The organism is Cryobacterium arcticum, assembly GCF_003185895.1.
In the GTDB taxonomy this organism is placed as follows: Bacteria; Actinomycetota; Actinomycetes; order Actinomycetales; family Microbacteriaceae; genus Cryobacterium; species Cryobacterium arcticum.
In genome coordinates this window covers 1,020,051-1,076,227 of record NZ_QHLY01000012.1, presented here as the reverse complement: position 1 = coordinate 1,076,227, position 56,177 = coordinate 1,020,051, and the positions used below count along the sequence as shown (strand labels likewise).

Here is a 56,177-nt window from a genome sequence, read left to right as displayed (position 1 = left end):
GGCACCATGTACGAGCGAAACATCGACATCGTCGTTCCCGACGACCTCGGTGAAGCACTCGTTGCCGTAAAAGCCGGCTCCACGCTCGAGGCCGATCTGCGACTGGAATGCATCCACGAAGGCATCCTGGTGACCGCGGATGTGACCGGAAAAGCCGCCGGAGAGTGCGGAAGATGCCTGATTGACATCGAATTGCCTGTCCGAGTTCATTTTGTCGAGCTTTTCGCGTACGATCTAGACGAAGCTTATGAGTGTGCGGTTCAAGATGACCACGTGGATCTTGAACCACTAATCAGGGATGCAGTGGTGTTGTCACTGCCGTTCCAGCCGGTTTGCCGGCGGGATTGCCCAGGTCTCGACCCAGAGACCGGGGAGCGGCGTGCCACTTCCCCTGAACTTGAACCGAGTGACGTGCAGGATCCCCGCTGGTCCGCACTATTGGAATTCCAAGCTTCCGAAAGCATCAGCACGGATGACGACATCCATGCTGTACCGGATAGAGAAGAGAAGTAGTCATGGCAGTCCCGAAGCGCAAGCAATCACGCTCCAACACCCGTTCACGCCGTTCCTGCTGGAAGGCCGAAGCCCCCACCCTGGTGAAGACCATGGAAAACGGCAAGGTCGTCTACAGCCTCCCGCACCGCGCGAAGGTCGTCACGGATGCTGCTGGCACCGCACTGTTCATGGAGTACAAGGGCCGCAAGGTCGCTGACGTTTAGTCAGAGAATGGTGCGCCGCTGTGTCGAAGTCTGACGCCGGTTCCCGTCACACAGGGACTCCTGCAGCCCGCGCTGCAGGAGTTTCTGCTGTGCGCGGTGCCTTGCCGACCACCAAGACGGGACAGGGCTCTGCCCCGTCACTGTCGCGCCTGCAGGAGATCCTCGGTCTGCAGATCGACACCGGCCTGCTTGAGCTTGCGCTGACGCACCGTTCATTCGCTTACGAAAACGGCGGCCTGCCCACGAACGAACGCCTGGAATTCCTGGGCGATTCGATCCTCGGCCAAGCCGTGACCGTGATGCTCTACCGCGAGTACCCGTTGTTGAGCGAGGGCGACCTGGCCAAGCGCCGGGCCAGCCTGGTCTCCAGCGCCGCCCTCGCCGAAATCGCCCGGGGTATCGGCCTGGGCGAATTCGTGCGCCTCGGCAAGGGGGAGACCCTCACCGGCGGCCGCGACAAGTCGTCGATCCTCGCCGACACAGTCGAAGCCCTGATCGGTGCCGTCTACCTCGACACCGGCGGGGTCGCCGCCACCGGCTTCGTGCTGCGCTTGCTGCAGCCGCTGCTGACCGATCCCGGTCATTTCGGCATCTCGATGGATCCCAAGACGAGCCTGCAGGAAGCCGCCGCCCGGTTGGGTGCCGGGGTGCCGGTCTACGCCGTCGCCGAAAGCGGCCCAGACCACTCGAAGGTCTTCGTCGCGACAGTGACCGTGGGCACGAGCGTGACCGCCACGGGTGAGGGCACCAGCAAGAAGCACGCCGAGATGGCCGCCGCCCTCGACGCGTGGACCCAGCTGCGCACCCGCCGCTGACCGCTCACCCGTAGCCGCCCGCACCCCAAGGAGCGCCGTGCCCGAACTGCCCGAGGTCGAGGTGGTGCGTGCCGGGCTGGAACCTGCCGTCTCCGGGGCGCTCATCACCGGTGTCGAGGTCTTCGATGACCGCTCGCTCCGCCGGCACGACCTGGCGCTCGGCGGCTTTGAGCAGCTGCTTCGCGCCGCCCGCATCGACGCGGCCGTGCGCCGGGGCAAGTTCCTCTGGCTTCCGTTGCAGGTGCGCGCGGATGCGCCCGCCGACGCCTCGCCCGACCGGGCCATCGTGGCGCACTTGGGCATGAGCGGCCAGGTGCTGCTGCGCAGCCCCGGTGAGCCGGCCGAGAAGCTGCTGCGCATCCGTCTCAACCTCGAACACCCCGTACACGGCGAGTTGGCGCTGCACTTCGTGGACCAGCGCATCTTCGGCAGCATGGCCGTCGATCGTCTGCAGCCCACCGCTGACGGTCATCCCGCCGGGTTCTCCGGGCCCGGCATGGCGCCGGGCACGCCGCCCGCCGACGGCGCCGGCACGCCGGCCTGGGCCGGCCTGATCCCCAGCCAGGTGGCGCACATCGGCCGCGACCCGCTCGACCCGTGGTTCTCCGCTCCCGAGTTCTATCGTCTGCTGCGCCGGAGCCGGTCCGGAATCAAGCGGGTGCTCCTCGACCAGAAAGTGGTCAGCGGTATCGGCAACATCTACGCCGACGAGGCCCTGTACGAGGCCCGGGTGCACTTCGACCAGCCGGCCGCGTCCCTCTCGACGGCGACCGCCCGCCGCCTGCTGACCGCCGTCACGGCGATCCTCCTGCGCGCCCTGGCCGAGGGTGGCACAAGTTTCGACGCCCAGTACGTGAACGTGAACGGCCAGTCCGGCTACTTCTCGCACAGCCTGAACGCATACGGCCAGCACGGCCGGCCGTGCCCTCGCTGCGGCACCGAGCTGGTCCGGGCCAAGTTCATGAACCGGTCGTCGCACTACTGCCCGCGTTGCCAGCGGCTGCGCTGACCCGCCGCCAGGCGCCCTCGTACCCCATCGGCACGAAGCCCAGGGCCTCGTTCACATCGAGCATGTATCGGTTCTCCTCTGCGTTGAACGTGGTGACCACGGTCTGTTCCGGATGCTGTAACGCCAACTGCCGCAGGTTGGCGGCCTTCACGAGCATGCCCAGGCGGTGGCCGCGGTGTTCCTTGAGCACGAGGGTGTCCTCCTGGCTGACGGCCCGGCTCGGGTCCGCCGGCACCGATAGCTCGGTGAAACCCGCGAGCCGCCCGCTCGGCCGGTGCATCGCGGCGGCCACGAGCGCGATCCGCGGGCCCCGCGCGCTCGCCTCCTGCTCGGCCACCAGGCGTTCGACGCTCCACACGTCTTCCGGTTCTTCCAGACCTGCGGTGGGCGCATCCGTCGACATGCGGGTGTAGAGCAGCGCGAGGTCCTCCAGCCACCGCTGGGGAGTGCGACCGGTCCAGACGAGCGCGGTGTAGTCGGAACCGGCCGCGGCCTGCGCGTCGGCGAGGGTTCGGTCGAGGGCGTGGACATCCAGCGGCAGCGGCAGGCGGCTGCCGCGTTCCACCTGCTCCAGGCTGTACCCGTGACCGAGCAGAAAACGCACCTCCGGGTTCCACCGGGGCACCGAGCCGAAACCGCTCCTTGCGACCAGGCGCCGGCCGGGCGCATCAGGTGACACCGCGTAGACGATCCGGTTGCTGCGCCCCTCGGCGTCTGCCCTGGACTCCAGCAGCTGCGTCAGCGCTGTGCCGATGCCGTTCCGACGCCACTCCGGCAGCACCTCCACGGTGAACCACGCGAATGGGCTCGATGGGTCGGCCAAGGTCTCGTACAGGGCTCTGGCGACGATCCGGCCGTGCACCTTGGCCACGAAGAGGTGCCGGGGAGAGTGCTCGAGGGTGAGCCAACTGGGAAAGACCTCAACGGCTGTGAACCCGAGCACATCGGTGCCATAGGCATCAGTTTCGATGGTGTTGCGCACCAGCACGGCGGCTTCGAAATCCGCCCAGCCCGGTGCGCCCGGTTCCGCCGGAACGGCTACCTCGTCGATGCTGAACACCGGGCTCTCCATGTCCGCAGAGCATAGACCCAGCCCGAGGGGAACGACAGGCTCCCCGGGTGAGGAAACCGGGCCGGTCGCGGCCCGTCCAGCGGGCCGTTCCCAGTAAACGACCGGGAGTCCGGTACCGTGGGTACCAGTACGTTGTGGTCCACGAATGCGGGAAGGACGGGCGCGTTGTACCTGAAGAGTCTCACCCTCAAGGGTTTCAAGTCCTTCGCACAATCGACGACCTTCGCTTTCGAACCCGGTGTCACCTGTGTGGTCGGCCCGAACGGCTCCGGCAAGTCCAATGTGGTCGACGCGCTCGCCTGGGTCATGGGGGAGCAAGGGGTCAAGACCCTGCGTGGCGGCAAGATGGAAGACGTCATCTTCGCCGGCACCTCTACCCGAGGCCCGCTCGGCCGTGCCGAGGTGACCCTCTCCATCGACAACAGTGACGGCGCCCTGCCGATCGAGTATGCCGAGGTGACCATCTCCCGCACCCTGTTCCGCAACGGGGCCAGCGAATACGCCATCAACGGCCGCACCTGCCGGCTCCTCGATGTGCAGGAACTCCTCAGCGACTCCGGGCTCGGCCGGGAGATGCACGTCATCGTGGGCCAGGGCCAGCTGGATGCCGTGCTGCGCGCGAGCCCCGAGGACCGCCGGGGCTTCATCGAAGAGGCCGCCGGCATCCTCAAGCACCGCCGCCGCAAGGAGAAGACGGTGCGCAAGCTCGAGGCGATGCAGGCGAACCTCACCCGCCTCAGCGACCTCGCTGGGGAGATCCGCCGCCAGCTCAAACCACTCGGCCAGCAGGCCCAAGTGGCCAGGGAAGCCCAGCAGATCGCCGCGACGGTGCGCGACGCCCGCGCCCGGCTGCTCGCCGACGATGTCGTCACACTCCGCGGCGCGCTGGACACCCACGGGCGCACCGAGAGCGAACGGCACTCTGAGCGCATCGTCCTGCAGGAACAGCTCGACCACAACCAGGTGCGGGTGCGGCGGTTGGAAGAAGCGCAGGTCGGTGACGCCGTCGACCTGGCCCGACGCACGGCCTTCGGGCTGGAATCCGCCCAGGAACGGTTGCGCAGCCTGTACACCCTCGCCAACCAGCGCTTGGCGTTGCTGGGTTCGCAAGCCGAACCCGCCGAGCGCTCCTCGAGCGTCTCTCCGCAGCGGGTGGCCGACGCCGCGGCCGAGGTGACCCGCCTGCGAGCCGGCATCACTGCCGCCGAAGAGGCCTGGGCCACAGCCCGAACCGGCACGGCCGCCGTGCGGCGCGATCTGGATGCCGTCGACGAGGAGATCTCCGCCCAGTCGGCGCTCGTCTCCCGCCACGACCTGCAGGTGTCCCAGCTGGCCGGCCAGTCCGACGCCGCCGCCTCCCGACTCGCCGCGGTGCGGGGCGAAGTGCTGCGGCAGCAGAACGCCCTCGATGCCGCCCGCGACAGACTCGCCACCGCCCGCGCGCAGCTGGACGCGCTCGATTCCGACGACGACGGCGACGACCCCGACGTCGACCTCGACGAGGTGCTCGAACTGGCACAGGCCGAGGTCACTCGTGCCGAGAGCGAGATCGACCGGCTGCGTGAACTGCTGCACGACCAAGAGCGTGAACGTGACGCCCTGGCCGCCCGCACCGGCGCCCTCAGCCTCGCCCTCGGCCAGAAGGACGGCTCCTCCGCCCTGATCGATGCCAGGCTGACCGGCATCAGCGGGCTCGTCGCAGAACGGATGCGGGTGCAGCCCGGCTTCGAACGCGCCATTGCCGCCGCGCTGGGGTCGCTCGCCGACGCCGTCGCCGCAGACGACAGAGGCGCCGCCGTCAGTGCGCTCGAACACGCGGGCCTGCACCACCTCGGCCGGGTCGAACTCGTGCTCACCGGGGCAACGGAACGGCCAGCAGCGCTAGGCGGGGCCGAGACCGCCCCTCCCGGTGCGGTTGCCGCGGCCACCGTGGTCGACGCGCCGGCCGGCATCCTGGGCCTGCTCGCCGACACCGTCATCGTCGACGACCTCGAGACTGCCGTCGCGGTGGCGGATGCGCTCCTGACCGGCGCGGCCCGCCCGGTCACCGTGATCACCCGGGCCGGCGACGTGCTCACCGAGCACGCCCTGCGCGGCGGATCCGGCGCCGCACCCAGCAAACTCGAACTCGTCACCGAGCGAGACACGGCGGAGAATCGACTGGGCGAGGTGACATCGCAGATCACCCGGCTCTCCGGCGACCTCGGCGAACAGCGCACGATGCTCGCCACCGCCAAACAGCAGGCGACGACAGCCTCCGCGGCACTCCGGGAGCGCACCAGCCGCGAGACGGCCAAGTCGGACCGACGCAACCGGTTGACCGTGCAGGCGGATGCGGCGGCCGCGGAGTTCGACCGCCTGTCCGCCGCAGCGGACGCCGCCGCCGCCGGAGTCGCCGAGGCCGAGAGCGCCGCAGAGCGCAGCCGTGCGGCGCTGGACACGCAACGTTCCCAACCGCGCCCGATCCTCGACGTCAGCGCCAGGGACCTCCTGGCTGCCGAACTGGACCGGGCACGGGAGCGCGAGATCGAAGCCCGGCTGCAGGTTGACACCGCCCGGGAGCGCCTGCGCAGCGGAGAGGCACGGGTTGCCTCACTCACCCGGCAGTTGGAAACCGACCGGGCAGAGGCCGACGCTGCCGCCCGCCGGGCGGTCATCCGGCGCCGCCAGGTGGATGCCGCCTCCGGTGTGGCCGACGCCTTGCCACCCGTGCTGGCCTCCGTGGACAGCGCCGTCGCCGACGCCCGCCAGCGGCTGGCCGCCGCCGAGGCGGAACGCGCCAGCCAGAACGACGAACTCAGCGGCCTGCGCCGCGCAGAGAGCGGCCTGCGCACCCGGCTGCAGGCCGTCACCGAGAACGTGCACGGGCTCGAGCTGCAGATTTACGAGAAGAAACTGCAGTTGTCGGCGTTGCTCGAACGCGCCGCGAACGAGCTGGGCCTCGTCGAGGACGTGCTCGTGGCCGAGTACGGTCCAGAGCAGCCGTTGCTCGCGGCCGACGGTGACGACCCCGAGCCCTATGACCGGGCGGAGCAGCAGTTGCGGTTGGCGGCAGCGGAGCGCAAGTATGCCAGGCTCGGCCGGATCAATCCGCTCGCCCTGGAGGAGTTCGCCGCCCTGGAGCAGCGGCATGCGTTCCTGACCGAGCAGCTCACCGACCTCACCACCACCAGGGCTGACCTGCTCACGATCATCGACGACATCGACGTCAAGATGGGCGCCATCTTCGCCAGCGCCTTCGATGACACCCAGGCCGCATTCGCCGAGGTGTTCCCGGTGCTCTTTCCGGGCGGCAGCGGCAGCATCTCGCTCACCGACCCCGACCACATGCTCACGACGGGTATCGAGGTGTCGGTGAAGCCGGCCGGCAAGAAGATCGAACGGCTGTCGCTGCTGTCCGGCGGGGAACGCTCCCTGGCCGCGGTGGCCCTGTTGATCGCGATCTTCAAAGCGAGGCCGAGCCCGTTCTACATCATGGACGAGGTGGAGGCCGCGCTCGACGACGCCAACCTGGGCCGGTTGCTGACCATCTTCGAAGACCTGCGCACCACCAGCCAGCTCATCGTGATCACCCACCAGAAACGCACCATGGAGATCGCCGACGCGCTCTATGGTGTGTCGATGCGCCAGGACGGCGTGTCGGCGGTGGTGGGCCAGCGCATCGTGCGTGAGGACGAACAGGCGTCCTGACCGCACGGGCCGGCGGGCGCGGAGTCTCAGGTCTGGTCGTCGTTCCCGGCCGGCAGCGGATGGTTGCTGCGGAACAGGTTTCCCGGGTCGACCCTGCGCTTGATTTCGGCCAGCCTCTGCAGGGCGGCGGGTTCGAACGCGTGGCTGAGATCCTGCCCGGTGGTGAGTAGCGAGGGCACGCTGCGCTGAATGCTGACGGCCTGGAGGGTGTCTTCCAGCGGCTGGAAGAGCAGGTGGGAATCGGCCTCAGACGGGGCAGGAGCGCCGGGCGGCAGGACCGCCGCGGCGAAGAGCAGGAAGCCCGCGTCCAGGTGTCCGACGACCCCGTCTGCGCCGTGACCGGCATCACCGATCAACCCGCCGAGTGGCCGCAGCTGAATCAGGGTGAGACCGGCGTAGCTCGCCGTGTGAAACGCCCCGACCAGTGCAGCGATGGTCGCCGAGTCCAGTTCGGTGACCGCTGTGCCCCAGTCCAGCGCGGCGGATGGCTCCTGGGGCTCCGCCGACACATCGCCCAGTTCACCGATCGGGAACGGTCGGGTGAAGTTCGCGATCACCGGCGCGATCGACAGCAGGGGCGCGAGGAGGGCCTCGCCGGCCTCCGCCGACCCCACGAACACGGCGTCGACCTGGGTGAAACTCCTCCCACGCAGCATCTCCGGGACCTGTTCCACGTCGGGCATATTGATCAGCCCCAGGAACAGGCTGAGCTCGGGCGGCGCATCCAGCAGCACCTCCACGGCGGCCTCGAGCACCACCTCAGCCGACTCGGCGGGGAACAGCAGCTTGCCGCCGAACAGCTCGGCGGCGGGGTAGAGGTCGATCTCCAGCGTTGTGACCACCCCGAACAGGCCGGCGGCGCCGCGCAGAGCCCAGAGCAGGTCGGCATCGCTCTCGCGGGTCACGCGACGCAGCACGCCGGACGCGTCGACGAGCTCGACGGCACGGATGGAGTGGGCGGCGAGGCCCTTCCACCGGCTGAACCAGGAATGCCCGCCCGAGAGCAGGTAACCGGCCACGCTGACGTCGGGATTGGTGCCGGCGAGGGCGATCAGGCCGCTGCCGTTCAGACGGTTCAGCAGCGTTCCCCAGGGAACCCCGGCGCCCACCCGGGCGAATCTGCCCACGACGTTCACAGTGATCTCGTCGAAGGCGCTCGTGCGCACCAGGATCTGCCCGGTCAGGCCATCGCTCGGGCTGTGCCCCCTGGGTTGCGCGGTGACGCCCAACCCACCGGCTGCGGCCGTAGCGATGATCTGTCGCAGGTCTCGCACCGAGCGTGGAAAGGCGACGGCGCTGGGCTGCTGGTCCACGGCCAGGTTCCAGGCGGTGCGGGCGTCGTCCCAGCCGACGTCGCCGGGAAGCACAACCGTGCCCTCGAGCTGGCCGGCCAGTGCGGCCAAGGTCGGACGGGCACCGGTGGCAGGGCCGGTGGATGCAGTGCCTGTGGAGGCAGCGCCGGACGACGAGGAGTCTGGGGTGGGGGACATCGGGCATCCTTTCGACGGGTAGCTCGCCTGGCAGGCTGCGCCGCGAACGACGCGCCGGACGACGCGCCGCGGACGCTGCGGCGTCACCCGCGAAGATACCCAGCGCCCCAGCCAACCGCCACCCCGCAGGGGCCAAACCAGGAACACCGGGCGAACAGGGGGTACCGCTCTAGCGTGCGGGTGCGCGCGGCAGTGCTCTGCCGACTAGCCTTGGACCATGGCAGAACGCACCCCGTGGTCCCTTTCCGGCGCTTTGCGCGGAATGTTCGCGAAGAAGACGATCGACGCAGACACCTGGGACGACCTCGAGGACGCGCTGATCACTGCCGATTTCGGTCCCGATGTCACCGACGCGATCGTCAAGGACCTGCGGGCGAAGGTGTCGCGGTACAACACCACAGACCCCAAGGACCTGCAGCGGATGCTCCGCGAGGGCATCGAGGAACGCCTGTCGGTGCTCGACTCCACCCTCAACCTCAGCGCCCGGCCCGCCGTGGTGCTGGTGGTCGGCGTGAACGGGGTGGGCAAGACCACCACGATCGGCAAGTTCGCCAAGTTCCTGCGCGTCTACGACCGCAGCGTTCTGATCGGTGCTGCAGACACCTTCCGGGCCGCGGCCGTCGAGCAGCTCGCCACCTGGGCCGACCGGGCCGGCGCCCAGATCGTGAAACCGCAGGCCCAGGGCCAGGACCCGGCATCCGTCGCTTTCCAAACCGTGGAACGCGCGATCAACACCGGCACCGAGATCGTGATCATCGATACCGCCGGCCGGCTGCAGACCAAGGGCGGGCTCATGGACGAGCTCACCAAGATCCGACGGGTGATCGAGAAGCAGACCCCGATCTCCGAGGTGCTGCTCGTGCTCGACGCCACCACCGGCCAGAACGGCCTCGCCCAGGCCGAGGCCTTCATCCAGCACGCCGGGGTGACCGGCCTTGTCCTGACCAAACTCGACGGCTCGGCCAAGGGCGGATTCGTGCTGGCTGTGCAGGAGAAGACCGGTATCCCCATCAAACTCGTCGGGCAGGGTGAGGGCATCAACGACCTCACCGGGTTCACCCCGCACGTCTTCGCGCAGAACCTCGTCGGATAGGACGCACTCATGACCATCGAACACGACTTCTTCGGAATCCTCGGCAGCGACGACGACAGCGGCGAGGTGTACTGGTCCGACACCGCCGAGCTCGGCGACCAGAACGTCGAGATCGACGTGAGTTCGCCCGAGGAAGACACCGTCACCGTCGAGGCCCTCGACATCGTGGCCGCCATGATCAACGCCCTCGAGGACCTCGACTCGCAGGCTCGGGAGTCCCTCGTGGCCGACCTGAGCGCCGAGGTGTCAGTGACCAGCCAATTCATCACGGCCCAGTTCGAAGAACTCGACGAAGAAGTTCTCGAGGACGCCCTGATCTGGGACTCCGGTGACAAGCAGATCGACTTCCTGCGCTCCATCCAACTGCAGCGCATCGGCTTCCACCCGCACCACATCGGCAACGACCAGCACTTCGCCGTGCTCGACTATTCGATCAGCCCCAATGACACCGATGCCCTCCTCGTCGTCACCCTCGACGTGCACGGTGACACCATCGCGCTGTCCATCGAGGGCTGAACGTTCCGCGTTGACGCCGAAGGCCCCCCGGAAATCCGGGGGGCCTTCGTGGTGGTGCGGGTCTTCTGATCAGCCCAGGTGCATGGCCGGCTCGGTGCCGAGCAGGTCCTGCTTCTTCGGGCGCACCATGAAGAACGACACCGGCGACGCGAGGAACACGCCGACGGCGGCCCAGAAGAACGCCGCCTGGTAGCCATCGACGAAAGCTTCCAGCTGGGCGACCGGGGTGCCGTCACCGGCGGCGAGCGATGCCGCCACGGCGGAGGTGTACAGCACCGTGAACACGGCGGAGCCGATCGACCCGCCGATCTGTTGCACTGCGGTGACCGCGGCGCTGGCGGCGCCGGCGTCGTGTGCGTCGATGCCGCTGAGCGCGACGTTCTGCAGCGGCACGAAGATCATGGCCAGGCCGAGGCCCATCAGGATCAGGCCGGGGAGGACCTCGACGACATAGCTGCCGTCGACGGTGATGCGCGACAGGTAGAGCAGGCCGGCAGCGACCACGATCGGGCCGACGGTCATCGGGATGCGCACACCGACGCGAGGCAGGAACTTCGAGAGCGTCGTGGCGCCGACGATGATCATCGCCGTCATCGGCAGCGAGGCCAGCCCGGATTGCAGGGGCGAGAAGCCCAGCACGATCTGCAGGTGGAAGGTGAGGAAGAGCAGGCCGCCGAGGAGCGCCGCGCCCGTGAGCGTGCCGGTGATGAATGCGCCACCGCGCACCTTGTTCGCCAGGATGCGCAACGGCAGCAGGGGGTGGTTCGAGCGACCCTCGACGAGCACGAAGAGCGCCAGCAACACGACGCCCAGCGGGATGAAGACCAGCACCTGCCAGGAAGACCAGCCGTTCTCGGCCTGCGCGAAGCCGAAGACGAGGGAGCCGAGGCCCAGCGCGACCAGGATGGCGCCCGGCACGTCGTAGCGGGTGTTTCCGTGCGCCTTGCTCTCCTTGATGATCGGGATCGCGGCAGCAATGGCCACGATGGCGATCGGCACGTTCACGAGCAGGCACCAGCGCCAGCTGGCGTATTCGGTGAGCACGCCGCCGAGCACCAGGCCGACCGCGGCGCCACCACCGGCGATCGCGCCGTACACCGAGAACGCTTTGATCCGGTCCTTGCCGCTGGGGAAGTTCACGGTGAGCAGCGCGAGTGACGCCGGCGCGAGAAGCGCGGCGAACAGGCCCTGCAGGCCGCGCGCGGCCAGGAGCTCCCAGGTGCTCTGGGCGATGCCGCCGAGCACCGATGCGACGGCGAAGCCGCCCATACCCACGATGAACGAGCGCTTGCGGCCCCAGTAGTCGGCGATCCGTCCGCCGAGCAACAGGAGCGCTCCGAAGACGAGCGCGTACAGGGTGACGACCCAGGTGCGATCGCCGTCGCTCATGCCGAGGTCGGTCTGTGCGTGGGGGAGGGCGATGTTGACGATGGTGCCGTCGAGCACGACGGTGAGCTGGGCGAGAGCCACGATGGCCAGGAGCCACCAGCGACGAGGATCGGTCGCGGACTGCGCCGGGGGAGTAGACGATGCGGATGTTGGGGTGGAAACCGGGGGGACGCCGGTCGCGCTCGATTGTGACATTCGAGCACTCTACCAAACGAACTAGTTCGTTTTGATACACTGGCAGCATGAAAACCGAGGCACACCGCACCGGGCAGCGGGGGGACGAGACCGAGCCCACCCGCCAACGCATCCTCCTGGCCGCGCGCAAGGAGTTCGCCGCCTTCGGGCTCGCCGGCGCTCGGATCGACCGCATCGCTCGCGACGCGTCAGCCAGCAAGGAGCGGCTCTACGCCTATTACCGCAAGAAGGAAGAGCTCTTCAGCGCGGTTCTCGAACTCAACCTGCTCGAATTCGCCCATGCCGTCGAACCGGGCGACGACGCTGGGCTGCCCGAGTTCGCCGGTGCCCTGTACGACCACCAGGTGCAGTTTCCCGAACACCTGCGCATGATCGATTGGGCGCGCCTGGAAGGCGAGGAGATGGTGGCACCGTCGATCGAGATCGTCGAGGAGTTCCACTCCGAGCAGGCCCGGCGCATCGTCGCCATGCAGAGCGCCGGGGCGGTGGACCCGGCGTGGGACCCTGAGCATCTGTCGGCACTGATCTTCGGACTCGTCACCTGCTGGCTGCATGAACCGTCGTCGGCCCTGGTACCGCACGCCGTCCCGGCTGCCGCGGCGATCTCTGCCCGGCGTGCGAGCGTGGTGCGCGCCGTGCAGCGCTTGATCGAGCCTTCACCCTGACTCAGGTGACGTGAGTGAGCGTGGCTACTGGATGGTGCCCTTGGTGGGGTCGCCGAGCGGCACGTTCTCCAGAACGCTCACGTCGGTGGGGCCGCTCACGTGGTCGGCGAGCAGCGCGTTGAGTTCGGTGATCGGGGCGCCGGCGGCGTGGGCAGCCAAGTCCGCCTGGCTGGTCCAGCGCTCGACCATGATGACCTGGTCAGCGTCGTGGTGCAGCGCGTAGAGCTCGCATCCGGACTCTTCATGCACCTTCGGTGACACGGCCGCGAAGGCCTCGATGACGTTCTGGATGTGGCCTTCCAGCGGGGTGATGACGGCGACGACGACAACTGACATGACTGCTCCCTAAGCTTCAACGCGAGTCTCCACCGTAGCTGTCGGGGCATGATTCCGGCATGTGGGCCAGAGGCGCATTGGATCCGGTTAAACTAGGACCACAATGGCTACTTTTGGAAACCTCTCAGATCGCCTCGCCGAGACGTTTAAAAATCTCCGCACCAAGGGCAAGCTCAGCGCTGCGGATGTCGACGGCACCGTCCGCGAGATTCGTCGCGCGCTCCTCGACGCCGACGTGGCGCTCGAGGTCGTCAAGGACTTCACCGGCAAGGTGCGTGAGCGTGCCCTCGGTGATGAGGTCAGCAAGGCTCTGAACCCGGCCCAGCAGGTCGTGCAGATCGTGAACGAGGAACTCATTCAGATCCTCGGCGGCCAGCAGCGCCGGCTGGAGTTCGCGAAGAAACCGCCGACGGTCATCATGCTGGCCGGCTTGCAGGGTGCCGGTAAGACGACCCTCGCCGGCAAGCTGGCCAAGTGGCTTGCCAAGGACGGCCACACCCCGATCCTGGTCGCCGCCGACCTGCAGCGCCCGAACGCCGTCACCCAGCTCGAGGTCGTCGCGGCCCAGGCCGGTGTCGCTGTCTACGCTCCGGAGCCCGGCAACGGTGTCGGCAACCCGGTCAAGGTCGCCCGCGACGGTGTCAAGTACGCCCAGCAGAAGCTGCACGACGTTGTCATCGTCGACACCGCCGGCCGTCTCGGCGTCGACGCCGACATGATGAAGCAGGCCGCGGACATCCGTAAGGCCATCGATCCCGACGAAGTGCTCTTCGTGATCGACGCCATGATCGGCCAGGATGCCGTGGCGACGGCCCGGGCCTTCCAGGAGGGCGTGGACTTCACCGGTGTTGTGCTCTCCAAGCTCGACGGTGACGCCCGCGGTGGTGCGGCCCTGTCGGTCGCCTCGATCACCGGGCGCCCGATCATGTTCGCCTCCACGGGTGAGAGCCTCGACGACTTCGAACCGTTCCACCCCGACCGCATGGCCAGCCGCATCCTCGACCTCGGTGACATCCTCACCCTGATCGAGCAGGCGCAGGGCGCGTTCGATGAGGACGAAGCCCGCAAGATGGCCGAGAAGTTCTCGACCGACAGCTTCACCCTCGACGACTTCCTCGGCCAGATGCAGCAGCTGCGCAACATGGGCTCGATCAAGAAGATGATGGGCATGCTGCCCGGCGCCGGCGCCATGAAGCAGCAGCTCGACAACTTCGACGAGCGCGAGATCGTGCGCACCGAGGCCATCATCCAGTCGATGACCAAGGCGGAGCGGGTCACCCCGAAGCTCCTCAATGGCTCCCGTCGGTTGCGGATCGCGCGCGGTTCAGGCTCGAGTGTCACCGAGGTGAACCAGCTGGTGCAGCGCTTCGAGCAGGCCGCGAAGATGATGAAGACCGTGGCCAAGGGCGGCATGCCCAACATCCCCGGAATGGGCCCGATGCCCGGCGGCATGGGCGGCAAGCGTCCGCAGGTGCAGCAGAAGAAGAAGGGCTCGAAGTCGGGCAACCCGGCCAAGCGTGCGGCGGAGAACGCCGCACTTGCCGCCGGTGAGAAGGTTGGCGGAGCACCCGCCGCCGGCGGGTCCGGCTTCGGTCTCGGCGGGGGAGCGAAGGCCCCGGCCGGGGGCCCGACGCCCGAGGAGATGGCCGCGCTGCAGAAGATGCTCGGCCGGTAGCGGTGGCCACGGCGTCCAGTGTTGCTGGGGCGTGACGTTGAGGCTGCGGGCTGGCCGTAGGATTCTGCAATGACCACTCTCCAGCCACGCCCGGTGCGCCTCGGCGTACAGATCGCTCCCCAGCACGCTGACTACACCTCGATCCGCAACACTGTCGCGGCCGTCGAAGCCCTTGGCGTGGATATCGCCTTCAACTGGGATCACTTCTACCCGCTGTCGGGCGACCCGGCGGGCCTGCACTTCGAGTCCTGGACGCTGCTCTCGGCGTGGGCGGAGCAAACCAGCGTGCTCGAGATGGGCGCGCTGGTGAACTGCAACAGCTACCGCAACGCCGACCTGCAGGCCGACATGGCGCGCACCATCGACCACATCAGCGGCGGCCGGTTCATCTTCGGCACCGGTTCCGGATGGTTCGAGCGTGACTACGACGAGTACGGCTACGAATTCGGCACTGTCGGTACCCGTCTCGATGCGTTGGCCGAGAGCCTGCCCCGGATCGAAGCCAGGTGGGCCAAGCTCAACCCCGCACCGGTGCGCGACATCCCCGTGCTCATCGGCGGCGCCGGCGAGAAGAAGACCCTGCGCATCGTGGCCGAGCATGCCGACATCTGGCACTCCTTCTCCACCCCGGAGGTGCTCACGCACAAGCTCGGCGTGCTGGGCACCTGGTGCGACACCGTGGGCCGCGACATCAACGAGATCGAGATCTCCACCGAACTGCGCGGCAAGACCACGGAAGAGGCCGACGAACTCTACGAGCTCGGCACCACCCTCTTCACCCTGGGCATCTCCGGCCCCGCCTACGACCTGGCCCCGGTCGAGGACTGGGTGGCCTGGCGAGACGCCAAGAACGCGTAACCCCCTCCCGCGAGCCGTGAGTAAAGCCCCAGGAATCCGAGATTTCTGGGGCTTAGCTCACGGCTCGCGAGGTGCCAGGCCGTGCTTGAGCTCGCTGCTGAGGGCGGCGACCACCGCGGGAAGGCTGCCGTCGTTCGCCGCCGCCACGGCCAGCTGACGCTGGTAGCTCGCACCGGCGTCGAGGATCAGGTGCAGCTGCAGCAATTCGGGCAGGCAGCCCAAGCGCTCGGCGGTGGGGGTGAGCACCTCCACCAGGCGGCGCACCTCATCGGTGACCATCCGCTCAGTACCGGTGGAGTTCACGATGATCTCGGCCGCGAGCCCGTAGCGGGCGGCCCGCCACTTGTTCTCCCGCACAAACCACGGCTGCATGGTGGGAACGGGGCGGCCCTCGTCGATCTCGGTCGACATCCAGTCCACCAGGCATTGGATGAGCGCGGCAATCGCGCCGAGTTCCTCCACGGTCGAGACGCCGTCGCAGGCGCGGATCTCGATGGTTCCCCAGCGCGGCGACGGGCGGATGTCCCACCGCACCTCGGTGGCGTCCTCGATGATCCCGGTCACGGTGAGGTCTTCGACGTAGCCCTCCCACGCGGCCCAGTCCTCGAGCCGCCACGGCAGTCCGGCCGTGGGCAGCTGCTGGAACATCTGAGCGCGGTTGGAGGCGTAGCCGGTGTTGACGCCGGCCCAGAACGGACTGGACGCACTCAGGGCCTGCAGGTGCGGCACGAAGCTGAGCATGCCGTTCAAGATGGGGATGACCTTGTCGCGGTCTTCGATGCCCACGTGCACATGGATGCCCCAGATCATCATGTTGCGCCCCCACCACTGGGTGCGGTCGATGAGCTTGTGGTAGCGCTCCTTGTCGGTGACCTGCTGGTCGAACCACTGCCCGAACGGATGCGATCCGGCACAGATCGGCTCGACACCGCGGGGCTCGGTGATGGCCCGCACCTCGGCGACCTGCCCGGCCACATCGGCGACTGCCCCCGCCACTGTGTGGTGCACACCGGAGACCAGCTCCACGGTGTTGAGCAACAGTTCGCCGGTGATGTGCGGGTGCGGAGCGCCATCCGGGCCACGAAGGGCGTCAAGGACTTCGTCCGCGATCGACACGAGGTCGCCGGTCTCGCGGTCGACGAGGGCGAGTTCCCACTCGATCCCGATGGTCGACCGCTCCGAGGATGCGAATTCGAGTCCCACTGTGTGCCCCTCCGCAAGTTGACTGCCCCGGGCGGGGCGATATGGCCCAATCCTGACAGCTAATGCACCCGGCCGCGGCCCGGCACGCTCCACCACGACGCAACAAGTCGCCGGCGGCCCACCGGTCCGTGGTCCGGAGTGAAGAGCCCGGCGCGATAAACTGGGGCTGTCGAATCTCGATTATCACAAAGTGGTCGATGTCTGACACAATGATTAGTCGAGTTCTGTTGTGCCCGACCCTCTAATCCGGCGCAACACGAACCTTATTGAGCTTTTGCCGAGTGTGCCCCCACGCTCACGGCTGTCAGTTCGCCAAACATCTAATACACAGGAGAATTGTGGCTGTCAAAATCCGTCTGAAGCGCATGGGCAAGATTCGTGCGCCGTACTACCGCATCGTTGTCGCCGACTCGCGCACCAAGCGCGATGGTCGTGTCATCGAAGAGATCGGCATCTACCACCCCACGCAGGAGCCCTCCGTCATCGAGGTCAAGTCCGAGCGTGCCCAGTACTGGCTCTCCGTCGGCGCACAGCCGACCGAGCAGGTTGCGGCACTCCTCAAGCTGACCGGCGACTGGGGCATCTTCAAGGGCGACAAGAACGCCGTCTCCACCGTCAAGATCAAGGAGCCGAAGGCTGCCTTCGTCGCCGACGAGAAGAAGAAGCCGGTTCTGAAGCCCAAGGCTGAGAAGCCCGCGGCCAAGGTCGAAACCGAAGAGGTCGCCGCTGAGGCCACCGAAGAGGACAAGGCGTAATCTTGCTCGCTCCCGCGCTTGAGCACCTCGTCAAGGGAATCGTTGATCACCCGGACGACGTGCACGTTGTAGCCCAGAACTCACCCCGTGGCGAGGTGCTCGAGGTTCGTGTGAACCCCGAAGACCTCGGTCGGGTGATCGGCCGCGCAGGTCGCACCGCCAAGGCGCTGCGCACTCTCGTGGCCGCTCTGGCCGACGGCAAGCGCGTGCGGGTCGACGTTGTCGACACCGACTTCTGATCGGGCAGTGATTAGCCCCTCATGAGCGACGACAGCACGATCCCGGCCACCCAACTGCGGGTGGGGCGCCTCACCAAGGCCCATGGCCTCAAGGGCGCCATCAAGCTGGAGCTGTACACGGACGACCCGGGACGACGTTTCGTCCCGGGCGCCGTGTTCACCCTCCAGGTGCCGACCAGCTCACCCTGGCACGGCAAGACCATCGAACTCGTCGAGCTGCGCTGGTACAACCAGCACGCCGTCGGGTTCTTCAAGGGCGTGCCCGACCGCGAGGCCGCCGAGACCCTGGCCAAGGCGATCCTCTGGATCGACCAGGACTCCGCCGAGCAGACCGACGAAGAAGACGCCTGGTACGACCACCAGCTCGTCGGCCTGGCCGTCGTGCGCGACGGCGTGCAGATCGGCACCCTCACCCGGCTCGAGCACCTGCCGGCCCAAGACCTCCTGATCGTGAAGACCGCCGCCGGCGAGGTCATGATTCCCTTCGTCAAGGCGATCGTTCCCAGTGTCGACGTCAAGGCCGGCGTCATCACCATCACCCCGCCCCCCGGACTGCTCGAAGAGCTGCCGGAAGAGCCGGACGACGAACCTGTCACCGACGCCGCCGATGCCGCGCAGGCCGAAGAACCAGCTTCACCGACCGACCCCGAAGTTTCACCAGAACCGGCAGCGACGCCGACTCCCGACGCCCAGGACGCATAGACGCGCCTCGGCCACATCACGGGGAGAGGCGCGCCGCGCCACACCTACTTCACGTTCGTATAGATCGCGGCCGTTGATGAGGAGTACCGTCGCATGTCCTATGTGAAACCCGACCAGTTGATCGATTCGCTCGTACACTCCGGGGTCGTCAAGTCCAACCTTCCCGCCCGGCAGATGTTTCTGCGCGGAATGCTGTCGGGCGCGATCCTCGGAGCGGCCACGACGCTGGCGCTCACGGCGGCGGCCCAGACCGGCCTGCCGATCGTGGGCGCGTTGGTCTTCCCGGTCGGATTCTGCGTGATCCTGATGCTCGGCCTCGAGCTCGTCACCGGCAGCTTCGCGCTCATCCCGCTGGCGGTGCTCGAAGGCCGCACCACGATCGCCAAGGCGGCCAAGAACTTCGGCATCGTGATCCCGGCCCACCTCGTGGGCGCCGGTCTCTACGCCCTGCTCTACACCGGTGCGATCACGTATCTCGGTACCGACACCACCGACCCGATGATCCAGGCCATCATCCACATGGCCGAACACAAGGTGCTTCCGTATGAAGCGGTCGGCGCCGGCGGCATCCTGGTCGTCGTGGTCAAGGCCATGCTCTGTAACTGGATGGTCGCGCTCGGCACGATCATGTTCTACACGTCCACCTCCGCCGCGGGCAAGATCCTCGGCATGTGGCTGCCGGTGCTCACCTTCTTCGGCCTCGGTCTCGAGCACGCCGTGGTGAACATGTTCGTCATCCCGGCCGGCATGCTGCTCGGCGCCGATATCAGCTTCGGCGAATGGTGGGGCTGGAACACCGGCCCCGTGCTGATCGGCAACTTCCTCGGCGCGGTTCTGTTCACCGCTCTGCCCCTCTACTTCTCGCACCGCAATACCGTCAACCGTGCAGCAGCCCTGCACGACGACGATGAGGCCGCGAGCACGCCGGAGCTCGCCGGCGCTCACTCGTAGACTTAGCCGTTATGCGCATCGACATCGTCAGTATCTTTCCGGAGTTCTTCGGTGTGCTGGACATCTCCCTTCTCGGCCGGGCCCGTCAGGCCGGTCTGATCGACCTTTCCGTGCACAACCTGCGCGACTTCACCCACGACAGGCACAACACCGTCGACGACACGCCGTACGGCGGCGGAGCCGGCATGGTGATGAAGCCGGAGCCGTGGGGTGAGGCGCTGGACAGCATCCTCGCAGCGTCACCGGTTGGCGAGGCCGGAACAACGGATGCGGCGGCCGATGGCGGGCCGGTGCTGATCTTCCCGTCCCCGGCCGGTGACCAGTTCACCCAGGCGATGGCCCGCGAACTCGCGGCCGAACCGCACCTGGTCTTCGGCTGCGGGCGCTACGAGGGCATCGACCAGCGGGTCGTCGACCACTTCGCCACCCGCGGCCGGGTGCGCCTGGTGAGCCTGGGCGACTACGTGCTCAACGGGGGAGAGGTCGCCGTGATGGCCATGATCGAAGCCATCGGGCGGCTCATCCCCGGCGTCGTCGGCAACCCGGAGAGCCTCGTGGAAGAGTCCCACGAAGACGGCCTGCTGGAGTACCCGAGCTACACCAAGCCGGCCAGCTGGCGGGAGCTCGACGTTCCGCCCGTGCTTCTCAGCGGCAATCACGGCGCGATCGCCACCTGGCGCCGCGAGCAGCAGATCGAGCGCACCCGGCGGGTGCGGCCCGACCTGCTGCCTCCCGAAGCTGCGGATGCCGCCCTTCTGCCCCCAGCGAACTCAAAGTCTCGGCGCGGCACACGCGGGTAATCTGGGGAACGTGATTCTTCGCAAGGCCTTCTACTACTGGCAGTTCGCTGCCGTCGTCGTGCTGCCGATTTGGCTCATGGTCGCCGCCTCGATTTTCAAGACGACGGCCTGGCAGGTGCTCGGCGCCACGTTCGGGGCCCTCGCTATCGGCTTCGGGCTGCTGGTGGTGAGCCTGCTCTTCATCGCCCGCAAGGAAGTTCGGCTCGAGAAAGCCGTGTCCTGGGCGGATGTGGGTGTGCTGACCGTGTGGCACGCGCTGATCGTACTGATGGGCATCTACTCGGTGACCGCCCCGTGGATCTCAGTGCTCGTCGTGCTGGTCGGCCTGGCCGCATTCTGGTTCGCCGTCTGGGAGCTGTTCGACGCGGCGCGGAAGCGCGTTCGCGAGGCCATGGTCTACCTCGACGAGACCGCCAGATTCGGCACCGTTCCGGCCGGCCCGTCGCCGTTCCCGACCATGACGAACCCGTCGGCGACCCGCTCTGAGCGTCCGACTGCGGCCTCGGTCGATCCGTCGGTGATCATCATCCAGGAAAAGCCCTCCGAGAACTGAGTCACCTCTCGGCGTCCTTTTGCTCTGGGACCCACTTTCGTGGCAGAATAAGCGTTTGTGCCACCGCTAGCCTCTGCCACAGGGGAGCTGCATCGATATTGGCACGCACACACTCACTTGGTCGCCACCGGTTCGCTATCTGCGAGCAGGCGGGGCGCCACTAAAAAGTGCTCGACCTGTGGCGGGTACAGAGAGCGAAGAACATGCATATTCTCGACCAGGTTGACGCGCCTTCACTGCGTTCAGACGTCCCGGAGTTCCGCGCCGGCGACACCGTCAAGGTTCACGTGAACATCGTTGAAGGTGCACGCTCCCGTGTGCAGGTCTTCCAGGGCGTCGTTATCGGCCGCTCCGGCGAAGGCGTTCGCGAGACCTTCTGCGTGCGCAAGGTCAGCTTCCAGGTCGGCGTCGAGCGTACCTTCCCGGTGCACTCCCCGGTGATCGACCACATCGAGGTCGTCACCCGCGGTGACGTGCGTCGCGCGAAGCTGTACTACCTCCGCGGTCTCCGTGGCAAGAAGGCCAAGATCAAGGAAAAGCGCGACTAAGACACTCCGCATCCGGCGAAGCGGTCAGGTTCAACCCTGAGCGTTTTCGCAGGTCGCTGGATTTCCCCCTGAGCTCCTCCCCGCTAAACTGGGCGAGGAGCTCAGGCGGTTAAATGACAGACAACACTCTGCCCTCGCGATCGCATCGCCTGGAACCAGATTCGCCGCGCAAAAAGCGCGGCATCGCGATCTTCATTCGCGACCTTCTCATCATCTTCGTGGTGGCGTTGCTCATCTCGTTCCTGATCAAGACGTTTCTGGTGCGCTCGTTCTACATCCCCTCCGGGTCGATGGAAAGCACGCTGCTGGTCAACGACCGCATCATCGTGAACCAGCTCGAGCCCGGCCTCATCCCCATCTCCCGCGGCGACGTCGTCGTCTTCCGCGATCCGGGCGGATGGCTGCCGCCGCAGGTGCCCATCGAGCAGAACCCGATCGTGGCCGCCCTGGATTGGACACTGTCCGTGGTCGGGCTGTCCGCACCCGACAGCAACGACCACTTGATCAAACGTGTCATCGGCCTGCCGGGCGACCACGTCGTTTGCTGCAACACCCTGGGTCAGATGAGCGTCAACGACGTTCCCCTCGTGGAGCCCTACGTGCTCTTGCCGGTCGGGCAGACCAGCGTTTCCAAGGACGCATTCGACGTTGTCGTGCCGGCAGACTCGCTCTGGGTGATGGGTGACAACCGATACGACTCGCTCGATTCCCGCTACCACCCCACCACTCCGGGCAAGGGCTTCGTGCCGATGGACAACGTCGTGGGCCGCGCCATGCTGATCAGCTGGCCGGTGTCCCGCTGGGGCTGGCTGGATGACTACCCCGAGGTGTTCCGCGGGGTCGAGGAAACCGAGAAATGACCCGCTTGCGATGATGGCTGTTGTTGAGCCCACCCTCGCGGTGGAACTGGAGATGCTCGCCGCCGGTGCCAGTTGTGTGATCGGCTGCGACGAGGTGGGTCGTGGCGCCCTCGCCGGTCCCGTCGCCGTCGGAGTCGCCGTGATCACCGCCGACGTCGGAGCGTTCCCGGTGGGCCTGCGGGATTCGAAGCTGCTCAGCGAACCGCGCCGCGAACTGCTCGCACCCCTGGCCGCCGCCTGGGTACGTCACAGCGCCGTGGGCCTCGCCTCCGCCCAGGAGGTCGACACCGTGGGCATCATCGCCGCCCTCGGCCTGGCCGGAAAACGGGCGCTCGCGCACCTGCATGCGGACGGTGTGGACATCGTCGGTGGGGTCGTCTTGCTGGACGGCAACGACGACTGGCTGAACAAGGCGCTCAGCACGCCGTTGTCTGTCGTCACCCGGATCAAGGCCGATCAGGACTGCGCATCGGTGTCGGCGGCATCCGTGATCGCAAAGGTGCACAGGGACCGGCTGATGATCGCCGCCGACCTGAGCTACCCCGGCTACGGCTGGAAGGGCAACAAGGGGTACGGCAGCGCCGAGCACATGAACGCGATCGGTACGCTCGGGGCGAGCGAGCACCACCGGCTGACCTGGCTCAAAAATTAGGTCGAGCTTCAGCGCGTAGGATTGGCTCACCATGGAAGAAGAAGAATTCGAGGACTACGACCGCGAGGTCGAGTTGGCCCTATACCGCGAGTACCGAGATGTAGTGGGGCAGTTCCAGTACGTCGTCGAGACCGAGCGCCGCTTCTACCTGGCGAACGAGGTCGAGTTGGTGCGCCGCGACACTGAGCACGATTTCTACTTCGAACTGACCATGAAGGACGTCTGGGTGTGGGATGTCTACCGCTCCGACCGTTTCGTGAAGTCGGTGCGAGTGCTCACGTTCAAGGACGTCAACGTGGAGGAGCTCGCGTCGAAGGACTTCGAACTGCCCAAGGAACTCGCGCTCGACGAGTAGCCCGGCGCTCTCGCCGCACGGCTGCTAGCGTGTGCGGATGACAGCTCGCAACCGTCCTTCCCGCACCGGCACCGCAGCAGCGGAGACCGGAACGGCAGTCTCGAACGCCGCGCGCCACCGTATGGTTCCCGCCGGCGCTACGGATGCCGGCGCGCGGGTGGCCGCGGCCCTCGACCTGGCGCCGCTCATCGACGGGCACAACGACTGGGCCTGGGAATGCCGGCTCAACCGGGACTATTCGGTCGACGGGCTCGACGGGGCGTTGGCCAGTGACACCGACATCGACCGGTTGCGCGCGGGCCGGGTGGGCGGCCAATTCTGGTCGGTGTTCGTCGAAGACACCCTGGCCGGCGCCGACGCCGTGCAGGGCACCCTGGAACAGATCGACTGGGTCTACCGGCTGGCCGCGCGCTATCCGGACACCTTCGTGATCGCCCGCAGCGCGGCGGATGTCGAGGCCGCTCGGGCAAGCGGTCGCATCGCGTCGCTGCTCGGCGCCGAGGGCGCGCACTCGGTGAACGACTCGCCCGCGGTGCTGCGCATGCTCGCCCGGCTGGGCGTGCGCTACCTCACCCTGACCCACGTTCACAACACCAGCTGGGCCGACTCCGGCACCGACGAACCCGTGCACGGTGGCCTCACCGAACGTGGGGTGGAGTACATCCGCGAACTCAACCGCCTGGGCATGCTCGTGGACCTGTCGCACGTATCGCCGGCGACCGCGCACGCGGCCCTCGACGTGACCACGGCCCCGGTGATCTTCAGCCACAGCTCCTGCGCCAGCGTGACCGCGCACCCGCGGAACGTGCCGGACAACGTTCTCGCCCGTCTCGCCGACAACGATGGCGTGGTGATGGTGACGTTCGTGCCGCAGTTCATCTCGGCGGAGTACGCCGTCTGGTTCGCCGGTGACAAGTCGACGCCCGCACCCCGGGTGACCCTGACCCACGTCGCCGACCACGTGGAGCGGGCGCGGGAGATTGCCGGCATCCGCCACATCGGCCTGGGCGGCGACTTCGACGGCACCGATGATTTTCCCGAACTGCTCGAGGGCGTCGACGGTTACCCGGCATTGTTGCTCGAACTGGCCGAACGCGGCTGGAGCACCGCTGAACTGGCGGCGCTGGCCGGCGCCAACGTGCTGCGTGTGCTGCGCCAGACGGATGCCGCCTTCGCCGGCGACGATTCCGCTCTCACCCGGCTCACCCGCTGACGGTGAGTCGCGGCCTCACGCGGCGAGCCGGTGGGCGATTTGTGCAGTTCGCTCTCAGGGAATTGCACTCGATTCGTGATGATCGGCCCGCTCCGATTCCGACACTTTCGGCGTAGCATTCGTCGTAGGTTTCATCTGAAGGAGTGGATCGCAATGAAGCGTTCCGGTGCACTAATCCTCAGCGCCTTGATGGGTGCAATATTTCTCACCTCCGGCGGTACAGCGGCGACGGCCGCCCCCTACTGCGGCATCACCTGGGGGTCTTTGCCCGACAGCCAGAGCATTCTGTCTCCCGAAGCGGCGGTATCCAATGCGCGCGCGGGCGAACACGAGTGCTTCGATCGTTTTGTCGTCGACGTGACTGGCGACATTCGGGGCTTCGACGTCCGGTACGTTCCGGCGGTCGTCCAGGTCGGATCGGGTCAACCCGTGCCGCTCCGTGGCCCCGCCGATCTGCGGGTCATCACGTTTGCGAACCCCTACGACACGCACGGAACTGTCACATACGACCCCGCGGTTGACAGCGAAGCGGTCAACGTCACCGGCTTCGACACTTTTCGCCAGGTCGCATTCGCGGGCGGCTTCGAGGGTCAGAGCACATTCGGGCTCGGCGTTCGGGCTCGGCTGCCATTCCGCACGTTCATCCTGGACGGCCCCGGCGACGGGAGTCGGCTCGTGGTCGACGTCGCGCATAAGTGGTGAGCGGACACCCTCAGCGGCCGACTCGGGTCAGGGGGTGCGTGGTGTGCAGATGACCACGGGGATGTCCCGGCTGGTCTTTCGCTGGTAGGCCGCGTACCCCGGGTTCGCCCGCACGATCGCGGGCCAGAGCGCCGCCTTCTCCGCCTCGGTGGCGGTGCGGGCACGCATCGGCCGGGTGACCCCGTTCTCGGTCAGCTCAACGTCGGGCTGGGCCACCAGGTTCAGGTACCAGAACGGATGCCGGTCGTCGCCGCCCTTGGACGCGATCACCACCACCCGGTCGGGCTCGTGGATCGGCGCCGTGAGCATGGTCGACCGGCGCTGCCCGGACGTGCGGCCGATGGTGTGCAATTCCACCACCGGCATGGGCCCGATCTTCCAGCCGAGACGGCCGCGGGAGAGCGCCAGCACGGCTCGGTGCACCCCGTTCATGGCGCGCATCGACAGGTCGGTCAGCCGGTTGGAGATCATGACCACAGCCTACGACCGTGTCGGTTGACACCCGCCCGGGGGGTGAGTACCGTCCCCAGCGACCATGCTCGCAACCCGATGAACGGAGCTCCCATGTCTGACGATCCAGTTTTCCTCTACCTCGGTGTGTACTCCGATGCCGCAACGGCCGAATCCGACCTCGACGTCGTGCGTGACCTGCACGCCCGCAAGGTGATCGGCACCTACGACGCCGCCGTGGCCATCAAGGAGGCCGACGGTACCGTGCAGGTGCGCCGCAAGACCAGCACCCACACCGGGTGGACCGGTGTCGCGGCCGGCGCCGTCGTCGGCCTGCTCTTCCCACCGTCGATCATCGGCACGGCGATTGTCGGCGGCGCAGCCGGCGGGGTGATCGGCCATTTCTGGCGGGGTCTGGACCGCAAGGACGTCAAAGAGCTCGGCGAGATGCTCGACTCCGGGGAGGCCGCCCTCATCGTGGTGGGCAAGGACAAGCTCGAAGACGAGCTGGCCAAGGCCGGTCTGGTCGCGCAGAAGCACCTGCAGAAGGAGCTCAAGATGGATGCGAAGCAACTCGACAAGGAGCTCGCGCAGGCGTCGAAGGACATGCAGAACCAGGCGCGCACCGACACCTACTGAGTACGTTCTCGAGCGCCACGGACCCGCTCCTCCACAGGGGCGGGTTTGTCGTGGGCCCGCACACCTTGCCCGCACCCCGGTCGCGCGCTCCGGCGGGATTGCACGCTCGTCGTGGAGGTGCTCGTGGCACGCAAGGACGAAGTGGGACGGCGCGGCGAAGACTGCGCCGCGGAGTACCTGGTGCGGTGCGGCTACACGCTGATCGAACGCAACTGGCGGTGCAGCCAGGGCGAGATCGACCTGATCGTGGCCAGGGGCGGCGACGTGGTGTTCGTGGAGGTGAAGACCAGGTCGGGAACCGGCTACGGGCATCCATTTGAAGCGATCACCGTGGCCAAGCTCGCCAGGTTGCGGCGGCTGGCCGGGGCGTGGTGTGAGCAATCCGTGCTCTCCGCCCGGCACATCCGCATCGACGCCATCGCCGTGATCGCCCGGCCGGGTCAGGAGCCGCTGGTCGAGCATCTCGAGGGCATCTTCTGATGGGCCTCGCCCGCACTCACTCCGTGGCCCTGATCGGGCTCGCCGGGTCGATCGTCGAGGTGGAGGCGGACATCTCCAACCAACTGCCGGGCATGCGGGTGATCGGCCTGCCCGATGCCGCCCTCGCCGAGGCCGCCGAGCGGGTGCGGGCGGCGGCCAAGAACTCCGGCACCGCCCTGAACTCGCACAAGCTCACCGTGAACCTCTCGCCGGCGGCGCTCCGCAAGCACGGCTCCGGCTTCGACCTCGCCATCGCGCTGGCCTGCCTCGCCGCCGACAACATTGTCAAGGCCGGTTCGGTGGCGGCGGTCGTGCACATCGGCGAGCTCGCCCTCGACGGCCGGCTCCGACCCACTCCCGGCATGCTGCCGGCCGTGATCGCGGCCGCCAGGTTCGGCTTCGAGACCGTGATGGTTCCGGCCGGCAACGCCGAGGAGGCAGCGCTGGTGCCGGGCATCCGGGTGGTCGGTGTCGCCTCGCTGCGGGATGCCCTGATCTGGCACGGTGCCGTCCTGCAGCCCGTCGACGTCGACGTGCTCCACGCGACGGTGGAGGAAGACCGCGCCGACGAGAGCCTCGACCTGCTCGACGTCGTCGGCAACGACGAGGCGATCCTGGCCCTGCAGGTCGCGGCAGCGGGCGGGCACCACGTGTTCATGCTCGGTCCGCCCGGCGCCGGCAAGACCATGCTCGCCGCGCGGCTGCCGGGTTTGCTGCCCGACCTGGGCACGGCCGCCTCATTGGAAGTCAGTTCCATCCGCTCGCTCAGCGGCCGACCGGTGGGCCGCTCGCTCGTCAGCCGTCCGCCGCTGGAGGCGCCGCACCACACCATCACGGCAGCGGCCATGGTCGGCGGCGGCAGCGGCCAGATCCGGCCGGGTGCCGCGGTGCGGGCCTCGCACGGCGTCCTCTTCCTGGACGAGGCTCCAGAGTTCGGTGCCGCCGTTCTGGATGTGCTGCGCCAACCACTGGAATCGGGACAGATCAGCATTCACCGGGCGAACGCCGTGGCCCATTTTCCGGCCCGGTTCCAACTCGTCTTGGCGGCGAATCCCTGCCCGTGCGGCCAGTATGGCGTGGGCGACCAGGAATGCACCTGCCCGCCGAATGCGCGCCGGCGGTACCTGGCGCGCCTGTCTGGGCCGCTGCTGGACCGCATCGACATCCAGCTCGGCGTGACCCGGGTGACCGCTGCCGAGGTGAGGCTCGCGGCCGCCGAAGGCCGGTTGTCGACCGCGGTTGCCCGTGACCGGGTGCTCGCCGCGCGCGCTGCTGCGGCCGAGCGACTGGCCGGCACACCGTGGACGCTCAACTCCGAGGTGCAGGGCAGTTGGCTGCGTGGCCGGACCACCCGGTTAGCTGCGCCGGTGACAGCGATGCTCGACCGGGCCCTCGAACGCGGCGGCATCACCATGCGCGGGTACGACCGCATCCTGCGGGTGGCGTGGTCGATCGCCGACCTGACCGGCGTCGCCCAGCCGGGACCAGACGAGGTGGGGCAGGCACTGTACCTGCGGAAGGGACTGGCATCATGACCATGTTCGGACTCGACGACACCGTGGTGCGCACGCTCACCGCGGCGGTTCGTGGCGGCGCGAACCCGCCCGGAGACGCGGCGGCAGAGGCGTTGCCGGCGCAGGAGGTGTTCGCCCGCGCTGCCTGGACCAGCATCGCCGAACCCGGCGACGGTGTGGCCGGCGCCGTGGTGGGGATCCTGGGTGCCGCGGCCGCGCTGTCCGCCGTGGTGGAATCCTGGCCGGCCGACCGCCTCGCCGGCGAACTTGCCGCCACCGTCGACGAGAACGGCGCGGGCGATGCCGCCGGACTGCGCCACGAACTCGAACAGGCTTTGGCACGCTGGCGGCCCCGGTTGTCCGCGGCCGACGTCATCAGGTCGCTCGAGCAGGCCCGGCGTACCGGCACGGAACTGCTGCTGCCCGGTGACCCGCTCTGGCCGGCCGGTGTGGGAGACCTCAGCCGGCACGCCCCACTCGCGCTGTGGTGGCGAGGTCAGCGGCAGGCTCTCACTGCACTCCAGCACTCGATTGCCCTGGTGGGAGCACGCGCTGCGACGGGCTACGGCGAACACGTGGCGATGGAAGCCGCCGCCGGCCTGGTCGACCGGGGTCTGGCCATCGTCTCCGGTGCCGCGTACGGAATCGACGGCATGGTGCACAGGTCGGCGCTGGCCAGCGACGGTATGACGGTCGCATTCCTGGCCGGGGGAGTCGACAGGTTCTATCCCAGCGGCCACGATGCGCTGCTCACCCGCATCGTGGAGGCGGGGGCGGTGGTGTCGGAGCTTCCCTGCGGTGCCCCGCCGACTAAATGGAGATTTTTGCAGCGAAACAGGTTGATCGCCGCATCGAGCGGGGCCACGGTGGTGCTCGAGGCGGGCTGGCGCTCGGGTTCGCTGAACACCGCGGGGCACGCGGCCGCCCTGGGCCGGCCGCTGGGCGCGGTGCCAGGGCCGGTGACCTCACCCACCTCTGCGGGCTGCCACCGGCTGCTGCGCGACTACGACGCCATCTGCGTGACGACGGCCGCCGAGATGGCCGAACTCCTCGGCGTCGGGGTGGACCTCGAGCTCGACCTGCCCGGCGCCGACGGGCGGGTGGCCGGCGGAAACGCGCCCGCTGGGAGCATCGGGGGAGCGACAGTGCGAGAGCGCACGAGCGACCAGGTGCGAGTGTTCGACGCGCTGAGCGTGCGGGCGGCGCGCGTGCCGGCCGACATCGCGCGCCGCTCCGGGCTCTCCACGGCGACGGTTCTCGGTGTGCTCGGCACCCTCGACCTCGAGGGGGCGGTGCGGGAACGGGCCACCGGCTGGGTGCGGGTGACCTGAGGGGCGTCGCGGGCTCCTTCGCGGGCCGGGCACTGTCCAGTGTTGCGTCCCCTCTCGCGGCTGTGCGTGCGGGCGTCGGGGTGCTGTCGGCGGGAGGCCCTAGGGTGATTCTGACGGAGCGCCACAGCGAGTGTGTCGACAGAGCCCGTCCGGATCAGCGGGAGGTCGGTCATGACCACGAGGAAACCAGTGCAGATGGGCCAGTACCCGGCTGCGACGCATCTGATCGCGCACCTCAGCGACACCCACTTCCTTGGCACAGCGCCCGACGGCACCGGCCGGCTGCTCTACGACGCCGTCGACACCGACAGCACCGTGCACCGGGCGATGGCCCAGCTCGAAGAGTCCGGGCTCGTGTTCGACGCCCTGGTCTTCACCGGCGACATCGCCGACCGCGGCGAACCGGATGCGTACCGTCGGGTCCGCGACATCGTCGAGGCCGCCGCCGACCGCATGGGTGCGGCCCTGGTGTGGGTGATGGGCAACCACGACGAGCGCGCCGCCTTCCGTACGGAGCTGCTGCGCGAGCACGCCGAGACGGGCCCGATCGACAGAGTGACCGAGGTCAACGGCCTCCGGCTCATCTCCTTGGACACGAGCGTGCCGGGCTACCACCACGGCGACGTGACCGGCGATCAGCTGGCCTGGTTACGCGACGTGCTGAGCACGCCCGCCGAACACGGCTCCATGCTGGCGCTGCACCATCCACCCGTGCCGACCGCACTGCCGCTGATGACCATCCTGGAACTGCGCGAGCAGGAAGCACTGGCCGACGTTCTTACCGGCAGCGATGTGCGCGCGATCCTCGGCGGCCACCTGCACTACGCCACAACCGGCCTGTTCGCCGGGATCCCGGTGTCAGTCGCCGCGGCCACCTGTTACACCATCGATGTCGCGGCGCCCCCGCGCCAGCTCACCGGCGTGGATGGCGGCCAATCGCTCAACCTGGTGCACGTCTATGCCGACCAGGTCGTGCACTCCACGGTGCCGCTCCGCACGGTGCCGCTCCGAGGATTCGACGTGGTCACCCGATTCGACCCGGCCTACCTCGACCAGATCGAGCGGCTCAGCCCCGACGATCGCCTGGACGCCTTCTCGCGGCAACGCCCGCCCGCAGAAGTGTGACCACGATTCCAGCGAGCACGAGCCCGGCGAGCACAATTCCGGTGAGCACGGTCTCGGCGAGCATGTTCCTGGCGAGCACGGGCCGCACGGCGCAAGGCCGCACCGCTCCGGCAGGGAGGCCGCGTCGCTACCCGGGTTCCGCCGCCGCGGGGGAGATGCTGGAGTGATGAACCTCGACCCGGCGATTGACGGCTTCGCGGGATACCTGGCGACCGAACGCGGATTCGCCGACAACACCGTGCGCGCGTACTGCGCCGACCTCTCCGGACTGGCCGGCTTCGCCGAGGACCGCGGGGTGCAGAGCGTCGACGGCCTCACCCTGGAACTTCTGCGGGACTGGCTCTGGGTGGGTACGGAGGCCGGGCTGGCCCGGGCCACCATCGCCCGCCGCTCCGCCTCCGCCCGGGGCTTCACCGCCTGGCTCACCCGGCAGGGCACGCTGCCCAGCGACCCCGCGGTGCGACTGCGCTCACCCAAACCCGGCAGGACCCTACCGAGGGTGATCAACCGCAGCCAGATGCAGGAGCTGCTCGACCGGCTCGAGGCCGCGGCGTCAGCCGGCGAACCCGGCGCGGTTCGCGACCTGGCCATTATCGAACTGCTCTACGCCTCGGCTCTGCGGGTGTCAGAACTCGTCGGTCTCGACACGACCGACGTGGACCTCGACCGGCTCACCGTGCGCGTCACCGGCAAGGGTGACAAGGAACGCGTCGTGCCGTTCGGCGTTCCCGCTCACCGGGCCATCGTGCGGTACCTGCGCACGGCGCGGCCGGTTCTGGCATCCGCACCGGCCGCGTCCGCCGACCACACGGAGTCGCCGCGGATGCTGCCGCCCGCCCGGGCGGACCTCTCCGCACTGTTCCTCGGCAGCCACCGTCAACGGCTGGGCGTGCGGGCCGTGTACCGCACCGTGGCCGCGCTGATCGACTCGCTGCCAGGGACGGGTCCGGCCGGACCACACGCCCTGCGCCACACCGCGGCGACGCACCTTCTGGACGGCGGCGCCGACCTGCGAGCGGTGCAGGAGATGCTCGGACACGCGAGCCTCGGCACCACCCAGATCTACACCCACGTCTCGGCGGAACGCCTGCAGCAGAGCTACCGGCTGGCCCACCCTCGCGCCTGAATCGGAGCCAGGGCCACCCGCTCCGGCGCCAGGGGCAGCAGCACCGCACGTTCCACCCCGCCGAAGAACAGCATGGGCGAGATGTATTGGCCGTGCCGGCGCACCCCGAGATGCACACAGGAGCCTGAGCAGTGCGCACCTGTCGCAACCACGCCCACCACCTGTCCGGCGATCACCCGTTCGCCCTCGACCACCGTCGCGGTGACCGGCTCCATGCTGGAGAGGAGGTCCTCGCCGTGCCGGATTGACAGCACCGGCCGGTCGACCACCACGCCGACGAACGACACCACGCCGGCTGCCGGGGAGCGCACGGGCATGCCCGGCTGGGCCACGAGGTCGACGCCGCGGTGGCCGGCCGCGTAGGCGGTGGCGGGGGCTTCGAACGGCCGCAGCGGGTGACCGATTGTGCCCACCGGCCAGATCCAGGCCGGTTCGGCAGCCAGGGCCGGCCCACGGTGAGCAGCTGCCGGCGGCGAACTCGACGCCGACGTCGCAGAACCCGCGAAAAGCACCGCCGCACCCACCGCGGCCATGACCAGCACCCGGAGCAGCCGCGTCCGCAATGGGCGCGACGCCGAACGGGACGGCCGGAGGCGTCGCAGCACTCCGATCCGGGCTGCCGGATGGGGGAGAGGGCGGGTGCGACTGGGGTCCATGCGCCCATCGTGCGGGGTGCCGGATGGTGCGGCGCGACCCGCTCGCGGACCCGTGCACTCCGGGGCAATGGTGGCGGGTGGGGAGGACGGGCTCGACCGAGGCGGGGGAGCCCGGGCTGGTCAGCGACAGGGGCTTCCCGGGTGCTAGAGTTCTCTGAGCAGCGCTTTGTGCGCTGACTACGCGTGCCCACTCGGCCAACACACCCACTCGGTCCCGACTTCGTAAGAAGACGGGCGGGCTGTGCGCCGGGCACCAGGAGTAGTGGTCATCCGATCACGACACAAACCGATGGGCGTTTTCTGCTGTGCAGATTCGTCAGATAAGGAGTACGGCTCATGGCCGTCGTAACCATTCGCCAGCTGCTCGACAGCGGCGTGCACTTCGGGCACCAGACCCGCCGTTGGAACCCGAAGATGAAGCGATTCATCTTCACCGAGCGTTCCGGCATCTACATCATCGACCTGCAGCAGTCGCTCGGGTTCGTTGACAAGGCCTATGACTTCGTCAAGGAGACCGTCGCCCACGGCGGCACCATCCTCTTCGTCGGCACCAAGAAGCAGGCGCAGGAATCGATCTCGGAGCAGGCGACGCGAGTCGGCCAGCCCTACGTCAACCAGCGCTGGCTCGGTGGCCTCCTCACCAACTTCCAGACCGTCTCCAAGCGTCTGGCCCGCATGAAAGAGCTTGAAGAGCTCGACTTCGAGGACACCGCCAAGAGCGGTTTCACCAAGAAGGAAATGCTCATCAAGAAGCGCGAGCTCGTCAAGCTGCACAAGAGCCTCGGCGGAATCCGCAACCTGACCAAGACGCCGTCCGCGCTCTGGGTTGTCGACACCAACAAGGAGCACCTCGCTATCGACGAGGCGCGCAAGCTCGGCATCCCCGTCATCGCGATCCTCGACACCAACTGCGACCCCGACGACGTTCAGTACCCGATCCCGGGCAACGACGACGCTATCCGCTCCGTGGGCCTCTTGACCCGCATCATCGCCGACGCAGCAGCCGAGGGCCTCATCCAGCGTCACCAGAAGCCGGAAGAGGGCGCCGAAGTCGAGCCCCTCGCCGCCTGGGAAGCCGAGCTGCTCGCAGCTCCGGCCGAGACCACGCCCGAGCAGTCCTCTGCTGACACCGAGAAGGTTGCCGACGAGACCGTCGCCACCGAGCAGGTTGCAGAAGAAGCACCCGCAGCGGCCGAGGCCGCAACCGAAGAGGTTGCAGTCGACGCTCCCGTAGCCGACACCAAGTAAGGACAACAGGTATGGCAAACTTCAACCTCGAATCCGTCAAGATCCTGCGCGAGCGCCTCGGCACTGGCATGGTCGACACCAAGAACGCGCTCGTCGAAGCCGATGGCGACATCGAGCGCGCGGTCGAGATCCTGCGTCTCAAGGGTGCAAAGGGCAACGCCAAGCGCGCTGACCGCTCCACCTCCGAGGGCCTCGTCGCTGCCAAGATCGTCGGCAACACCGCCTACCTGCTGGAGCTCGCCTGCGAGACCGACTTCGTCGCCAAGGGTGACAAGTTCGGCGCTCTCTCCGAGAAGGTTCTGGACGCGGTCTCCGCTGCCGGCGCCACCACCGTCGCCGAGGCGCTTGCCGCTCCGGCCGACGGCCAGACCGTGGGTGAGCTCATCAGCGGCGAAGCCGCGATCATCGGTGAGAAGTTCGAACTTCGCCGCGTCGCAGCCGTCACCGGTGACAACTTCGAGATCTACCTGCACAAGACCAGCAAGGACCTGCCCCCGCAGGTCGGCGTTGTCCTGGGCTACACGGGTGACGACGCAGCGACCGCTCGCAGCATCGCCCAGCACATCTCGTTCGCGAACCCGGAATACCTGGCTCGCGAAGACGTGCCCGCTGAGACCGTTGAGGCCGAGCGTCGCATCGTCACCGAGATCTCCGAGAACGAGGGCAAGCCGGCCGCCGCGCTGCCCAAGATCGTCGAAGGCCGCATCCAGGCGTACTTCAAGCAGGTCGCCCTGCTCGAGCAGGACTACGCCAAGGACAACAAGCTGTCCGTGACGAAGGTTCTCGCTGACGCTGGCCTGACCGTGACCGGCTTCGCCCGGTTCAAGGTCGGCGCGTAACACCCAGCAGTTCGCACTCACGCAGTAAACAGACAGGAGGAGATCGGGTCGCCCAGGCAATCCGGTCTCCTTCTTCTGTGTCAGCTTCAGTACGACGGGAGTCGTGGCACCTGTCCAGGGCACGCACCCGGTAGTTTTAGATTCTCAGGTAACAACGGAAGGACGCTCACGGGCATGTCAGATACGGGAACGAAGCGCAGGGTCCTCCTCAAATTGTCGGGTGAAGCTTTCGGGGCAGGCAGCCTGGGCGTCAACCCCGACGTGATCAGCAGCCTCGCCCGCGAGATCGCCGAGGCCGCGCAGAGCGTCGAGATCGCCATCGTCGTCGGTGGCGGAAACTTCTTCCGCGGCGCAGAACTCTCCCAGCGCGGCATGGACCGCGGACGGGCCGACTACATGGGCATGCTGGGCACCGTCATGAACGCCCTCGCCCTGCAGGACTTCCTCGAGCAGGCCGGCGCGGAGACTCGCGTGCAGTCCGCCATTGCGATGACCCAGGTCGCAGAGCCCTACATCCCGCGCCGCGCAGAGCGCCACCTCGAAAAGGGTCGCGTCGTCATCTTTGGCGCCGGCGCCGGCCTGCCCTACTTCTCCACCGACACCGTGGCCGCCCAGCGTGCCCTGGAAATCGGCGCGGAGGTCGTGCTGGTCGCCAAGAACGGTGTCGACGGGGTCTACTCTGACGACCCGCGCACCAACCCCGACGCACACAAGATCCACAGCATCACCTACCAGGATGCGCTCCAGCGCGGACTCAAGGTGGTCGACTCGACCGCCTTCAGCCTGTGCATGGACAACAGCATGCCCATGCGGGTGTTCGGGATGGCTCCGCACGGCAACGTGACCGCCGCCATCCTCGGCGCCGAACTGGGAACCCTCGTCTCCAACTAGGATTATTGAAGCCACCGAAGAAGGAGTCACCGTGATTGCGGATGTCCTGTCCGATACCACCCAGCGCATGACCCGCGCGCTTGAGGCCGCCAAAGAAGACTTCGCCACCGTGCGAACGGGTCGGGCGAACCCGCAGATGTTCCAGAAGATCCTGGTCGATTACTACGGCACGCCCACCCCGCTGGGCCAGCTCGCGTCGCTGCAGAATCAGGAAGCCCGCACGCTCCTGATCACGCCTTACGACAAGAGCGCCCTGCGCGACATCGAGAACGCCATCCGGGACACCCCGAACCTCGGCGCCAACCTCGGCAACGACGGCGTCGTCATCCGAGCCTCGCTGCCCGAGCTGACGAACGACCGCCGCAAGGAATACGTCAAGATCGTCAAGACTAAGGGCGAAGACGCGAAGATCTCGGTGCGCAACCTGCGCCGCAAGGCCAAGGACGAACTCGACGCGCTGAAGAGCGAGGTCGGCGACGACGACGTGGCCCGGGCCGAGAAGGAACTCGAATCGATCACCAAGACCCACATCGACGCGATCGACGACGCCTTGAAGCGCAAGGAAGCCGAACTCCTCGCCATCTAGGGGATCAGCCATGACAGAAGATCCAGGGCCAACGAAACCGACCCGGCGGGGCCGCGGCACCACACGTGCCGAGTTCCGGGCACAGGTGCAATCGACGAAAGCCGACATCGAGCGCCAGGTTCAAGCGACCCGGGCGCAGATCGATGCCACCAATGAGCGGATCGAGGCCCGCACGGGACGCAACCTCATCCTGGCGACCCTGATCGGGCTTGTGCTCGGTGGATCGATGCTGGTGAGCCTGATCTTCATCAAAGAACTGTTCATGATCGTCGCGTTCGTGATCGTGGGGTTCACCTCCTTCGAGCTGGCCCAGGCGCTCCGGCATGGTGGGCGCAACGTTCCGCGAATCCCGGTGCTGCTGTCCGCGGTGGCCGTTGTGCCCGCGGCGTTCTACTGGGACGCCGGCGGGCAGTGGCTCGCGACGCTCGGCGGCATCGCGTTCATCGCGCTCTGGCGGGTGGGCATGCTGGTGCTCCCTGCGCACCGTGCCCCGGCTAGGTTCGTCCTGGCCGATATCGGGGGCGGCTTCCTGATCCAGGTCTACGTCGTTTTCCTCGCCAGCTTCGCCGTGCTCCTGGTGACGCAAGACGGCGGCCAGTGGTGGGCTCTCGCCTTCCTGCTCCTGGTCATCTCGGCCGACACGGCGGCCTACGCCGCCGGGTTGTCGTTCGGCAAGCACAAGATGGTGCCCACCATCAGCCCGAAGAAGACCTGGGAAGGATTCGCGGGTGCCGCGCTTGCCTGCATCGCCATCGGCATCCTGCTCGCCGTGTTCATGCTCGGGCAGCCCTGGTGGTTCGGTCCGATCTTCGGCGTTGTCATTCTCATCACCGCCACCTTCGGTGACCTCGCGGAATCCCTGATCAAGCGAGACCTGGGCATCAAGGACATGAGCTCCTGGCTTCCCGGCCACGGCGGGTTCCTCGACCGGCTCGACTCGATTCTGCCGTCCGCTGCCGCCGCCTACGCGTTGTACCTGATCTTTGCCTGACGCCGGCGCTTTCGACAGCCGGGCCGTCGTGGGGCAGAATGAGGCGGTGAGCACTACTTTTCCGCGAACCAGCAAGAAGACGCTCGGCTATAACCTCAAGCAGGTCGAGGAGTTCCTCGAGTCGACCCGTCGGGCCTACGACGACACCGACGACGAGGACGCCCTGACAGCGGCCGACATCCGCCACACGGCCTTTGCGATGCAGAAGGGCGGGTACTCCCCGGAGCACGTGGATGCCGCCCTCGAACGCCTCGAGGACGCCTTCGCCGCCAGGGAGCGGGAACGCTTCACCAGCGCGGCCGGCCAGCAAGCCTGGCTCGACGAGGCCCGCCAGACCGCCCAGGTGCTCATCAATCGGCTCGGCCGCCCGGCCGGGCAGCGGTTCGCCCGCACCAGTTACTTCAGCACCGGCTACAACCGGGCGGATGTCGACCGGCTCTCAGCCAAGCTCGTGAACTACTTCCAGGACGGGAACCCGGTCACCGTCGACGAGGTGCGCACCGCTGTCTTCCGCCCCCAGCGCGCCGGCTACCGCGAAGCCCAGGTCGACCTGGTGCTCGACGGCGTTGTCGACGTGATGCTCGCCGTTCGGTGACGGATCGCGTGTCGTTACCTGGTTGTTACCCGCCGAGTGGGCTAGGGTCGAAGAATCGTGGGTAGACATCTGAGTATCTCCGCGCCTGATTCGGGCGCATCGTCGGTGAGCGCACCGGCCTCCAGCCCGATTCGCGCACCGTTCATTCCGAACGTGCTGCCCGCCCCGGTCCGCCGGCCGCAGCGCAGCATGCACCGGCCGGCGTCGCGCAGCCATGTCGCGCTGTCGATGTTCGCGTTCACCGCCGCTGCCGCGTTCGTTCTCGTCACCGTCGTCGACCCGTACTCCGGCGCCACGGCGTCTCCCTATTTCCAGGTGCCCGGCGCCGCGTCCGACCGGTATCAGGGGCAAGAGGCCCAGTCGCTGCTCGTTGCCGGCGCTGTGGCCAACTCGGTGATCGTCGACGGGTACACCGTGCACGAACCCGAGCCGGAACCAGAACCCGTCGTGATCGCACCCGCATCGTCGGGTTCCTCCGCCGCGGCCGCCGCGACGCCGGATCCCGGGTCAGCCCAGGCCTACGCCTACGGCGCCGTCGCTTCCCGCGGCTGGGGCGAGGACCAGTACAACTGCCTCGTCTCGCTCTGGAACAAGGAATCCGGTTGGCGGGTCAACGCAGCCAACCCCAGTGGCGCCTACGGCATCCCGCAGGCCCTGCCCGGGTCGAAGATGTCCTCGGCCGGCTCCGACTGGGAGACCAGCGCCGCCACCCAGATCGAGTGGGGCCTGGGCTACATCAGTGGGCGCTACGGCACCCCGTGCGGCGCCTGGGGCCACTCCGTCGACGTCGGTTGGTACTAGCCCGCCGCTGTCCGTGAGCGGGCTGCGTGCGACCCGGACGGTCCTCGGCGGCCTCGCGGAGGCGCGGGCTAGACTTGCACCATGCCGCGCAGCAATCGCCCCAAGGGCCGCAAACCCGGCCCAGGGGACGATGACGAGGACGGCCTCTCTCGCATGATGGCCGGCTGGCGACGCACCGAGACGAAGCGTGACGGTGAGTGGCATGTGCAGCCGATCAGCGCCGCCCAGGCCGGGAAAACCTACCTTTGCCCAGGCTGCCGGCTGGAGATCAAACCCGGCGTCGCGCACATGGTCACCTGGCGCGGCGACGGCGTCACCGGAGACGCCGCCGACCTGGCGGCTCGCCGGCACTGGCACGCGCACTGCTGGAGAATCAAGTAGTCCCACCCCTGCACCGCCCGGCACCGGGAACGTGCGAACCCGACGAGGAGAATGCCCATGGCCGGAACTGTCGAGATCCGCGGCGGCATCGAACTGCCCGCCCTGCGCGAACACATCGAACTGCACACCGACGACGGACTGACCCTGGTCGGTGAACTCGCCACCCCGCTGGACCGGCCACCGGTGGCGACCCTGGTCACGCTGCATCCGCTGCCCACCAGCGGTGGCTTCATGGACTCGCACGTTCTGCGCAAGGCCGCCGGCCGCCTGCCCGCCCTGGCCGACCTGGCGGTGCTGCGTTTCAACACCCGCGGCACCAGCTCACCGCGCGGCACGAGCGAGGGCAGCTTCGGGCACGGCAACAGCGAGGGCGCCGACGTGGCCGCTGCGATGGCCTTCGTGGCCGAGCGCGGACTGCCCAACCCGTGGCTGGTCGGATGGTCGTTCGGCACCGAGCTGGCTCTCAAGTACGGCCTGAAGCACCCGGTGCGCGGAGCCATCCTGCTCTCGCCTCCGCTGCACCGGGCCACGGACGCCGAGGTCGCGGCCTGGGCAGGTAACGAGCGCAAACTCGTCGTGCTCGTGCCGGAACATGACGAATTCCTGCGCCCCACCGAAGCCCGCGCCAGGTTCGCCAGCGTGCCCGAGGCCACCTTCATTCCGGTCGACGGCGCCAAGCACCTGTGGGTGGGGGAGAACCAGACCCGTCGGGTGCTCAACGAGATCGTGGCCGTGGTCAACCCCGCCGCGGCGCCGTTGCCCGAGGAATGGGCCGGCGAGCTCTAGGAGCCGCGCTGCGGCCCCGCCAGGGGCAACCCGAACTGGGTGCCGACCGGGCGGGAACGAGCCGTCACAGCTCATTCTGGCGGGGAATGACGACCTGCTTGATGATCATGATCACCGATGCGGCCACAGGGATGGCGATCAGGGCGCCCAGGATGCCCAGCAGCGAACCGCCGGCGAGGGCGGCCACGACAACCACGGCGCCGGGAACGGCGACGGCCCGGTTCATGATGTTCGGGCTGAGCACATACGCCTCGATCTGCATGTAGACGAGGTAGTAGATGCCGGCCGCCAGCACGGTCAGCCAGGAGCTGCCGATGCCGGGGATCATGCAGGTGGCGACGATGATGACCGAGCCGGTGATCGTGCCGACCAGCGGGATCAGCGACAGCAGGAAGGCGAGGAAGGCGAGCACGGCCGGGAACGGTGCGCCGATGATCGACAGGAAGATGAAGCTGAACACGCCGTTGCAGGCCGCCAGCGCTCCCTGGCCGACGACGAAGCGTCCCACTGCCGTGGTGATCTGCTCGCTCAGGTCGGCGAAGCGCTCCCGCTTGGACGCCGGCACCAGCTGATAGGTGGCGCGTTTCATGCTGCCCAGTGACGCCGTGAAGTACAACGTGAGGATCAGGATGATCAGGCCGCCGAAGAGTCCGCCGACGATGGCCACCCCCGACGCCACGATGGCCCCGGTGATGGTGGTGAGGTTGCCGCCGAGGTAGTCCGTCACCGACTTGACGATGGTGGGAACGTCCAGGGCCGGGAACTGGTTCTGCACGTCATCGAGGAACGTGGAGGTGTTCACCGACCGCACCAGGGCGGGAATCCGGTCGGACAGGTTGGCAACCTGGTCGACGATGATCGGTACGATCGCGAAGATCACGCCGGTGAGCACACCGAGCACGGCGACGAGAACCGTGAGGATGGCCGCCCAGCGCGGGAACTTCTTTTTCTCCAGCCAGGACACCGCGGGGTCGAGACCGAGGGCGAGGAACAGCGCGGCACCGATGTAGGTGATGATCGTCGACAACGACACGATCGAGCTGAGAATGAGGACACCCACGCCCACGCCGAGGGTTCCGACCAGACCCAACCGAAAGGCGTTGTTGATTTTCACAGGGTCTCCACTACTCGTTCGAACTGCAGCCCGTCTGACGTGCCGTACTGACTGATTCTGGTCGGTCTAGTCCTGGTCGGAATTCACTTTCTCCGCCTGGGTCAAAACGCTCCGCAAGCTCTCGAAATAACCAGCCACCGAGTCGCGCTCAATCCTAATCTGCGCCAGGCGGTCTTCGGCGTCAGCGACGAGTTCACGCGTGCGTGTCTCCGCATCGCTGATCAGCGCGGCGGCCCGGTCCTCTGCGTCACGCACGATCCGCTCGGCCTGGTCGTCGGCCTTGGCCTTCTGGACCTTGGCCTCGGCGCGGGCGCCGGAGTCGAGCGTCTCGTTCAGGGCGCGCAGTTCGACGGTGCGGGCATTGGTGTCGGCCAGCTGGGTGGCGGAGTCGTCGAGGTACTTCTGGGTCTGGGCCACGGCCGCCTGGTGCCGGGCCAGGTGGTCCTGCTCGGCCTCGTCCCTGCGCCCCTTGAGTTCCACCTCGAGGTCGGCGCGGATCTGGTCGATCTCCCGGCGCAGCTTGGCGGCCTCGTGCTCGCCGCGCTTGCGGGTTGCGGTGAGGTGGTTGTCCAGGTCGATCCTGGCCTGCTCGCTGTCGGCGTCGAAGTCGGCCTTGATCTGCTCGAGCTCCCGGGCGAGGTCGGCCCTGGCCTGCTCGATCTCCGCGGCGAGGTCTGCCCTGGCCTTGTCGATGTCGTGGTTCATCGAGGCGCGATCCCGGTCGAGTTCGCGGTCGAGGTCGGTGTGGGCCTGTTCGCCCTCGATGGCGAGGTCGGCCCGGCCCTGTTCAATCTCCCGGGCGAGGTCGGTACGACCCTGCTCGATCTCGATCGAGAGGTCGGCCCGGGCCTGCTCGGTCTCATGGGCGAGGTCGATGCGAGCCTGTTCGGTCTCACGCGCCAGGTCGATGCGGTCCTGCTCGGTCTCCGTTGCGAGGTCGATGCGGGCCTGTTCGGTCTCCCGGGCCAGGTCGGCACGCTGCTGGTCGAGCTCATGGGCGACCTCGGCGCGGGTCAGCTCGGTTTCGCGCGTGAGGCCTGCGGCGATCTCCCTGGCCTCAGTGGCCTCACGCTGGGCGACGACACGCACCTCTGCGGCCTCCCGCTCGGCCTCTGAGCGGATGGCGGCGACCTCACGCTTGACCGTCGCGCGCAACTCCGCCGCTTCGGTGGCCACGGCGCCGCGGATCGCGGCGGCTTCCTGCAGAGCATCCTGGGTCAGCTGGTCATGAGTCTCTGCGGCCCGTGCGAGCAGGTCCTCGGCCTCGGCCTGGGCGTCCACCAGTAGACGCTCGGCCTTGACCGTGGCGTCGGAGACGGATCGTTCGGCGTGCTCGGCTGCCTGACGCTTCATGGCGTCGACTTCGGCCGAGGCCGACGCGCGCAGCTTCTCCGCGTCGATGTCGGCCTGGGCGATGACGCGGGTGGACTGTTCCTCTGCCACGCGCAGCGTGTTCTCGAGCTTGGTGCCGAGACCGGAGAAGGTGGGGCTGCCGACCTCTTCGATTTCAGCGTTGAGGTCGTCGATCCTGGCGCCGAGGCGCTTGACTTCCTTGGCGGCTTCCGTGCTGGCGGCGTTGGCCTGAATGAGGTCGCGGCGGAGTCCCTGGATGGCCTTGTCGACCTCGTCCTTGTCGTACCCCCGGAACACCTGGGTGAAGTCAGCCTCTTCGGTTGCCACGTTCTCTCCTCATAATGGGGCTCGGCGTCGAATTGGGTACGACGGAGCAGCCCGTGCAATTTTAGTGCCCTGGGGGAACCCTCCCCATCCCGTCTTCGAGGGAGGAAGTGCACGTGAGGCCAAAAAAGGCGCCGAAAAGGCGCTCGTAGGCAGCTCTCAGGAGCGTCCACTATCGTGGGACGTCCGTGTCTGTTGCTTTCCGGCCCCGACAAGCGGTGGCGTGACGTGTACTCTGCAGCAATCGGAAGGCAACACAGGAGGGTTTTACGTGCGTTTCGTCTTTGCCATTTTGGCATTCGTCCTCGCAGCGCTGATGATCGCATTCGGCATCGCGCAGCGAACAGTCTTTCTCGAGCCAGCTTCCACGAGCCTGAGCACGACCGTCGAGGACGGTTCGGCGTTCGCGGTGATCGACAGCACGGCGCTGGCGGCGTTCTCCGGTAGCCAGACTCTCACCGTCAGCGGTTCCGACAGCGTCTTCGTCGCCTACGGCCGCACCGACGACGTCAAGGCCTGGATCGGCGCGGAGGACTACGCCGATGTCGGTTTCGACAGCGATGCCAACGCCCTGACGGTCTCGACCGCCACCGGTACGGCGACCGGCACCGTGACGGAGCCCGCCGACGAGGCCGCCGAGGTGACTCCGCTGCCCACGAACCCGGCCGGTTCCGACCTCTGGCTCGAAGAGTTCTCGGCGCCGGAGTCGCTGACCACCACCATCAACGTGCCGGCGGGCATCTCGGTCCTGATCGCCTCCGACGGCACCGCTCCCGCCCCGACCGAGATCTCTGTGGCCTGGCCCACCGACAACTCGACGCCGTGGGCCGGCCCGCTGATCGTCGGCGGTGCGTTGATGGCGCTGATCGGCTTCGTGATCTACCTGCTCGGCCTGCTGCACCTGCGGCGATCCCGCCGTCCCCGGCGAAACGTTTCGCGCGGACCCCGCATGCCCCGTCTGCCCCGGGTTCCCCGCCCCAAGACCATCAAGGCCAGCGAGATCACTGGCCCGCGCCGGTCGATCGGCAAGTCGATGATCGCCGTTCCGCTGGTGCTGGTCTCCGGTCTGGTGCTCAGCGGATGCTCGCCGGAGTTCTGGCCGTCCGCGGCCCCTGAGGCCACGGGCACGGCGACCGCGACGGCGTCCCCGACCGCGGAGGGCACCGAGGAGCCCGTCGCTGACGAGGCACCGGAGCCCGCCGTGACCGTGCCGCAGCTCGAGCGCATCGTGGGCGGCATCGTGAACCTGACCGCCGAGGCGGACGCCAACCTCGACGCCGCCGCCATCGCGACCCGCTTCACCGGCCCGGCCCTCGAGCAGCGACTCGCCAACTATAAGATCCGCACCGCCGACGCCAGCTTCGCCCCCACCACGGCGTTGCCCGATGCACCGCTGACGTTGACCCTGCCGCAGCAGACCGACACCTGGCCGCGCGTGGTCACTACGGTGCTGCAGTCGGCCGACGAGGCATCCGTGCCCACCATGGCGCTCATCCTCAAGCAGGAGTCGCCGCGGGAGAACTACCTGGTCGAATACGCGATCCAGTTGGAAGCTTCCGCCAAGGTTCCCGGCGTGGCCCCGGCCACTATCGGCGCGGTGGCTATCGCTCCGGACAACAAGTTCATGTCGATGGCCCCCGAGGCGGTCGGGCCGGCATATGCCGACATCCTGCTCAACGGTGAGGCGAGCGCGTCGTACCCTCTGTTCGAGGCCGAGGGCGACACCGCCCGCACCCAGCTCGGCGTCGAAGCCAAGCAGGCGCAGAAGGACAAGCTCGAAGACACCGCGACGATGGAGTTCACCAACGCCGTCGGCAGCGGCGACGTCGTGGCCCTTGCGACGAACGACTCCGGCAGTATCGTGGCCGTGAGTGTCAACGAGATCACGACAGTGACCGCCGTGAACGGTAAGGCGACGATCGAGCCCACCTCTGGTCCGAGCCGGGCGCTGTCGGGGATCGACAAGACCTCGAAGGGCATCCAGAGCACCTACAGCGAGCAGCTCCTCTTCCATGTGCCTGCCGCTGGTTCAACCGACAAAATCGTTCTCCTTGGCTTCAGCCAGGGACTGATCTCTTCCGTGGAGCTTCCATGACCGTAGTCCCCCCAGCCGGCTCCAACCTGCGCGGCGCCGTCGACCTGTCCTCGCTCGTGAACCGACCGCCGGCGCCGGCGCCGGGTGCCGCCGCCGGAGCGCCGGCGGGCGCCCCTGCCGGTGTCGTGCCGGTGCCCGACCTGGTTCTGGAGGGCACTGACACCAACTTCGCCGAGCTCCTGGAGCTGTCGAAGTTCGTGCCGGTGATCGTGGACCTCTGGGCCACTTGGAGTGAGCCGGCAACCCAGCTCACCCCCGTGATTGAGAACCTGATCCGGGAGTACAACGGCCGGTTCGTGCTCGCCACCGTCGACATCGACACCAACCCGCAGCTGGCACAGGCCTTCCAGGCCACCTCGGTGCCCACCCTCGCCGCTGTCATCAACGGCCAGCCGGTGCAGCTGTTCGATGGCGTGCTCCCGGTCGTCCAGATCCGGGAAGTACTCGAGCGGGTGCTCGAACTCGCCGCCCAGCACGGTGTGACGGGTGTGGCGGATGCCGCGGTGACGCCGGACGGTGTTCCCGCCGAACCTGTCGAACCCGAACTGCCGCCGCACCACAAAGAGGCCTACGATGCCATCGAACGCGGCGACTACGCCGCCGCCATCGACATCTACAAGCTGGCGCTGGCCCGCGACCCGCGCGATGCCATGGCCGCGGCCGGGCTGGCCCAGGTGAGCCTGCTGGGCCGTCTGCAGGGCAAGACCATCGCCGAGGTGCGCTCGGCCGCCGCTGACGACCCGGAGAACCTCGACGCGCAGCTGCTCGTGGCCGACCTCGACCTGTCCGGCGGACACATCGAGGACGCGTTCGACCGGCTGCTCGGCTTGTTCCCGGCACAGGATGCGGCGGGCAAGAATGCGATCCGCCAGCGCATCCTCGAGCTGTTCGAGGTCGTCGGCACCGACGACCCGCGCGTGCCGCCGGCACGCAAGCGCCTCACCGCGTTGCTCTACTAACGACGCGCCCCGGTAGCTCGCGAAAGCGCCCGTGCGGTCAGCTCAGTTCTCTGAGGTGACCACACGGGCGCTTTCGCATTCCCGGAGCGCTGCTAGCGGCGCAGGCGCAGCCAGAGGGCGCCGAGCGGGGGCAGGGTGAGCGTGGCGGAGGCCGGCCGACCCGCCCACGGCTCGGCGAGGGCAATTACCTCGCCGAGGTTGCCCACGCCGGAGCCGCCGAAGTTCTCGGCATCCGTGTTGAGGATCTCCTCCCAGACGCCGGCCTGCGGCAGCCCCACCCGGTAGCCGGCGTGCGGCCGGCCGGAGAAGTTGAACAGGCAGGCCACGGGGGAGCCGCCGTTGTCGTAGCGCACGAAGGTGATCACGTTCTCTGCTGCCGCACCACCGTCGAGAAGCTCGAACCCGCCCGGCTCGTTGTCCCGGGCCCAGAGGCTCGGTGTCGCCCGGTAGACCCGGTTGAGCTGGCCGACCAGGTTGAACAGACCACGGTGGCCGGGCTGATCGAGGATCCACCAGTCCAGGCCGCGCTCTTCGCTCCACTCGGAGCGCTGGCCGAACTCCTGACCCATGAAAAGGAGCTGCTTGCCCGGGTGCGCCCACATGAAGGCCAGGTACACCCGCACGTTGGCCAACTGCTGCCAGGAGTCGCCCGGCATCTTGTTGATCAGCGAGCCCTTTCCGTGCACGACCTCGTCGTGGCTGATCGGCAGCAGGAAATTCTCGCTGAACGCGTAGACGAACGAGAACGTCATCTCGTTGTGGTGATAGCTGCGGTGCATTGGGTCTTCGCTCATGTACTCGAGCGAGTCGTGCATCCAGCCCATGTTCCACTTCAGGCCGAAGCCGAGGCCGCCGCCGGAGGTGGGCGCGGTCACACCGCCCCAATTGGTGGACTCCTCCGCGATCATGATCGTGCCCGGGTTGCGCTTGTAGGCCGTTGCGGTGATCTCCTGCAGCAGGCTGATCGCCTCCAGGTTCTCCCGTCCGCCGTACTTGTTCGGCTCCCACTCGCCGTCCTTGCGCGAGTAGTCCAGGTACAGCATCGACGCGACGGCGTCGACCCGGAGGGCGTCGATGTGGAACTCCTCGAGCCAGTAGAGCGCGTTGGCCACGAGGAAGTTGCGCACCTGCTTCTGGCCGAAGTCGAAGACGTAGGTGCCCCAGTCCATCTGCTCACCACGGCGCGGGTCCGGGTGCTCGTACAGCGCCTGGCCGTCGAACCGGGCCAGGGCGAAGTCGTCCTTGGGGAAGTGACCTGGCACCCAGTCCATGATCACGCCGATGCCGGCCTGGTGCAGCCGGTCGATCAGGTAGCGCAGGTCGTCCGGGTGCCCGAACCGGCTCGTCGGCGCGTAGTAGCCGGTGACCTGGTAGCCCCAGGAACCGCCGAACGGATGCTCGGACAGCGGCATGAACTCGACGTGCGTGTACGCGAGTTCCTCCAGATAGCCGATCAGTTCGTCGGCCAGGGCCCGGTAGCCCAGGCCGGGCCGCCAGGATCCCACGTGCATCTCGTAGACGCTCATCGCCCGGTTGTGCGGGTCGGTGGCACTGCGGGTCGCGAGCCAGTCCTGATCGCCCCAGGTGTACGCCGTCTCGCCGACGACCGACGCCGTGAGCGGCGGGATCTCGGTATAACGCGCCATCGGGTCGGCCTTCTGCACCCACTGGCCGGCCTGGGTGAGGATCTCGAACTTGTAGTTGGAGCCGGCGGCCAGGCCGGGCACGAACAGTTCCCAGACCCCGGTGCTGCCCATGTTGCGCATGGAGTGCAGCACGCCGTGCCAGCCGTTGAAGTCGCCGATCACCCGCACCGCGCGGGCGTGCGGGGCCCAGACCGCGAACGAGGTGCCGGCGGTGGACAGGACCACGCCGGGGAACTCGCGCACGTGGGCCCCGAGCACATCCCAGAGCCGTTCGTGGCGGCCCTCGCCGATGAGGTGCAGGTCGAGTTCGCCCAGCGTCGGCCGGTACCGGTAGGGGTCGTCGGCGATCCACGCCGGTCCGCCCTCGTAGTGGGCTTCGATCTGGTAGTCCTGCGGGCCGATGGTGCTCACGCCCTGCCAGATGCCGTAACCCAGGTGGGAGAGTTCGATCCGGGCGCCGGTGGACAGCACGGCGACGACCTCGTTGGCCAGCGGGCGCAGGGCCCGGATGACGGTGAGCGGGTCGGCAATGTCGGGCAGGTCGAGCAGGTGCTGGCCGAGCACTTCGTGCGGGTTGTAGTACGAACCCACCGAGACCGTCTCGAGAATGTGGGCGGAGATCTGTGGCAGTTCGTCGGCGGGTCGGCCGGTGGCGTGTTTCATTCGGCCAGTCCCTTCTGGTCCGGCGTCGTCGCCGGGGTCTTGACGCGCAGGATGTGCACGGGTTCGGTGAATGCGTCCAGACGCACGAAGTTGTCGGCAGACCAGGTCCAGACCGAGCCGGTGATGAGATCCTCCACCTCGAAGTGCGCGCCCAGGGGCAGGCCGAACCGGGTCACGTCCAGGTGCACCACGGTCTCGCGCACAGAGTGCGGGTCGACGTTGGCGACGATGATCAGCGCATCCGCTCTACCGTCGTCGGTGAACTCGGCCGCCAGGTACTTGCTGTAGACGAGGATCGAGTCGTCGTCGCTGGAGTGGATGTCGAGGTTGCGGAGCTGGCGGAGCGCCGGGTGGTCGGCGCGGATGCGGTTCAACAGCGCGAGGAACGGCGACAACGACTTGCCCAGTGCCTCGGCCTTGGCGAAGTCGCGCGGCCGGAACTCGTACTTCTCGTTGTCGATATTCTCCTCGGCGCCCGGGCGGGCGACGCTCTCGAACAGCTCGAAACCGGCGTAGAGGCCCCAGGTGGGTGCCGCCGTCGCCGCGAGCGCCGCGCGGATCTTGAACGCCGCGGGACCGCCGAACTGGAGGTACTCCGAGAGGATGTCGGGGGTGTTCACGAACAGGTTCGGCCGCAGGAAATCGGCCGTCTCGTGGGCGAGGCCCTCGAAGAACTCCTCGAGCTCCTCCTTGGTGTTGCGCCAGGTGAAGTAGGTGTACGACTGCTGGAAGCCGACCTTGGCCAGGCCCTGCAGCAGCGCGGGCCGGGTGAACGCCTCGGCGAGGAACACCACGTCGGGGAATTCGGTGTTGACCTCACCGATCAGCCACTCCCAGAAATCCAGCGGTTTGGTGTGCGGATTGTCGACGCGGAAGATGTTCACGCCCACCCCGATCCAGTAGCGCACCAGGCGCAGCACTTCGGCGCGGATGCCGTCAGGATCGTTGTCGAAATTGATCGGGTAGATGTCCTGGTACTTCTTCGGCGGGTTCTCGGCGTAGGCGATGGTGCCGTCGGGCAGGGTCGTGAACCACTCCGGGTGCTGGGTCACCCAGGGGTGGTCGGGCGAGGCCTGCAGGGCGAGGTCGATGGCCACCTCGATGCCCTCTGCTCGGGCGGCGCCGAGGAAGAAGACGAAATCGTCGATGGTGCCGAGTTCGGGGTTGATGGCGTCGTGGCCGCCATCCGCTGACCCGATCGCCCAGGGCGAGCCCGGGTCGTTCTCGCCGGCGTCGAGGGTGTTGTTCGGCCCCTTGCGGAAGGCACGGCCGATCGGGTGGATCGGCGGGAGGTAGAGCACGTCGAAGCCCATCGCGGCCACGGCGGGCAGTCGGTCGGCGGCGGTGCGGAAGGTGCCGCTCTGCCAGCGGCCGTCGCCGAGCGGCACGGCGCCCTCTGAGCGGGGGAAGAACTCGTACCAGGAGCCGACTCCGGCGCGGGTGCGCTCGACCCTGACGGTGCGGGTGGCCGAGAACGTGTCGAGGCTGGAGACGGGCCGCAGCACGGCGGCGGCGGCCAGGGCGGGGTCGCTCACGACGGCGAAGCGGGTCTCGAGCGGCAGCTTGCGGTTGGCGAGGGTCTTGCCCGCTGCGGCGAACAACCGGCGCTCAGGCACGGGGCGCCCCAGGTCCTTGGCGGCGGCGGCCAACAGGGTCGAGCCGATCAGGAAGGTGAGCTCGACGTCGATGCCGGCCGGAATCTTGATGGCCGCGTTGTGGACCCAGGTGGCGTAGTCATCGGAGTACGCGCGCACCCGGTAGGTGTAAGCACCCGGCAGGTCGAGCCGGGCGAAGGCCTCGTACCGGTCGGTGCCCGGCACGGTGAGGCGCATCGGATGCCGGCTCTCCCTGCCGTTCGGGGCGGTGAGGTGCAGCATCACGCCGATGGCATCGTGCCCCTCCCGGAATGCGGTGGCCCGGAACGGAACGACCTCGCCGGCGAACGCTTTCGCCGGCCAGAGATTGTCGTTCAGCTGGGGGGAGAGGTCGAGAACGGGGATCCGGCCGACCTGAGTCGGTGCGTCCGCGGTGCTCGGCGTTGAAGGAGCGGTTCCGGTTCGTTTTGCTGTCTTAGCCACACAATGACCGTAGCGCGAACGCGACCGGAATCGGCGGTCCACACGCGCGTGATCGTTACCCGATGGACACTCGACGCCCCTAAAGTGAGGTTCGTGAAGGCGATCCGTAAATTTACCGTCCGTGCAGTCCTGCCAGAGGCGCTGGCCGCGCTCGACGAGTTGGCCGCTAACCTGCGTTGGTCCTGGCATGAGCCCACCCGGCAACTGTTCGAACACATCGCGCCGGAGTTGTGGCGCAGCATCGGCACCGACCCGGTGGCCCTGCTCGGGGCGGTCGACCCGGCCCGACTGGTTGAGCTGGCCGAGGACCACGACTACGTGGCGGGCGTGAACCTGGTGCGCGATGACCTGAGGGACTACCTCGAGCAGCCGCGCTGGTACCAGGGCCTCGAAGGGGAGAAGCCGGAGTCGATTGCCTACTTCTCGCCGGAGTTCGGCATCGCCGCCGCACTCCCGCAATACTCCGGCGGCCTCGGGATCCTCGCCGGCGATCATCTCAAGAGCGCCTCTGACCTCGGTGTTCCCCTGGTCGGCGTTGGCTTGTTTTATAAGGCCGGATACTTCAGCCAGGCCATCTCCAGCGACGGCTGGCAGTTGGAGAGCTATCCGCTGCTGGACCCCGACGGTCTGCCGTTGTCGGTGCTGCGCCGGGCCGACGGTTCGCCGGTGCAGGTGTCGCTGGCCTTGGCGGACGACCGGACCATGCACGCCAGGGTGTGGGAGGCCAAGGTCGGCCGCATCCGACTGCTGATGCTGGACACCGACATTCCGGAGAACTCTGACGAACTCCGCCAGGTGACCGACCGGCTCTACGGCGGCGGTGGGGAACACCGCCTGCTGCAGGAGCTGTTGCTGGGCATCGGCGGGGCTCGGGCCGTGCGGCTGTGGAGCACCCTGAACGGCCGACCCGAGCCGGAGGTGTTCCACACCAACGAGGGGCACGCCGGCTTCCTCGGCCTCGAGCGCATCTCCAGCCTGATCGGTGAGGGGCTCAGCTTCGCCGAGGCACTGCAGGTGGCCAGGGCCGGCACTGTCTTCACCACCCACACGCCGGTTGCCGCGGGGATCGACCGGTTCGAGACGTCGCTCGTGCGGCACTACTTCGAGACCGACCTGTTGCCCGGCGTGGCCGTCGACGACCTGCTCGGCCTCGGCGCGGAAAGCTACCCCGGCGGGTCGCCGGATGTCTTCAACATGGCCATCATGGGGCTGCGCCTCGGCCAGCATGCCAACGGTGTGTCCAAGCTGCACGGCGAGGTCAGCCGGCGCATGTTCAGCGGGCTGTGGCCGGGCTTCGACGCCAGTGAGGTGCCGATCACCTCCATCACCAACGGGGTGCACGCTCCCACCTGGACCGACCCGTCGCTCAAGGCCCTCGCCGAGAACCGGCTGGGCACCAGCGACACCTCCAGCGCCGACTGGGCGTCATCCGCCGTGACCGACCAGGATCTCTGGGAGGTGCGCGGGGACATGCGCCGCCAGTTCGTGCTGGACGCCCGCCGCCGCATCGGTGCGGCCTGGTTGGAGCAGAACCCCGGCGGCCTGGTGCCGGCGTGGATCAACCAGGTCTTCGACCCGAATGTGCTCACCATCGGGTTCGCCCGCCGGGTGCCCACCTACAAGCGCCTCACCCTGATGCTGCACGACCCCGAGCGGTTGCGCGCCCTGCTGTTGCACCCTGAGCACCCGGTGCAGATCGTGATCGCCGGCAAGTCGCACCCCGCCGACGAGGAGGGCAAGCGGCTGATCCAGAAGATCGTGCAGTTCGCCGCGGACCCGGAGCTGCGCACCCGGATCGCGTTCCTGCCCGACTACAACATCGGCATGGCCCAGTTGATGTACCCGGGCACCGATGTGTGGCTGAACAACCCGCTCCGCCCGCTCGAGGCCTGCGGCACCTCCGGCATGAAGGCCGCTCTGAACGGCGCGCTCAACCTGTCGATCCTGGACGGCTGGTGGCCGGAGTACTTCGACGGCCAGAACGGCTGGGCGATCCCGTCGGCTGACTCGGCCCCGAACTCCGCCGAACGCGACCGGATCGAAGCCGAAGCCCTGTACGAACTGATCGAACACCAGGTGGCACCGCCGTTCTACGACCGGAACCACGACGGTGTGCCCGAACGCTGGGTGGCCAACATCCGCCATACCCTGGCCGGACTCTCACCCGAACTGAACGCCGGCCGGATGGTGCGGGAGTACGTGGAGAAGCTGTACCGCCCCGCGGGGGCCTCTGAGGCCAGGTTGTCGGCGAACAACTATCGCGCAGCCCGCGAGTTGTCCATCTGGAAGGCCAGGATCCTGGGCGCCTGGCCCGGAGTGGCCGTTGAGCATGTGGAATCCGGTGGAGTCGCGCCGGTTCCGCAGGTGGGCGACGAGCTGCGCCTGCGCGCGCATGTGCAGCTGAACGGCCTCGCACCGGAGGACGTGACGGTGCAGGTCGTGTACGGCAAGAGCCTCGGCGGTGACGACCTCGCCGACGTCAACACGCAGGCCCTCGACCCGATCAACGACGCCCTGAGCCAGGACGCCACCGAAACGCTGGCGCCAGGTGCGCCGACGTTGTTCACCGGCACGGTCGAGCTCGACCGCGCCGGCGGCTTCGGCTACACGGTGCGGGTGGTGCCGCGGAACGACCTGCTGAACAGCCCGGCCGAGATGGGGCTGGTGGCCGTCGCCAGCTGAGCGCCGCCGACACCGCCCACCGCGCCTTCCGTGGCCGATCGCGCCTGCTACAGCGGGTGCGACCGGCCACCGGAGGGGCGGTGACGCACGCTATTCCGCGACGCAGATGGATTCGTACTCGATGATGAGGTTGTAGCCGATGTCGTCGGTCGCGTACACCCCGACGCGTTCGATCGCACCGCCGGACACACGCACCTGCGGGTGGATGCGGTCGACGGTCGTGTCGCCGCCGGATCGGCGGGGCTCGTACCCGGCATCCCGCCAGTACGCCTCCACCGCGTCAAGGGCGGCGAGGGGGTCACCGGGGGTGTCGTACCGGTCGCCGCTGCTGGAAATGATCACGCCGGGCCCGAGATTGCTCAGCTGGCAGGGCTCGGATCTGAGCCCGGGCGCATCCTCCCCGGGCAGCAGGGTGTCAGGCACGGCGCCGCCGGCCACCGCGGCCAGATCCGTCAGCAGGCTCTCGGCCTGGGCCCGCACCTCGTCGGGGGTGAACTCGGTTTCGGCGGGGGTCGGTGAACTCGACCGAACGGCGGCGTCCTCGATGGCCCCGACCACGGAGTTGCCCAGGGCGGGACCGACAGCCAGCACCCCGAGGCTGACGCAGATCACTCCCCAGACCGTGGCCGACCCGGCGACGCTGCGGGTGGCCTCTCTGTGGCGATGTCTGCGACCCAGGACCAGCAGGGCGACGGGGAATGCACACGCGACGATCAGCAGCACGATCGAGATCGACACGAACGCGGCCAGTTCGATGTCGCCGAGATCCCGTCGGAGAACGGCGCCGAGCATGCCGACCGCGCCGCCGACCAGGGCGATCACGCTCATCACCTTCAGAGTGCCGATCGTGCGTTGCACCCGGCGGGACCCGTCATCCGGAACGAACTCGGCGAGGTTCACCGGCATCGGCTCCGGCTCCGGGGGAGAGGCCTGCGCCGGTGCGTACTCGGTATCCGGGTCCGGGGGGATGGCGGGGCCGTACGGGAAGGGGCCAGGCAGCGGGTCGGGGTCTCTGGGCGGAATGGTCATCGGTCCCGTGCGATCGCGCTCACCGTGGCGCCGGTGACGGAGACGAGGTCGGCGGGGGAGAGCTCGAGGTCGAAACCGCGGCGGCCGCCGGAGACGAAGACGGTGTCGTAGAGCTCGGCGGTCTCGTCGAGGACCGTGGTGTGCCGTGCCTTCTGGCCGATCGGGCTGATCCCGCCGAGCACGTAGCCGGTTTTGCGCTCGGCGACCTTCGGGTCGGCCATGACGGCCTTCTTGGCGCCGACGGCCGCGGCCAGGGCCTTGAGGTCGAGTTGGCCGGAGACCGGCACGATCGCCACGACGAGAACACCGTCGGCGTCGGCGAGCAGGGTCTTGAACACCTGGTCGGGATCGAGGCCGAGCTTGTCGGCCGCCTCGAGGCCGTAGCCCGTCACAGCGGTGTCGTGCGGGTAGGAGTGGGCGATGAACCGGATGCCGGCGTGCTGCAACGCGACGGTGGCGGGCGTGCCGCCGGCATCCGGCTTGCTCATGCCAGCGCCTCTTCGGCCCGTAAGAGCAGCATCGAGGTGCCGCCCATGGTGAGCACGGCGCCGGGCATGTACGAGCTCTGCACCTCCCGGATGTCGTCATGGCTGGAGTCCCAGAGCACCGTGTACCCCGACACCCCGGTGTGCAGGGGCAGTACCACGTCGACCGGGGTCTCGAGGCCGTGCACGATCAGCAGGATGCGGTTGAAGTCCTCGTGCTCCGGCGTGCTCGCGGCGAGGTACTGCAGGGTGCGTTCCTGCGGGGAGTTCCAGTCGGTCTCCGACATGGACTGCCCGGCGGCGTTGTACCAGTCCATCTGGCTGGCACTGAGGGTGGTGTGGCCGGGCCGGCCGAAGCGCACCGGGCGCAGGGCCGGGTTCTCCCGGCGCAAGGTCAGCAGCTGCCGGGTGACACGGTGCAGGTCTTGCTGCCAGTCGTCGAAGTTCCAGTCCAGCCAGGTGAGCTCGCTGTCGTGGCAGTAGGCGTTGTTGTTGCCGCGCTGGCTGCGGCCGAACTCGTCGCCGGCGGTGAGCATCGGCACCCCCGCCGACAACAGCAGGGTGCCCAGCAGATTGCGCATCGCCCGGCGACGGGTGCGCAGCACGGTCACGTCGCGGGTGGGGCCCTCCACACCGTGGTTGAACGAGTTATTGCCGTTGGTACCGTCCCGGTTCGCCTCACCGTTGCCCACATTGTGCTTGACGTTGTAGGCGGTGAGATCGGCCATCGTGAAACCATCGTGCGCGGTGATGAAGTTCAACGACGCCAACGGGCCGCGCTCCACCGAGAAGGTGTTCGCGGAGCCGGCCAGGCGGGAGGCGAACCGGCCGATGCCGCTGTCGGAGGTGGAGTTCTCCCGCACCGCGGCGACGTCGGTGAGCCAGAAGGAACGCATCCGGTCGCGGTAACGGTCGTTCCATTCCGACCAGCCCTCGGGGAAGTTGCCGGTCTGCCAGCCGCCCATGCCCACGTCCCACGGTTCGGCGATGAGCTTGACGCCGGCCAGGGCGGGGTCGTCCCGAATCGCGGTGAGAAGCGGATGCTCCGGCGTGTAATGCACGTTCTCGTCCCGACCGAGGGTGGCCGCCAGGTCGAACCGGAAGCCGTCGATCTGCACCTCGTTGGCCCAGTAGCGCAGGGAGTCCAGCACCAGGCGCCGGGGCACCTCGTGGCCGAAGTTGACGGTGTTGCCGCAGCCGGTGACGTCGATGTAGCGACCCTGGGCATCCTGCCGGTAGTAGGTGGCGTTGTCGATGCCGCGCAGGCTCGTCACCGGGCCGGCGGGGCCCTCTTCGGCGGTGTGGTTGTAGACCACGTCGAGGATGACCTCGAGGCCGGCCTCGTGCAGCAGCTTGACCATGCCCTTGAACTCGCGGAGCACAGCCTCCGGTCCGGCGGACTGGGAGGACTGGGTGGCGTAGTCGGCGTGCGGGGTGAAGAAGTTGAAGGTGTTGTAGCCCCAGTAGTTGGACAGGCCCTGCTTGATCAGGCGCTGCTCGGAGACGAAGGACTGCACCGGCAGGAGTTCCACCGCGGTCACGCCGAGGTTCTTGAGGTACGCGATGGTGCTCTCGTGGGCGAGCCCAGCGTAGGTGCCGCGCAGTTCGACGGGCATCGCGGAACTGAGTTTGCTGAGGCCGCGCACGTGGGCCTCGTAGACCACGGTGTGGTCCATCGGGGTGTTCGGCTTCGAGGAGCCGGCCCAGTCGAACTCACCGTCGACCATCGAGGACTGCCACTGGTCCGGTCCCACCCGCACGAGCCCGCGGGCATACGGGTCGATCAGGGTCTTCTCCGGGTGGAAGGAGTGCGTGGGCCCGTTGGGACCTGACACGCGGATGCCGTAGCGGCGGCCCGTGGTGAGGGTGCGGCTCCGGCCGACCCAGACGTTGTTGTCGCCGCGCACCATCGGCACCGTGCGCACGATCCAGTTCGGGTCGGTGTTGTCGAAGATGCAGAGTTCGATCGCCTCGGCGTGCTCCGACCAGACGCGCAGCTCCCCACCATTGCTCGTAGCGCGGACGCCCAGGTTGCGAAGGGAGTCTGGTGCTGTCATGAGATCTAGAGTAATGAGTGCGGACGATCTTTATTGACCAGCGCCGGGCAGTCAGCCTGGCCGCGCACGTGAGCTGAAGGAGGCGAGCAGATGCCGGTATATCTTGACCACGCGGCGACGGCGCCGATGCTGCCGGCCGCCATCACGGCGTACGCGGAGGCCATGGCGGTGGTGGGCAACCCCGCCTCGATCCACAGC

The 56,177-nt window shown here is 68.0% G+C and carries 55 protein-coding genes (2 of these 55 cut by a window edge); 41 read left to right on the top strand and 14 right to left on the bottom strand.

Annotated elements, in window-relative coordinates:
- The 4 genes from CTB96_RS14735 to CTB96_RS14720 all read left to right on the top strand — a co-directional run.
- A protein-coding gene (locus CTB96_RS14735; RefSeq protein ID WP_248283389.1) for a YceD family protein crosses the window boundary here: on the top strand, positions 1 to 513 show its 3' portion. Its footprint begins 60 nt before the window's first position; only the last 513 of its 573 coding nucleotides appear in the window; its start codon lies off the left edge, out of view; its stop codon occupies positions 511 to 513.
- A gap of 2 nt (positions 514 to 515) precedes the next feature.
- Entirely contained in the window at positions 516 to 719 is a 204-nt protein-coding gene (gene rpmF, locus CTB96_RS14730) for a 50S ribosomal protein L32 (protein ID WP_066596228.1), read from the top strand.
- Between the two features lie 140 nt (positions 720 to 859).
- Positions 860 to 1,534, top strand: coding sequence for a ribonuclease III (rnc, locus tag CTB96_RS14725; protein WP_110128509.1), 675 nt, complete (start codon positions 860 to 862; stop codon positions 1,532 to 1,534).
- Between the two features lie 37 nt (positions 1,535 to 1,571).
- Positions 1,572 to 2,543, top strand: a complete 972-nt coding sequence (locus CTB96_RS14720) for an Fpg/Nei family DNA glycosylase (RefSeq protein ID WP_110127589.1) — start codon at positions 1,572 to 1,574, stop codon at positions 2,541 to 2,543.
- On the opposite strand, the gene CTB96_RS14715 is transcribed toward CTB96_RS14720, so the two are convergent.
- Positions 2,494 to 3,615: a GNAT family N-acetyltransferase gene (locus tag CTB96_RS14715; RefSeq protein ID WP_110127588.1), complete on the bottom strand. Its 1,122-nt coding sequence runs from the start codon at positions 3,613 to 3,615 to the stop codon at positions 2,494 to 2,496. The genes CTB96_RS14720 and CTB96_RS14715 overlap by 50 nt on opposite strands.
- Positions 3,616 to 3,780: 165 nt before the next feature.
- Here CTB96_RS14715 and smc point away from each other — a divergent pair, with 165 nt between their 5' ends.
- The gene (gene smc, locus CTB96_RS14710; protein WP_110127587.1) at positions 3,781 to 7,305 is read left to right on the top strand and encodes a chromosome segregation protein SMC; all 3,525 of its coding nucleotides are present in this window, start codon (positions 3,781 to 3,783) and stop codon (positions 7,303 to 7,305) included.
- Positions 7,306 to 7,331: 26 nt separating this feature from the next.
- On the opposite strand, the gene CTB96_RS14705 is transcribed toward smc, so the two are convergent.
- A complete protein-coding gene (locus CTB96_RS14705; protein WP_110127586.1) occupies positions 7,332 to 8,795 on the bottom strand; it encodes an FAD-binding oxidoreductase in 1,464 nt (487 codons plus the stop codon).
- Positions 8,796 to 9,012: 217 nt separating this feature from the next.
- On the opposite strand from CTB96_RS14705, the gene ftsY reads away from it, so the two are divergent.
- Positions 9,013 to 9,888, top strand: a complete 876-nt coding sequence (ftsY, locus tag CTB96_RS14700; protein ID WP_110127585.1) for a signal recognition particle-docking protein FtsY — start codon at positions 9,013 to 9,015, stop codon at positions 9,886 to 9,888.
- A gap of 9 nt (positions 9,889 to 9,897) precedes the next feature.
- Positions 9,898 to 10,404, top strand: coding sequence for a DUF2004 domain-containing protein (locus CTB96_RS14695; RefSeq protein ID WP_110127584.1), 507 nt, complete (start codon positions 9,898 to 9,900; stop codon positions 10,402 to 10,404).
- Between the two features lie 69 nt (positions 10,405 to 10,473).
- Here the strand turns inward: CTB96_RS14695 and CTB96_RS14690 are convergent, their stop codons facing one another.
- The gene (locus tag CTB96_RS14690; protein ID WP_110127583.1) at positions 10,474 to 11,988 is read right to left on the bottom strand and encodes an MFS transporter; all 1,515 of its coding nucleotides are present in this window, start codon (positions 11,986 to 11,988) and stop codon (positions 10,474 to 10,476) included.
- A gap of 47 nt (positions 11,989 to 12,035) precedes the next feature.
- On the opposite strand from CTB96_RS14690, the gene CTB96_RS14685 reads away from it, so the two are divergent.
- Positions 12,036 to 12,653 carry a TetR family transcriptional regulator gene (locus tag CTB96_RS14685; protein WP_110127582.1) on the top strand — a complete coding sequence of 206 codons (618 nt, stop codon included), beginning with the start codon at positions 12,036 to 12,038 and terminating at the stop codon, positions 12,651 to 12,653.
- A 24-nt stretch (positions 12,654 to 12,677) separates the two neighbouring features.
- Here the strand turns inward: CTB96_RS14685 and CTB96_RS14680 are convergent, their stop codons facing one another.
- Positions 12,678 to 12,989, bottom strand: a complete 312-nt coding sequence (locus tag CTB96_RS14680) for a putative quinol monooxygenase (RefSeq protein ID WP_110127581.1) — start codon at positions 12,987 to 12,989, stop codon at positions 12,678 to 12,680.
- 103 nt (positions 12,990 to 13,092) lie between these two features.
- Between CTB96_RS14680 and ffh the strand changes: the two genes are divergently transcribed.
- Positions 13,093 to 14,664, top strand: coding sequence for a signal recognition particle protein (gene ffh / locus CTB96_RS14675; protein WP_110127580.1), 1,572 nt, complete (start codon positions 13,093 to 13,095; stop codon positions 14,662 to 14,664).
- A 69-nt stretch (positions 14,665 to 14,733) separates the two neighbouring features.
- Entirely contained in the window at positions 14,734 to 15,522 is a 789-nt protein-coding gene (locus tag CTB96_RS14670; protein ID WP_110127579.1) for an LLM class F420-dependent oxidoreductase, read from the top strand.
- 57 nt (positions 15,523 to 15,579) lie between these two features.
- Here CTB96_RS14670 and CTB96_RS14665 read toward each other — a convergent pair whose 3' ends face one another.
- Positions 15,580 to 16,725 (bottom strand): glutamate--cysteine ligase, encoded by a 1,146-nt coding sequence (locus CTB96_RS14665; RefSeq protein ID WP_110127578.1) that lies wholly within the window; start codon positions 16,723 to 16,725, stop codon positions 15,580 to 15,582.
- Between the two features lie 338 nt (positions 16,726 to 17,063).
- Here CTB96_RS14665 and rpsP point away from each other — a divergent pair, with 338 nt between their 5' ends.
- The 12 genes from rpsP (at position 17,064) to CTB96_RS14605 (ending at position 25,055) form a co-directional block, all read left to right on the top strand.
- A complete protein-coding gene (gene rpsP, locus CTB96_RS14660; RefSeq protein ID WP_104166715.1) occupies positions 17,064 to 17,480 on the top strand; it encodes a 30S ribosomal protein S16 in 417 nt (138 codons plus the stop codon).
- Between the two features lie 2 nt (positions 17,481 to 17,482).
- The gene (locus CTB96_RS14655) at positions 17,483 to 17,719 is read left to right on the top strand and encodes an RNA-binding protein (protein WP_066596208.1); all 237 of its coding nucleotides are present in this window, start codon (positions 17,483 to 17,485) and stop codon (positions 17,717 to 17,719) included.
- Between the two features lie 21 nt (positions 17,720 to 17,740).
- Entirely contained in the window at positions 17,741 to 18,421 is a 681-nt protein-coding gene (gene rimM, locus CTB96_RS14650) for a ribosome maturation factor RimM (RefSeq protein WP_110127577.1), read from the top strand.
- A 93-nt stretch (positions 18,422 to 18,514) separates the two neighbouring features.
- Complete coding sequence (locus tag CTB96_RS14645) at positions 18,515 to 19,372, top strand: formate/nitrite transporter family protein (protein ID WP_110127576.1); 858 nt, start codon at positions 18,515 to 18,517, stop codon at positions 19,370 to 19,372.
- Positions 19,373 to 19,383: 11 nt separating this feature from the next.
- A complete protein-coding gene (trmD, locus tag CTB96_RS14640; RefSeq protein WP_110127575.1) occupies positions 19,384 to 20,172 on the top strand; it encodes a tRNA (guanosine(37)-N1)-methyltransferase TrmD in 789 nt (262 codons plus the stop codon).
- Between the two features lie 10 nt (positions 20,173 to 20,182).
- Entirely contained in the window at positions 20,183 to 20,725 is a 543-nt protein-coding gene (locus tag CTB96_RS14635) for a hypothetical protein (protein ID WP_110127574.1), read from the top strand.
- A gap of 203 nt (positions 20,726 to 20,928) precedes the next feature.
- Positions 20,929 to 21,273 (top strand): 50S ribosomal protein L19, encoded by a 345-nt coding sequence (rplS, locus tag CTB96_RS14630; RefSeq protein WP_110127573.1) that lies wholly within the window; start codon positions 20,929 to 20,931, stop codon positions 21,271 to 21,273.
- Between the two features lie 113 nt (positions 21,274 to 21,386).
- Positions 21,387 to 22,133 carry a signal peptidase I gene (gene lepB / locus CTB96_RS14625; RefSeq protein ID WP_110127572.1) on the top strand — a complete coding sequence of 249 codons (747 nt, stop codon included), beginning with the start codon at positions 21,387 to 21,389 and terminating at the stop codon, positions 22,131 to 22,133.
- A gap of 13 nt (positions 22,134 to 22,146) precedes the next feature.
- Entirely contained in the window at positions 22,147 to 22,785 is a 639-nt protein-coding gene (locus CTB96_RS14620) for a ribonuclease HII (RefSeq protein WP_110128508.1), read from the top strand.
- Positions 22,786 to 22,816: 31 nt separating this feature from the next.
- Complete coding sequence (locus CTB96_RS14615; protein WP_110127571.1) at positions 22,817 to 23,140, top strand: DUF2469 family protein; 324 nt, start codon at positions 22,817 to 22,819, stop codon at positions 23,138 to 23,140.
- A gap of 37 nt (positions 23,141 to 23,177) precedes the next feature.
- On the top strand, positions 23,178 to 24,353 hold the full coding sequence (locus tag CTB96_RS14610; RefSeq protein ID WP_248283388.1) for a dipeptidase: 1,176 nt from the start codon (positions 23,178 to 23,180) through the stop codon (positions 24,351 to 24,353).
- Between the two features lie 153 nt (positions 24,354 to 24,506).
- Positions 24,507 to 25,055 (top strand): AMIN-like domain-containing (lipo)protein, encoded by a 549-nt coding sequence (locus CTB96_RS14605; RefSeq protein WP_110127569.1) that lies wholly within the window; start codon positions 24,507 to 24,509, stop codon positions 25,053 to 25,055.
- Positions 25,056 to 25,082: 27 nt separating this feature from the next.
- On the opposite strand, the gene CTB96_RS14600 is transcribed toward CTB96_RS14605, so the two are convergent.
- Positions 25,083 to 25,526, bottom strand: a complete 444-nt coding sequence (locus CTB96_RS14600) for a nitroreductase/quinone reductase family protein (RefSeq protein WP_110127568.1) — start codon at positions 25,524 to 25,526, stop codon at positions 25,083 to 25,085.
- 93 nt (positions 25,527 to 25,619) lie between these two features.
- On the opposite strand from CTB96_RS14600, the gene CTB96_RS14595 reads away from it, so the two are divergent.
- From CTB96_RS14595 to CTB96_RS14570, 6 genes are all read left to right on the top strand, one after another.
- On the top strand, positions 25,620 to 26,144 hold the full coding sequence (locus CTB96_RS14595) for a DUF1269 domain-containing protein (RefSeq protein ID WP_110127567.1): 525 nt from the start codon (positions 25,620 to 25,622) through the stop codon (positions 26,142 to 26,144).
- 123 nt (positions 26,145 to 26,267) lie between these two features.
- A complete protein-coding gene (locus tag CTB96_RS14590; RefSeq protein ID WP_110128507.1) occupies positions 26,268 to 26,624 on the top strand; it encodes a YraN family protein in 357 nt (118 codons plus the stop codon).
- A complete protein-coding gene (locus tag CTB96_RS14585; RefSeq protein WP_110127566.1) occupies positions 26,624 to 28,159 on the top strand; it encodes a YifB family Mg chelatase-like AAA ATPase in 1,536 nt (511 codons plus the stop codon). The genes CTB96_RS14590 and CTB96_RS14585 overlap by 1 nt, the downstream gene beginning before the upstream one ends.
- A complete protein-coding gene (locus CTB96_RS14580) occupies positions 28,156 to 29,469 on the top strand; it encodes a DNA-processing protein DprA (protein WP_110127565.1) in 1,314 nt (437 codons plus the stop codon). The genes CTB96_RS14585 and CTB96_RS14580 overlap by 4 nt, the downstream gene beginning before the upstream one ends.
- 171 nt (positions 29,470 to 29,640) lie before the next feature.
- Entirely contained in the window at positions 29,641 to 30,594 is a 954-nt protein-coding gene (locus CTB96_RS14575) for a metallophosphoesterase (protein ID WP_110127564.1), read from the top strand.
- A gap of 166 nt (positions 30,595 to 30,760) precedes the next feature.
- A complete protein-coding gene (locus CTB96_RS14570) occupies positions 30,761 to 31,720 on the top strand; it encodes a tyrosine recombinase XerC (RefSeq protein ID WP_110127563.1) in 960 nt (319 codons plus the stop codon).
- On the opposite strand, the gene CTB96_RS14565 is transcribed toward CTB96_RS14570, so the two are convergent.
- Positions 31,693 to 32,133 carry a peptidoglycan DD-metalloendopeptidase family protein gene (locus tag CTB96_RS14565; RefSeq protein ID WP_248283387.1) on the bottom strand — a complete coding sequence of 147 codons (441 nt, stop codon included), beginning with the start codon at positions 32,131 to 32,133 and terminating at the stop codon, positions 31,693 to 31,695. The genes CTB96_RS14570 and CTB96_RS14565 overlap by 28 nt on opposite strands.
- 579 nt (positions 32,134 to 32,712) lie before the next feature.
- On the opposite strand from CTB96_RS14565, the gene rpsB reads away from it, so the two are divergent.
- From rpsB to CTB96_RS14520, 9 genes are all read left to right on the top strand, one after another.
- A complete protein-coding gene (gene rpsB, locus CTB96_RS14560) occupies positions 32,713 to 33,624 on the top strand; it encodes a 30S ribosomal protein S2 (RefSeq protein ID WP_110127562.1) in 912 nt (303 codons plus the stop codon).
- Positions 33,625 to 33,635: 11 nt separating this feature from the next.
- Positions 33,636 to 34,463 (top strand): translation elongation factor Ts, encoded by an 828-nt coding sequence (tsf, locus tag CTB96_RS14555; RefSeq protein WP_110127561.1) that lies wholly within the window; start codon positions 33,636 to 33,638, stop codon positions 34,461 to 34,463.
- A 174-nt stretch (positions 34,464 to 34,637) separates the two neighbouring features.
- The gene (gene pyrH, locus CTB96_RS14550; protein WP_110127560.1) at positions 34,638 to 35,354 is read left to right on the top strand and encodes a UMP kinase; all 717 of its coding nucleotides are present in this window, start codon (positions 34,638 to 34,640) and stop codon (positions 35,352 to 35,354) included.
- Between the two features lie 31 nt (positions 35,355 to 35,385).
- Positions 35,386 to 35,940: a ribosome recycling factor gene (gene frr, locus CTB96_RS14545; protein ID WP_110127559.1), complete on the top strand. Its 555-nt coding sequence runs from the start codon at positions 35,386 to 35,388 to the stop codon at positions 35,938 to 35,940.
- A gap of 10 nt (positions 35,941 to 35,950) precedes the next feature.
- Positions 35,951 to 36,931, top strand: a complete 981-nt coding sequence (locus CTB96_RS14540; protein ID WP_110127558.1) for a phosphatidate cytidylyltransferase — start codon at positions 35,951 to 35,953, stop codon at positions 36,929 to 36,931.
- Between the two features lie 46 nt (positions 36,932 to 36,977).
- On the top strand, positions 36,978 to 37,526 hold the full coding sequence (locus tag CTB96_RS14535) for a DivIVA domain-containing protein (protein ID WP_110127557.1): 549 nt from the start codon (positions 36,978 to 36,980) through the stop codon (positions 37,524 to 37,526).
- A gap of 105 nt (positions 37,527 to 37,631) precedes the next feature.
- Positions 37,632 to 38,327, top strand: a complete 696-nt coding sequence (locus tag CTB96_RS20830; protein WP_248283386.1) for an aggregation-promoting factor C-terminal-like domain-containing protein — start codon at positions 37,632 to 37,634, stop codon at positions 38,325 to 38,327.
- An 81-nt stretch (positions 38,328 to 38,408) separates the two neighbouring features.
- The gene (locus CTB96_RS14525; protein WP_110127556.1) at positions 38,409 to 38,708 is read left to right on the top strand and encodes a hypothetical protein; all 300 of its coding nucleotides are present in this window, start codon (positions 38,409 to 38,411) and stop codon (positions 38,706 to 38,708) included.
- A gap of 57 nt (positions 38,709 to 38,765) precedes the next feature.
- The gene (locus CTB96_RS14520; protein WP_181397269.1) at positions 38,766 to 39,494 is read left to right on the top strand and encodes an alpha/beta hydrolase; all 729 of its coding nucleotides are present in this window, start codon (positions 38,766 to 38,768) and stop codon (positions 39,492 to 39,494) included.
- A 64-nt stretch (positions 39,495 to 39,558) separates the two neighbouring features.
- Here CTB96_RS14520 and CTB96_RS14515 read toward each other — a convergent pair whose 3' ends face one another.
- Together CTB96_RS14515 and CTB96_RS14510 are read right to left on the bottom strand one after the other, a co-directional pair.
- A complete protein-coding gene (locus CTB96_RS14515; protein ID WP_110127554.1) occupies positions 39,559 to 40,608 on the bottom strand; it encodes an AI-2E family transporter in 1,050 nt (349 codons plus the stop codon).
- Between the two features lie 66 nt (positions 40,609 to 40,674).
- Positions 40,675 to 42,288: a coiled-coil domain-containing protein gene (locus CTB96_RS14510; protein ID WP_110127553.1), complete on the bottom strand. Its 1,614-nt coding sequence runs from the start codon at positions 42,286 to 42,288 to the stop codon at positions 40,675 to 40,677.
- A gap of 268 nt (positions 42,289 to 42,556) precedes the next feature.
- Here CTB96_RS14510 and CTB96_RS14505 point away from each other — a divergent pair, with 268 nt between their 5' ends.
- A complete protein-coding gene (locus CTB96_RS14505; RefSeq protein WP_110127552.1) occupies positions 42,557 to 44,380 on the top strand; it encodes a DUF8094 domain-containing protein in 1,824 nt (607 codons plus the stop codon).
- Entirely contained in the window at positions 44,377 to 45,339 is a 963-nt protein-coding gene (locus CTB96_RS14500; RefSeq protein ID WP_110127551.1) for a tetratricopeptide repeat protein, read from the top strand. The genes CTB96_RS14505 and CTB96_RS14500 overlap by 4 nt, the downstream gene beginning before the upstream one ends.
- Before the next feature lie 92 nt (positions 45,340 to 45,431).
- Here CTB96_RS14500 and glgB read toward each other — a convergent pair whose 3' ends face one another.
- Together glgB and CTB96_RS14490 are read right to left on the bottom strand one after the other, a co-directional pair.
- Positions 45,432 to 47,648, bottom strand: a complete 2,217-nt coding sequence (glgB, locus tag CTB96_RS14495) for a 1,4-alpha-glucan branching protein GlgB (protein ID WP_110127550.1) — start codon at positions 47,646 to 47,648, stop codon at positions 45,432 to 45,434.
- Entirely contained in the window at positions 47,645 to 49,648 is a 2,004-nt protein-coding gene (locus CTB96_RS14490) for a maltotransferase domain-containing protein (RefSeq protein ID WP_282433153.1), read from the bottom strand. The genes glgB and CTB96_RS14490 overlap by 4 nt, the downstream gene beginning before the upstream one ends.
- 171 nt (positions 49,649 to 49,819) lie before the next feature.
- On the opposite strand from CTB96_RS14490, the gene glgP reads away from it, so the two are divergent.
- A complete protein-coding gene (glgP, locus tag CTB96_RS14485) occupies positions 49,820 to 52,408 on the top strand; it encodes an alpha-glucan family phosphorylase (protein WP_110128504.1) in 2,589 nt (862 codons plus the stop codon).
- 90 nt (positions 52,409 to 52,498) lie between these two features.
- Here glgP and CTB96_RS20365 read toward each other — a convergent pair whose 3' ends face one another.
- The 3 genes from CTB96_RS20365 to glgX are packed head-to-tail and all read right to left on the bottom strand — an operon-like array spanning position 52,499 to position 55,979.
- Positions 52,499 to 53,437, bottom strand: a complete 939-nt coding sequence (locus CTB96_RS20365) for a hypothetical protein (protein WP_146215824.1) — start codon at positions 53,435 to 53,437, stop codon at positions 52,499 to 52,501.
- Positions 53,434 to 53,925 (bottom strand): Cys-tRNA(Pro) deacylase, encoded by a 492-nt coding sequence (ybaK, locus tag CTB96_RS14470; RefSeq protein WP_110127547.1) that lies wholly within the window; start codon positions 53,923 to 53,925, stop codon positions 53,434 to 53,436. The genes CTB96_RS20365 and ybaK overlap by 4 nt, the downstream gene beginning before the upstream one ends.
- The gene (glgX, locus tag CTB96_RS14465; RefSeq protein ID WP_110127546.1) at positions 53,922 to 55,979 is read right to left on the bottom strand and encodes a glycogen debranching protein GlgX; all 2,058 of its coding nucleotides are present in this window, start codon (positions 55,977 to 55,979) and stop codon (positions 53,922 to 53,924) included. Before glgX ends, ybaK begins: the two co-directional genes overlap by 4 nt.
- Positions 55,980 to 56,069: 90 nt before the next feature.
- Here glgX and CTB96_RS14460 point away from each other — a divergent pair, with 90 nt between their 5' ends.
- Positions 56,070 to 56,177 carry the 5' end (the start) of a cysteine desulfurase family protein gene (locus CTB96_RS14460; RefSeq protein ID WP_110127545.1) on the top strand. It continues 1,086 nt past the right edge of the window, so the window shows 108 of its 1,194 coding nt (coding positions 1-108); it begins with the start codon at positions 56,070 to 56,072; its stop codon lies beyond the right edge, outside the window.

What these genes read in the sequence shown, in the direction of transcription:
- CTB96_RS14520 (WP_181397269.1), top strand. Translation starts at nt 38,766, where the DNA reads ATGGCCGGAACTGTCGAGATCCGCGGCGGCATCGAACTGCCCGCCCTG.
- CTB96_RS14610 (WP_248283388.1), top strand. Translation starts at nt 23,178, where the DNA reads ATGACAGCTCGCAACCGTCCTTCCCGCACCGGCACCGCAGCAGCGGAG.
- CTB96_RS20365 (WP_146215824.1), bottom strand. Translation starts at nt 53,437, where the DNA reads ATGACCATTCCGCCCAGAGACCCCGACCCGCTGCCTGGCCCCTTCCCG.
- CTB96_RS14570 (WP_110127563.1), top strand. Translation starts at nt 30,761, where the DNA reads ATGAACCTCGACCCGGCGATTGACGGCTTCGCGGGATACCTGGCGACC.
- ffh (WP_110127580.1), top strand. Translation starts at nt 13,093, where the DNA reads ATGGCTACTTTTGGAAACCTCTCAGATCGCCTCGCCGAGACGTTTAAA.
- CTB96_RS14645 (WP_110127576.1), top strand. Translation starts at nt 18,515, where the DNA reads ATGTCCTATGTGAAACCCGACCAGTTGATCGATTCGCTCGTACACTCC.
- rpsB (WP_110127562.1), top strand. Translation starts at nt 32,713, where the DNA reads ATGGCCGTCGTAACCATTCGCCAGCTGCTCGACAGCGGCGTGCACTTC.
- ybaK (WP_110127547.1), bottom strand. Translation starts at nt 53,925, where the DNA reads ATGAGCAAGCCGGATGCCGGCGGCACGCCCGCCACCGTCGCGTTGCAG.
- rpmF (WP_066596228.1), top strand. Translation starts at nt 516, where the DNA reads ATGGCAGTCCCGAAGCGCAAGCAATCACGCTCCAACACCCGTTCACGC.
- CTB96_RS14600 (WP_110127568.1), bottom strand. Translation starts at nt 25,526, where the DNA reads ATGATCTCCAACCGGCTGACCGACCTGTCGATGCGCGCCATGAACGGG.
- CTB96_RS14680 (WP_110127581.1), bottom strand. Translation starts at nt 12,989, where the DNA reads ATGTCAGTTGTCGTCGTCGCCGTCATCACCCCGCTGGAAGGCCACATC.
- CTB96_RS14580 (WP_110127565.1), top strand. Translation starts at nt 28,156, where the DNA reads ATGACCATGTTCGGACTCGACGACACCGTGGTGCGCACGCTCACCGCG.
- CTB96_RS14575 (WP_110127564.1), top strand. Translation starts at nt 29,641, where the DNA reads ATGACCACGAGGAAACCAGTGCAGATGGGCCAGTACCCGGCTGCGACG.
- CTB96_RS14585 (WP_110127566.1), top strand. Translation starts at nt 26,624, where the DNA reads ATGGGCCTCGCCCGCACTCACTCCGTGGCCCTGATCGGGCTCGCCGGG.
- CTB96_RS14705 (WP_110127586.1), bottom strand. Translation starts at nt 8,795, where the DNA reads ATGTCCCCCACCCCAGACTCCTCGTCGTCCGGCGCTGCCTCCACAGGC.
- CTB96_RS14715 (WP_110127588.1), bottom strand. Translation starts at nt 3,615, where the DNA reads ATGGAGAGCCCGGTGTTCAGCATCGACGAGGTAGCCGTTCCGGCGGAA.
- rimM (WP_110127577.1), top strand. Translation starts at nt 17,741, where the DNA reads ATGAGCGACGACAGCACGATCCCGGCCACCCAACTGCGGGTGGGGCGC.
- tsf (WP_110127561.1), top strand. Translation starts at nt 33,636, where the DNA reads ATGGCAAACTTCAACCTCGAATCCGTCAAGATCCTGCGCGAGCGCCTC.
- CTB96_RS14620 (WP_110128508.1), top strand. Translation starts at nt 22,147, where the DNA reads ATGGCTGTTGTTGAGCCCACCCTCGCGGTGGAACTGGAGATGCTCGCC.
- glgX (WP_110127546.1), bottom strand. Translation starts at nt 55,979, where the DNA reads ATGACAGCACCAGACTCCCTTCGCAACCTGGGCGTCCGCGCTACGAGC.
- CTB96_RS14670 (WP_110127579.1), top strand. Translation starts at nt 14,734, where the DNA reads ATGACCACTCTCCAGCCACGCCCGGTGCGCCTCGGCGTACAGATCGCT.
- ftsY (WP_110127585.1), top strand. Translation starts at nt 9,013, where the DNA reads ATGGCAGAACGCACCCCGTGGTCCCTTTCCGGCGCTTTGCGCGGAATG.
- CTB96_RS14605 (WP_110127569.1), top strand. Translation starts at nt 24,507, where the DNA reads ATGAAGCGTTCCGGTGCACTAATCCTCAGCGCCTTGATGGGTGCAATA.
- CTB96_RS14685 (WP_110127582.1), top strand. Translation starts at nt 12,036, where the DNA reads ATGAAAACCGAGGCACACCGCACCGGGCAGCGGGGGGACGAGACCGAG.
- lepB (WP_110127572.1), top strand. Translation starts at nt 21,387, where the DNA reads ATGACAGACAACACTCTGCCCTCGCGATCGCATCGCCTGGAACCAGAT.
- CTB96_RS14690 (WP_110127583.1), bottom strand. Translation starts at nt 11,988, where the DNA reads ATGTCACAATCGAGCGCGACCGGCGTCCCCCCGGTTTCCACCCCAACA.
- CTB96_RS14695 (WP_110127584.1), top strand. Translation starts at nt 9,898, where the DNA reads ATGACCATCGAACACGACTTCTTCGGAATCCTCGGCAGCGACGACGAC.
- CTB96_RS14615 (WP_110127571.1), top strand. Translation starts at nt 22,817, where the DNA reads ATGGAAGAAGAAGAATTCGAGGACTACGACCGCGAGGTCGAGTTGGCC.
- glgB (WP_110127550.1), bottom strand. Translation starts at nt 47,648, where the DNA reads ATGAAACACGCCACCGGCCGACCCGCCGACGAACTGCCACAGATCTCC.
- CTB96_RS14525 (WP_110127556.1), top strand. Translation starts at nt 38,409, where the DNA reads ATGCCGCGCAGCAATCGCCCCAAGGGCCGCAAACCCGGCCCAGGGGAC.
- CTB96_RS14500 (WP_110127551.1), top strand. Translation starts at nt 44,377, where the DNA reads ATGACCGTAGTCCCCCCAGCCGGCTCCAACCTGCGCGGCGCCGTCGAC.
- CTB96_RS14540 (WP_110127558.1), top strand. Translation starts at nt 35,951, where the DNA reads ATGACAGAAGATCCAGGGCCAACGAAACCGACCCGGCGGGGCCGCGGC.
- CTB96_RS14595 (WP_110127567.1), top strand. Translation starts at nt 25,620, where the DNA reads ATGTCTGACGATCCAGTTTTCCTCTACCTCGGTGTGTACTCCGATGCC.
- rplS (WP_110127573.1), top strand. Translation starts at nt 20,929, where the DNA reads ATGCATATTCTCGACCAGGTTGACGCGCCTTCACTGCGTTCAGACGTC.
- pyrH (WP_110127560.1), top strand. Translation starts at nt 34,638, where the DNA reads ATGTCAGATACGGGAACGAAGCGCAGGGTCCTCCTCAAATTGTCGGGT.
- trmD (WP_110127575.1), top strand. Translation starts at nt 19,384, where the DNA reads ATGCGCATCGACATCGTCAGTATCTTTCCGGAGTTCTTCGGTGTGCTG.